The organism is Paraburkholderia sp. RL17-383-BIF-A, assembly GCF_046028015.1.
Classification (GTDB): Bacteria; Pseudomonadota; Gammaproteobacteria; order Burkholderiales; family Burkholderiaceae; genus Paraburkholderia.
On the sequence record NZ_JARESR010000014.1, the window covers coordinates 115,343 to 172,159 of the forward strand.

The window sequence follows — 56,817 nt, forward strand, 5'->3', positions numbered from 1 at the left end:
TCTTCGGTGGCGGCTAAAGCGGTAAAGCTCGCTGACGTGACCGCGTCGTCGTAGCCGGATTAGCGGCCGCGCGGCTTGCGGTTGCGCCGTGCGTGCTGGTCACGTCGTTGAAGCTATGTGGATGGTTCTGGATGAGAAGAAGGGCGCGAATCGCGTGATGCGAAACGCGCCCTTTTGCTTTGCTGCGTTCGAACGACTCCGGTCAAGCGTTCAGGCCGCTTGCGCGATGCCCCGGCTGCACCACGCGCATCGTGCTGATCACGGCGGCGAGTGCCGAGAAGCACGCGGCGACATAGAGCGCGATGGTCGGCCCGTGCTGCGGCGCAACGCCGAAGATCAGCGCGACCAGCGCCGCGCCGAGCGTCTGCCCGGTCAGGCGCGCGGTGCCCAGCATGCCGCTCGCACCGCCGCTGCGCTCGCGCGGCGCGGAGGACAGCATGGTGCGATTGTTCGGCGACTGGAAGATGCCAAAGCCCGCGCCGCACAGCGCCATGCGCCACGCAATCTGCATGGCGTCGGGGTGCGCGCCGAGTGTGGCGAGCAATATCAGCCCCGCCGTCATGGCGGCCAGCCCGACGCCGCCCAGCCATCCCGACGACACCTTGTCCGACAGGAAGCCCGCAATTGGCGCCGCGATGATGATCACGGCCGGCCAGGGCGTCATGAGCAGCCCGGTTTCCACCTGCGACAATCCCAGCGTTTCCTGCAACAGAAAGGGCAGTGATACGAAGGCGAGCATCTGCGCGCAGAACGAACAGACCGAGGTCCCGATCGAAAGCGCAAAGATGGGAATCCTGAGCAAATCGACCGGCAGCAGCGGCGCCGGCTGCGTCAACTGACGGCGCACGAAGAAATAGCCGATCACCACGGCCGCAATCACTTCGATCGCGACGTAGCCTAAGCGCTCGCCGTGGCCGAGTCCGTCGACGGCAAAAATCAGCAGGCCGAATACGAACGCGTTCATCACCGCGCTCAGGTAGTCGTAGGGGGATTCGTGACCGCGGTTCATCGGCAGCGCCTTCAGGCCGCCGACAATGGCCGCGATGCCGATCGGCACGTTGATCGCGAACAGCCACGGCCACGAGGCGACGGCGAGCACCCCGGAAGCGACGGTCGGCCCGACCGCCGCCGACACCGCGACCACCATCGCGTTGATCGAGACGCCACGCCCGAGCTGACCGGGCGGATAGATCATGCGCACCAGCGCCGTGTTCACGCTCATGATGCCCGCCGCGCCGAAACCTTGAATCACGCGAGCGAGCGCGAGCGTCGGCAGCGAAGTCGACATCGCGCAACCGAGCGAGGCCACCGTGAACAGGATCAGCCCGCCGAGGTAGATGCGCCGGTAGCCGATGCGATCGCCGAGCGAGGCAAGCGGCAGCAGCGAGATGGTGATCGCGAGCTGATAGGCGTTGACGACCCAGATCGAACCCGCGGCGCTGGCGTGCAGGTTGCGCGCGATAGTCGGCAGCGCCACGTTGGCGATCGCGCTGTCGAGTACCGCCAGCGTGAGGGCGAGCGCGATGACCAGCATTGCCCAGTAGCGCTGCGGAACCGGCAGGCCTTGTTCGGTGTTGTCCGATAACGCGGTGTCGGGGGCGAGTGTGTCGGCCGCTTCGGGGGGAAGGGCGCCGTCCTTGCGCGATGGTTGTGCGTGCATCGATTGTTCGAGTTGTAGGGGAAGGCTCAGCGGTCACGCGACGAGTCACGCGCGTTGCGCGCCGCCATCGAAACAGCCGGCCGTCGCAACGACGATGCCGGCGCGCCGGCATCGCGTCCCGCGCATTATTTGAGTTCGTACAGGCCGGTATGAGTGGTCGAGTCGAGTTCGTTCAGATGCGTCATGAAGCGCGCCACTGCGTTGGTGGTGTCCGCGTTGATCGGCAGATGCGGCACCCGCAGAGCGTGCAGACGGAAGATGTAGCGGTGCGCCTTGTCGCCACGCGGCGGCGCGGCGCCGCCGAAGCCGACCGTGCCGTAATCGTTGCGCACCTGCAGCGCGCCTTGCGGCAGCAACGAGCCGTCCGCCTTGCCGGCATTGCGCGGCAGCGAGCGGGCGTCGGCCGGAATGTTCACCACGACCCAGTGCCAGAAGCCGCTGCCGGTCGGCGCGTCGGGATCGTGAACGGTGAGGGCGAAACTTTGGGTGTCGGGCGGCGGCGCTTCCCACTGCAATGCCGGCGAGATGTTTTCGCCGTCTACGCCGAACGCCTTGTCGTGATATTCGTGGGCTTTCGGCATGAAGCCGTTGGTGGGAAATTCGTCGGACCAGAGACGGAATTCTGCCATGATGTGCCTCCCTTCTTAAGTGGTTCTGGGATGGTCGGGGCGAGTGGCTGTACAACCGCTTTGCAGCGCCGCGCGTCACGCATAAGTGCCCCGAGTTAGCCAATCGAGTGTATCACCAGCGAGCTTCGCGTTCGTGCGCGCAGGACGGACTACAAGCGGCTTTCAGCCGCGTTCCTCGAAGCTCGGCGCGTCGCTCTTCAGCCAGTCGACGAGCCGCTGCAAGACCCCTTCGATATCGCGATTCGCGCCACGCAAAGCGCATTCCCACACCACGGCGACGCGCCAGCCGCTCGCGAGGAGCGCCGCGCGAACCTTGTCGTCGTTGCTGCGATTGCGGCCGATCTTGTCGCGCCAGAACTCCGGCCGCGTTTGCGGCCATTTGAAAAGACGACAGTCGTGGCCATGCCAGAAACAGCCATGCACCAGCACGACAGCGCGGTAGCGCGGCAACACGATATCCGGGCGTCCCGGCAGATCGCGCGCGTCAAGGCGGAAGCGGAAACCCTGGCGATGCAGCAGGCTGCGGATCAGAATTTCGGGCTTGGTATTGCGCCCGCGGATGCCGGACATCATCCGGCTGCGCGTCGCGCTATCGACGATATCCACCATGTCTAGCGCCGCGCCGGTGCGTCGACAAGCCGCCCACGCACACCTATTGATCGCTCACGCGTACAGCGAGAGAGTTTGCTTCGAGCCATGGCGTGTTTCCTCGGCGAGCAGGGTTTGCACATGCGGCAGCATGATGCGCGCTACTTCGCGCATGACCGGCATCACGACGCTGTTGCCGAACTGCCGGTAGGCCTGCGTGTCGCTCACCGGGATTCTGAAGGTATCGGGAAAGCCCATCAGCCGCGCGCATTCGCGTGGCGTGAGGCGGCGCGGCCGCAGCGCCTCGCCTTGGTAGACGAGGATTTCCGAGCCGTCCTTGTGATAGCGCGCCGACAGCGTGCGCGTCACGCTGTTCGGATAAGCCATGCCGAAGCCGAAGCCGTTGCCCGCCGCGCGGTGTTTCTCCGCGTAGTTCTGCAGATAGGTCCAGAGGTTCGGCGTGAGCGTGTACTTGGGTTGCACGCGTCGGCTCGCGTGATCGAAGAAACGGTCGTGGTCCCACGGCAGCACCGGTTCGCTGCCGTCCGTGCGATGCAGGATCGAGCCGAGGCGCGGGCCGTTGTCCGGCAACTGCAGATCGTCCCACGAGAACGAGGTTTTGCCGCGAAACCCGACAATGATGATCCGCTCCCTGTGCTGCGGCGTGAAATGCTGGCCGTCCACCACGCGATAGTGCACTTCGTAACCCAACTCGTCGCGCAAGGTCTGCAGGATCACGTCGAAGGTGCGGCCCTTGTCGTGCGACAGCAGATTCTTCACGTTTTCCAGCAGGAATGCGGCGGGGCGCTTTGCCGCGATAATCCGGGCGACGTCGAAAAACAGCGTGCCCTGCGTGGTGCACTCGAAACCATGCGGCCGGCCGAGCGCGTTCTTCTTGCTCACGCCGGCGATCGAAAATGGCTGGCACGGGAAGCCGCCGAGCAGCACGTCGTGGCTCGGCACTTCTTCAGCCGGAAACGAGACGATATCGCCGATCAGCGCATGCTCGCCGCCGCTCGGGTAATTCTCGCGATACGTCTTGGTCGAAAAGTCGTTCCACTCGCTGGTAAAGACGCAGTCGCCGCCATGCGCCTCGAAGCCCATGCGAATCCCGCCGATGCCGGCGAACAGGTCGATAAAGCGGAACTGGGCGCTGTCGCCCGCGCTGCGCCTCGCTCGCGCCCGGTTTTGCAGCAGGTCGCGCAAGGCGGGTTCCAGCATCGCCGGGCAGGGTGTTTCGCCTTTTTCCCAGCGACGCACCGTCTTGATGTCCTTGCCGACATGCGCGGCGATTTCGCGTTGAGTGAAGCGGGCGCGCGCTTGCTGGAGCAATGCGAGCGGTGCGGCGAGGGTCACGGGCGTCCTTGCTGGGAATTTTTGCGGACATTATGACCTAAGGTCGTCCCATTTCCCTATTTTTTGCGTCGCTTGGGCAGAAAATTTCCAGCGTCGGCACGCGTTGTCCACGGGAGGTCCGCGCCTAAATGCGGCTGTCACAGTTGCGCGTGTAAGCTTCCAGCGTGACGCAAAATCCCTGCGTTGCGACGTGTTGAGGCCGCGACATGGTTCGCGGCCGTTTTTTTAAGTCGTGAGCAATGGGGATACGGCCGGCCCGGAAGAGTCGGCGGCTCAGGCTCGCAGCGCCTCAGGCAGTGTGGTGGGCGCTGGCCGGATAGGGTGGCGGAAAGAGGGCGGCGGAGGCCGGGGCCAGTGCGTCCCATGCCAGTTGAGGCTCGGCCTGGAACTGGTCGAGCTGAAGCAGAAGGCTGTCGACCGCGCACAGTTGTGCGTGAGACAGATTGCCGGCGTCGAGCAACTGGTAGAGGCGCTTGCGCCAATATGCGGCCGACAGGATCGGCCCGCCCAGATCGCCGTGTAAAGACGGCCGCATCACACGCGCAATGTGCGCAATGTCCCGATCGATCAGTGCAGCTTGGGACGACCCCGAAAGCGTAATCAGTGTACGGTCCATGGCTCCTCCATGGCACCCTTTACGGCAGACTGTGCCGGGACTTTAGGGTTTTTTTAAAATATTTTTTACGGTGCTCCTTGGGGCAGATCGGTGGCGTGATGCCTCGGGCACACCCGTTGCTGAATACGGATACTGGCGTAATCTCGCGCCGGCATTCCAAATAGTGGAGCCGAATATGAACAAGGACCAGGTGAAGGGTGTGGCCGAGCAGGTCAAGGGCAAGGTCAATGAAGCAATCGGCAAGGCCACGGACAACCCGGGCAAGGAATTGAAGGGCGACCTGCAACAAGGCGCTGGCAAGGTGCAGAAGGCCTATGGCGACGCTAAAGAAGACGCCAAGGACAATGCGAAGCGCAACGCGCCGTAATCGGCTGCGACCAGATTGACGGAAAAGGCGCTTCGGCGCCTTTTTCCGTTTCTGAGCGGTGCCTTTGACCGTGAACGTCTTGTCTTGGACAGTGGGCTATCGTGCCGATGGCGATTTTCGCCTGGGAGTAACCCGGGGTCGGCACGCGGAGCATTCCGCACGCGGAGCGTCGCCTTTAGACTTGGCGCATCCAACACGGAGACGGCGCCCATGACACCCGAGAAAATTCTTTCGATGTTCGAACGGCAATACCTGGAGGGCAAGACGCCCGTGGATCTGGAGCAGACTTGCGCGAGTTTTGCGAGTTGGCTGGCGGTGGCGTGGGAGTTGCTCGACGCAGAGCAGAAGACGCTGCTCCTGACGATCGGCGCGACTCTGTGGCGTGAAGGTTATAACTTGCGCGCCGGCGCGGCGACGAAGGATTTGTGGTGAGTCGCGCCTCGCGAGCGTTGCTGCGTTCGCAGTGCGATGCTCGCAATACGTCGACGCACGAGCGCGCCGTGCCGGCGTGGCCTCTGAGCAGCGCGCCGACGCGTTGTACCAAGTCGGTTTATATTTGACGATCCCGCGTTGGTATTTTGGGCGCCGGTCCTCCAGCCGGCGCCGAAGCCCGATGCCTCATGCCCCTATCAGGCCGCAACATTCGCACAAGGGTTAGATCGTCACATGACCGATCTATCTGCTTTTCCGATCACGAATAAATGGCTTGCTGAGCATCCGGACCGGATTCAGCTCTACTCGCTGCCTACGCCCAATGGCGTGAAGGTGTCGATCATGCTCGAAGAGACGGGTTTGCCGTATGAACCGCATCTCGTGCGCTTCGATACGAATGATCAGATGACGCCGGAGTTTCTGTCGCTCAATCCGAACAACAAGATCCCCGCGATCATCGATCCGAATGGGCCGGACGGCAAACCGCTGCCGCTGTTCGAATCCGGCGCGATCCTGATCTATCTCGCGGACAAGAGCGGCAAGTTCATTCCGCAGGACGCCGCCGGCCGCTATGAAGCGCTTCAGTGGGTGATGTTCCAGATGGGCGGAATCGGGCCGATGTTCGGGCAGGTGGGTTTCTTCCACAAGTTCGCCGGCAAGGAGTATGAAGACAAGCGTCCGCGCGATCGTTACATCGGCGAAGCGAAAAGGCTGCTCGGCGTGCTGGATCGGCAACTCGAAGGACGCGACTGGATTCTCGGCGATATGTACTCGATCGCCGATATCGCCACCTTTCCGTGGGTGCGCAATCTGATTGGTTTCTATGAGGCGGGTGAGCTCGTCGGCATTCAGGAATTCCCGAACGTGACACGCGTGCTGGCGGCGTTCGTCGCGCGACCGGCCGTGGCGAGGGGTCTGGAGATTCCGAAGCGGCCTGCGTAGGCAAGTCGTGAGGCCGGGCGGGGAGTTGGCGTCCGGCCGTGGTTTGAGGAAGTCACCGCGCGAGTTGCGTTAGGTCTCAGTACCCATTGGTCTGCTTCGAGACCGGCGGTAGTGGGCAGCAACTCGCGCTGGGCGAGTTGCCCGGCTGCTCCGTCAGGGTAAAGCGCCAAGTGTTATGGTTGAGCAGGGATCATTAGGATGCCAAATATAAAATTCCCTTGCTGAATTATGTGCCGCTTTTTCGGTGGTCAATAAGAGTACGTCGGCCTTACTCATCACCGACCCAAAGGTGTCTGGCATGTCGGCGTGAAACTCGACTTGCCGGCTATCGGCGGTGAGCCCGTGAAATATTCGTTCTGGAAGTCGATCAACAGCAACGCCGTGCGGCTGGCGATGAGCGAGGCCAGGGCCCAGGCATGCGGGATGCTGCGCAGTGTTCGGTTGGACATGCTGTTCTCCTTGATGGCGGTCGGAAAGGAACCGGGTCTAGGGTAGGGGACACATCGCAACAACGCCGCGGGCAGGTCTAAGTCTGAGCGTGATTTGCACAGATCGCAGGTCGTTTTCTCTTCTTGAAGGTACTCGCTGACTAGCTGAATCGTTACAGCCTCAGCCTTACCAAATAGCTCAAGAAATCATTGATTGTCGCTATCCGCGTAGCGGGATAGTCGCCGCACACTCCGGAATAGGTCATGGATCAACCGCAGCATCTTCGGATTGCCGGGCTCGACGGCCTGCGCGGACTGTCCGTTATAGCGGTCTTTCTTGCGCATACCGGCCTTGCGGGTGTGGTGGGGGGCGGATATGTCGGCGTCGATGTATTTTTCGTTTTGAGCGGCTACCTCATCACAAGCTTGCTCGTAACGGAGCATTCGCGCACCGGGCGGATTGATTTGCCGGCTTTTTATTGGCGGCGCGCCCGGCGCCTTTATCCCGCTTTGTGTCTGATGCTGGCCGGCGTCACACTCTATTGTCTGATATTTCCCGTTGCCTTCAGGGTTGGGTGGGAAGTCTTACCGGCTTTCTTCTACGTGATGAATTGGGTTCGTGCGCTCGGGATCTACGACGCTCATCTCACCGGACATGCATGGACATTGGCAGTCGAGGAGCAGTTTTACCTGGTTTGGCCGCTGATTCTGCTAGTTGTGTTGAAATTCTGGCCACGTCGCGCCTTGATCGCATTTGCCCTTTTGACCGTTGCGGTGATCTGTTGGCGTTCGTATCTCATCTCGCTTGATCTTCCCATGGCCCGTATTTATTGCGGCTTTGATACCCATTCCGACGGGCTTCTGATCGGCGCTTTGCTGGCCGTGATGCCGCGCCGATGGGCAGTCAGGGCCGCGAAGTTGTGGCCGGTTGCTGCTGTGTATCTGTCTTTCGTATTACTCAGCGAAACCGGCATTGAGTTTTCGTTGCGAGCGGTGGGATATCCCCTGACGCCGTTGGCCGCGGCATTCATCGTCGCGAAGGTCGTCACGCAACAGCGCTCCGCTTTGGTGAGGGCGCTCAGCATTGCGCCGCTAGCGGGGTTCGGTCGTGTTTCGTACGGCTTTTACCTCTGGCATTACGTTGTGCTGCAGTCGATGCTCTACGGCGGGTACGAAACCATGGGCGCATTTTTCGGTGGATTTTCTCATCCGAGAATCGCCATGGTGACGATCACATTCGGTGTGTCAATCGCACTGACCCTTTTCTCGTGGTTTGTCATCGAAAAGCCGGCCATGCGATTGCGTTTCCCTTGGAGGCGCAACGTGGCGATGGCTTGAGCCGATGGCACGGACGCGAGCTTCACGCTCATGAGCGTACGAGCCTCGCCAAATGGGCGGCGTTTATCGCGTATTCGGCTACGGATAGTCGGGCGACTACCCTTCAATTGTTTAGTTTTTGTGTAAGCCAGTAGAGATTGTTTTATTCGCCGGTCGGGCAAGGCATGGTAAGTTGCGTGATGGTCGGCCCATTGCAGAGAGGTGGTTCATGAATCTGGTTACGACGCTTCGCCGCGGGCACCTTCTGAAACACATCGATCTGTCGGGCGTCGGCCTGGAGATTGGGCCGTATGACCAGCCGACCGTCTTCAAGTCGGAAGCAGATGTTCGGTATCTGGACTGGAAAGATAAAGAGCAACTGGTGCAGGAGTGTACGCATCCTGACATGATCGTTGACATACCCGATATCGATTATGTGGTTCATTCGAATCGGTACTGCGACTATATCGCCGATAAGTTTAACTACATTATCGCGAATCATGTGATGGAGCATGCGCCGAACATGATTCAATGGCTGTCCGATCTGTGCGACATGATGCAGCCGGGCGGCGTTCTGTTTCTCGCGCTGCCGGACAAGAAGTTCAGTTTCGACAAGTACCGCCAGGATACGGCGCTGAGCCATTTTGTGGCCGAGTATCTGGCGGGCGTCGAGGACATTCCGCGCGAACATCAAATCGAATGTGAAATCTACTACGACGAAGCATTCGTCAACAAGCCGATGCATGTGGCGGATAAGCTGGATATGAACCGCATCAAGGAGAAGCTGAAGGCGCCGCCGCATGTCGGCATTCACAGCCATGTTTTCGAAAGCGGCACGATCGTATCCAAGGTTTTGAAGCCTATCCTCATGATGGGTTTCGTGGAATTCAATCTGGTCGACTTTGTGCCTGCGCGCGGCGAGACCGGCGGAGAAATGATCATTGTTCTTCGCAAGGAACCGCCTCGCGTGGAACTGGCGACCGAAGAGTTCTACAGTGCTCCGGTGCAGACGACGCATACGTCGAACACGGCTGACACCGTTGACGCGGTCGCCACGGCGCAGCGGTTGGCCGATGCCGAGAAAGCCGTTACGGAATTGCGCGCGAGGCTGGCAGTGATGCAAGAGGAAATCGCATCGAGGACGTCGACGATCAGTGCGCTCGAGTCGTCCACGTCCTGGCGAATCACCGCACCGTTGCGCGCCGCGGTGACCAAGCTTCGAGGGCTCGGCTCGGGCGGGCGAAACGTCTCGTATTGAAGGGCCACGTCGAAGCGATTGTTGTACGTTCGCCATGAGACATCTTCGACCGGCCGCTGTCAGTTGTCAGTGCAAATCCGCAGGGTTGCCGCCCATCGCTCGATAAAGATCGCGCACAAACTCTTCGCTGATCACGTCCCATTCCGGTGAGGCATAAAGCACGTCCTCGGGGTTCTTCTTGCCCTGTGCGTGCCGCAGTGTGCGCACGGTCAATTCGAGGGCCATCGCCTCTTCATAGAGAGGGTGGCCGGGGCGGAGGCGGTCGTCGTTGTCCATGCCTGATTTTCGGCAGCCGCCGAACAAACTTTAGATGCAGCCTCGCAAGCGCGCATGGAATGGCCGCGTGGCGTTTGTCTAAGCCCGATAGGCGCGCATGTCGTCGACGATTGGGACAACGGCAAGAGTAAGAAGGACGATCGCGAGAGGAATGGTCGACACAAATCCCAAATGCCTGAAGCCTACAGCGCCGGCAACGCCGCCCCCGAGGAACGACAGCAACAAGGATCCGAGAAGTGCCAGTTTCTGTCGATCGCCTCGGACCGGGTTGCCGGACGCACCACCGAAATTCCAGTAAAACAGCTTGCCAAGCTCGATGCCAATATCGGTTACCAAACCGGTGACGTGCGTCGTCCGAATCTCCGCCTTCGAAATTTTGGTGATCATGGCGTTCTGCAGCCCCATCACGTAGCAGAGAAGACAAACTGTAGCCGGGACGAACAGCACACGGTGCTTCTCCAGATTCGAGCCGAGCAAACCGAAGAGTAGGAGCAGTGACGCCTCGAGCATCAATGGCATTGCATACTGGCTATGCAAGTGCTTGCGGTGCCCCCAATTGATCAGGATCGCCGAGGTGGCCGCTCCGACAAGGAAGGACATTAAGGAACTGAATCCGGCCACCACCACGTCGATGTCGCCAAGCGCGAAGTTATCGGCAAGCGACGACACGATGCCGGACATGTGTGACGTGTACTGACCCACAGCAAGGAATCCGCCGGCATTGGCCGCCCCGGCGACAAACGCGAGCGAACGCCCAAGGCGGCGATTGGTCTCGTCGTTGCGCTCTGGCTTGGTCAAACCGCGAAGGTAATTGATGGGCATGTAATAACCTTCGGTATCGGCGCTTGGTATCGGCGATGTGGCCAACACATGTTGCGTAGGTGTGAGTCGATGCTAACACGAAACAATGCTGCCTCTGCTGGCCTGGCGTCGCGCGTTTGGCCTCTGTCAAGCTGACGGCCGCAGTAGGGCGATCGACCTCGGCGCATCGCGACACTCAATAGCTGTATCCCAGTGTGAGCATCACGGAGCGATCGTCGCCAAGCGCCACGGCGTTGCTCAAGCCACCCGTGTAGTAGTGCTTGTTGAAGACGTTGCTCACACGCAGCGCGGCGCGCCAGCGCGGCGCCGTGTAGCCCACGCCCACTTCGCTGACCACGAAGCCCGGAATCGTCATGCCGTACGCGTAGAGATTGCTCTGGCCGCGCACGCCGCCGTTGATTTCCCAGCGATACAGTTCGCCCGGCAGCTTGTAGCGCGCGAACACATTGAAGCTGTGGCGCGGCACGTTGTTGATGCGTTCGCCGTCGGTCGAAGGTGTCTGGCCGCCGTCGTCGGCAATCACCGCCGACGTATACGCGTAGCCGCCCGTCACGCTCAGATGATTCGTCGGCGCGGTATTGAAACTGAATTCGAAGCCGCGCGAATGCTCCTCGCCCACAGCGATGCTGTAGCCGTCGTTGTTCGGATCGTCTTCGAGCACGTTGCGTCGGCGCAGATCGAACGCCGCGACCGTCACGCTCGTGCGGCCCTTCTCGATGTCGAACTTCACGCCCGCTTCCCACTGCTTGCCCGTTTCCGGATCGAACGCGTTGCCGTTCACGTCCGCGCCGCTGTTCGGATAGAACGATGTCGCGTAGCTCACGTACGGTCGCACTCCCGGATACAGTTCGTACATCAAGGCAACCGAGCCGGTCGTGGCGTTCGAAGGATTGCGGCTGCGCGTGTCGGTGAGTTCGTTGAGCACGTCGCTCGACGCGCTGTCGTAGCGCACGCCTGCGAGCACACGCCAGCGCTGGCCGAGCGCGATCTGGTCGCGCGCATAGAAGCCGAGATCGCGGATCGTCGTGTATGTATGCGTTTTCGGCTTGGACGGGCAGGTGATCGAGCCCGTGTAGACCGGGTCGTACATGTCGATCGAGCCGACAGTACAGGTGGTCGAGGCGGCATCCTCCCGGCCGCGCATGTAGTCCATGCCGAAGGTGAGTTCGTGGCGGCCGAGCGCGGTGTCGAAGGTCTTCTGCGCGTTGTTGTCGAGCGAGATCGTGTCGCCGGACCATTGCGAATCAGTGGCCGTGCGGTTCAGCGTGTAGCCGTTCGAGGCGACCTTGCCGTTGGCGACCAGCTGGCCGCCGAGTGAGAACTGTTGCCAACGGAAGTTCTGATTCACCGTCCAGCCGGAATCGAAATGATGCGCGAAGGCGTAGCCGACGCGCGCCTCGTGACCTGAGTACGGCTGCTGATCGGGCTCGCCGGTAAAGGTGCTGCGCGCGAGGCTGCCGTTCTTGTTCGCGAGCACCGAGCCGGACCACGGCAGGCCTTGCTGGCGGATGTAATTGCGCTCCTGGTAGCTCGTCAGGATCGTGAATTCCGTGCGCGGGCCGAGATCGAGTGATAGCGACGGCGCGATATAGCGATTGCGCGACCAGACGTAGTCGGTGGCGTCGTTCGAGTTCATCGCAAGCGCGTTGATGCGGAACGCGGCCTTGCCGTTTTCCGAGAGCGGCGTGCCCATGTCGACGCTACCCTGGTAGTAGCCGTGGCTGCCCGCGGTGACATCGACGTCGGCGAAGGTATAGGTTTCCGGGCGCTTGCTGACCATGTTGACCATGCCGCCAGGCAGCACGAGCCCGGAGAGCAGCGTGGCCGGTCCTTTGAGCACTTCAATCTGCTGCAGGCCGAAGATCTCTTCAGCGAAGCGGTTGTTGATGGCGGTGCGCAGGCCGTCGAGATACACCGAATCCGACGCCGTCTGGCCGCGAATGATGAAGTCGTCCCAGCCGCGTCGGCCATACGTGCCTGAGATGACGCCGGGCACGTCGTGCAACGCGTCGTTGAGCGTCTGGGCCTGTTGCGCGTCCAACAGGTCGCGCGTGACGACGCTGATCGATTGCGGCGTTTCGTTCAAGGGCACCGACGATTTCGTCACCTGGGCGGAGGCGGGCATGTCGAACGCGGTCCCGGACGCGCCGCTCGCGGTGATCTTCACGACGGGCAACTCGGCCGGGCCTGCCGTGTTCTGCGTACTGCCCGTACTCGCGGGCGTGTTGGCGGACGTGCCGGTTCCGGCTTTCGGTGCGTTCGGGGTGGTGCGACTCGCTGCATCCGGCGCGGCGGCTTGCGCGAAGACGAGCGTGGGCGCCGCAAAGAAGGCAATCAGAAGTGCGGCATGGATCTGGCGGAAGCGCATCGAAGAACCCTTGTCGAAATGCGAATCATTATTAATTGAGTCGCGAATCCTACTACGGGTTATTCCCTACAATCAATGCGTGTTGTATCGACGCGAATATTTAGCGCGCCTTGCGTTTTATTGGCAAAGCGGTGTTGTTGCCGTACCTGGTCTTGGCCAGCGATACGGATAGAGACGGTCATGACGCTGTTGAGACGAAAGGCGGTCATGGCAGGGACACCCGTTGGTACGTTCTGGGTGCGCCACGGATACCAATGATGCCTTGTGAGGCTTGCTGGGCAAGGGTTTCGGCCGAATTGCCGCCGAGTTCCTGGTCCCCCTGACAGGAATCGAACCTGTATCTAGCGCTTAGGAGGCACTTGTTCTATCCATTGAACTACAGGGAGAGGACCAAACCGGAATGATCACCGCAATCCCGCTACCGGACAAGGTCCGCGAGGATCGGACGAGTTCAGGTTCGCCAGCGAGCGCAGAGTATATCAAACCCGTCCGGGAGCGAGGAGAGCAGGAACAGCGCTACGGCGCCGTCCCATAAAGCAAGCGGCCCAGCAGGTTTAACCTGCTGGGCCGCGCGAACCGCCGGCTTCCTTGCGCAGCGAACTACCGCCGCGCGCGAACAATCCGGTCAACCCGCTTCAGAACTCCACCACCGCGAACTCGGCCTTGCCCACGTCGCACAGCGGGCAGCGCCAGTCTTCGGGAATCGCGGCGAAGCGCGTGCCCGGCGCAATACCTTCTTCGGGCAAGCCTTCTTCCTCGTTGTAGATCCAGCCGCAAATGAGGCAGACCCAGCTCTTATATTCAGTCACTTCAATTACTTCGCTCACGACGTACTCTTTTCCAATTCAATGCAATGATCCACGCAGTCTGCCCCTTTTTTGGGCATGGTGGCGACCCGCAATATTACCGGAATTTGTCAATCCGGCAGAAAACTAGCGATGCGGCAGCGCCGCAAAGCGCTCGACAATGCCCGGGACAACCCGGACCCCGTAGGGTGAACCGCGGGACGAACCGCGTCACACACTCCGTGTATGCTCTGATCCGCAGATAGTCTTTTAGACCGGCGCGCCGGGGTGCCCGGCATGAATTGCGACGATCGGCCTCAGGTTACTGAGCGTGCCGTCGTCGCCGACATGGCCCGCGCACGACTCTCGTTTCCCAAAAAAGGAGAAAAAACGATGCTTAAAAACACATGGTTGGCTGGTGCGGTATTGGCCGGATTGCTCGCCGTATCCGGCGTGGCGCAGGCCGCAAGCGTGTCGTTCGTCCAACCGGCGGACGGCGCGACGGTCAGTAATCCCGTCCACGTGGTGTTCGGTGTCGACGGCATGAAGATCGCGCCGGCCGGCACGATGACGGAAGGCACGGGGCACCATCATCTGCTGGTGGACGGCAAGCCGCTGCCCAAGGGCGAGGTCATCCCGGCAAACGACAAGTCGCTGCACTTCGGCAAGGGCCAGACCGAGACCGATCTGACGCTGCCGCCAGGCGACCACACGTTGACGCTGCAATTTGGCGACGGCGCGCATCGTTCGTATGGTCCGGAATTGAGCAAGACCATCACCGTGCACGTGAAATAAGACGCCGCACGAGACGGCCGGGCGCGCGCCAACGCGCTCCGGCCATGCCAGCCGGCTTCTTCGCCCTATGCAGCGGGCTTTTCGCGTCTGGCAAGCCGGCGATTCGGCCTATCTCTTCCGGCAGACAGGCAGCCGCCCGCGCGCCCGGTACAATGGGCAGTTCCGACTCATCGCTGTCTTCTCCAATTCTCCATGTCGCTTTACACCATTACCGGAGCCCAACTGGCCTTCGGTCACGTCGCGTTGCTCGATCACGCGGATTTCTCTCTCGAAGCGGGCGAGCGCGTCGGGCTGATCGGCCGCAACGGCGCGGGCAAGTCGTCGCTGCTGAAGATCGTCGCCGATCTGACCAAGCCTGACGACGGGCTCGTCACGCGCCAGCAGAATCTGACCACGGTTTATGTGCCGCAGGAGCCGGAGTTCGACACGGACGACACGGTATTCGACGCGGTCGCCGCCGGCCTCACGCACGCTCGCGCGCTGCTGGACGAATACGACGCGGTCGCCAATCAGCTCGCCGACGAGCCGGAAGGCGCCGAGCACGACGCGCTCATGGCGCGCATGAACACGCTGCAGTCGTCGCTGGACCATTCGGACGCATGGAACTGGAGCACGCGGGTTTCGACCACGTTGCAGCAGATCGGCCTGAACGGCGAGGCGCGGGTGGGTTCGCTGTCGGGCGGCATGCAAAAGCGCGTCGCGCTGGCGCGCGCGCTGGTCGTGCAGCCCGACGTGCTGCTGCTCGACGAGCCGACCAACCACCTTGATTTCGACGGCATCCGCTGGCTCGAAGACCTGCTGGTCTCGCTGCGCGCGGGCCTGCTCTTCATTACCCACGACCGCGCGTTTCTCGACCGCGTCGCCACGCGCATCGTCGAGCTGGATCGCGGGCGTTTGCTGTCGTATCCGGGCAATTTCAGCGCTTACCAGACGAGGAAGGCGCAGCAGCTCGAAGTCGAACAGGTGGAAGCGGCCAAGTTCGACAAGCTGCTCGCGCAGGAAGAGGTGTGGATTCGCAAGGGCGTCGAAGCGCGCCGCACGCGCAGCGTCGGCCGGATCGCGCGGCTCGTGGAAATGCGCAACCAGCGCGCGGAACGCCGCAACGTGCAGGGCAACGTCAAGCTCGACGTCGGCCAGGGCGAGAAGTCTGGCAAGATCGTCGCCGAGTTGACCGACGTGACCAAACGCTATGGTTCGCGCACGGTGGTCGACAACTTCACCGCCACGGTCATGCGCGGCGACAAGATCGGTTTTGTCGGCCCGAACGGCGCGGGCAAGACCACGCTGCTCAAGATAATCCTCGGTGAACTGGCTCCGGACGAAGGCACGGTGCGCATCGGCACGAATCTGCAGGTTGCGTATTTCGACCAGATGCGCGCGCAGCTCGATCTGGAAAAGAGCCTCGCCGATACCATCAGCCCGGGCAGCGAGTGGGTCGAAGTCAACGGCCAGAAGAAGCACGTCATGAGCTATCTGGGCGACTTCCTGTTCGCGCCGGAGCGCGCGCGTTCGCCGGTCAAGTCGCTGTCGGGCGGCGAGCGTAATCGCCTGCTGCTCGCGCGTCTGTTCGCGCGCCCGGCCAACGTGCTGGTGCTGGACGAACCGACCAACGACCTCGATATTCCCACGCTCGAACTGCTCGAAGAACTGCTCACGGAATACGACGGCACGGTGCTGCTCGTCAGCCACGATCGCGCATTCCTCGACAACGTCGCGACCTCGGTGATCGCCTCGGAAGGCGGCGGCAAGTGGCGCGAGTACGTCGGCGGCTTTACCGACTGGCAGATCCAGCGCGATCGCTCGCAGCAGATGGCGCTGGAAGCGCAGAAAGAAGCCGGCAAGGAAGCGGGTAAAGACGCGGCGCCGGCCAAAGACAGTTCCGCGGGCCGCAATACGCAACGTGCCGCGAAGCTGTCGTTCAAGGAGCAGCGCGAACTGGAGGCGCTGCCGCAGAAGATCGCCGCGCTTGAAGCGGAGCAGAAAGCGATCGGCGCGCAACTCGAAGACGGTTCCGTATTCGCCAAAGATGCGCAGGAAGGCACGCGCCTGACCGAACGCTACGCCGCGATCGACGAAGAACTGCTGATCGCGCTCGAGCGCTGGGACGAGCTGGAGAACCGGCGCAAGTGACGTGTGGGGGCGAGGCGGGACTGCGCGGCGTCACCGCCGCCCCTTATCCAGACGGCTATTCCCGCGTGTCGCGAATTGCCGCCCGGATCGAAATCAGTAAAATACCCCGCGAACAGGCTTCCCCGGCGTTCGCCCCCGCGTCGACGTTGCCCGGCCTGAGGGCCGGCTTCGAGCGGCCGTCGAGCGCGTCAACCGGAAGCCAGGCGACAAAACAGCTTGCCCGCACCACGGGCACCCCACCTAACCCCATTGTTTCGTTTCGCTTTTTTTGAAAACTCAACGCATTGTCCACGGACCTGTCCACAGCTCCTGTGGACAACGATGAACCGACGCATCCGAGTCAACCATGTCTACGAAAAAGCCAAACGCCGCGTATAGCGAAGCGTCGATCAAGGTGTTGAAGGGTCTGGAGCCGGTCAAGCAACGGCCCGGCATGTACACCCGCACCGAGAATCCGCTGCACATCATCCAGGAAGTTATCGACAACGCGTCGGACGAGGCCCTCGGCGGCTACGGCCGGCAAATCACGGTCACGCTGCACGCCGACCATTCGGTCTCGGTCGAAGACGACGGCCGCGGCATTCCATTCGGCCTGCATCCGGAAGAAGGCGTGCCGGTCGTCGAAATCGTGTTCACGCGCCTGCATGCGGGCGGCAAGTTCGACAAGGCCGCCGGCGGCGCGTACACGTTCTCGGGCGGCTTGCACGGCGTCGGCGTGTCCGTCACCAATGCGCTGTCCACGCGCCTCGACGTGACCGTTTGGCGCGAGGGCAAGATTGCCGAACTGAGTTTCGCCAATGGCGACGTCGCCAAGGAGCTCGAAGTGCGCCCCGCGGTGAAGGGCGACAAGAAATCCGGCACGCGCGTCACCGCGTGGGCCAATCCGAAGTACTTCGATTCGCCGAACCTGCCGCTCGGAGAATTGCAGCGTCTGCTGCGCTCGAAAGCGGTGCTGTTGCCGGGCGTGGAAGTCACGCTGATCAACGAGAAAACCGGCGAACAGCAAAGCTGGAAATACGAAGACGGTCTGCGCGGCTATCTGCTCGAAGGCATGAACGGCAGCGATCTGCTGATTCCGCTGTTCGAGGGCGAACGTTATGTCGAAAACTCGCGCGCGAGCGAGGAGACTTTCGCGGAAGGCGAGGGCGCCTCGTGGGTCGTCGCGTGGAGCGAAGAAGGCCCGCTCATGCGCGAGTCGTACGTCAACCTGATTCCGACGCCCGCGGGCGGCACGCATGAATCCGGCTTGCGCGACGGTCTGTTCCAGGCGGTGAAGAGCTTCGTCGAGCTGCATAACCTGCAGCCGAAGGGCGTCAAACTGCTCGCTGAAGACGTGTTCGCGCGCGTGTCGTTCGTGCTGTCGGCGAAGGTGCTCGATCCGCAATTCCAAGGGCAGATCAAGGAGCGCCTGAATAGCCGCGACGCGGTCAAGCTGGTGTCGTCGTTCGCGCGGCCGGCGCTGGAGTTGTGGCTGAACCAGCACGTCGAGCACGGCAAGAAACTCGCGGACCTCGTCATCAAGCAGGCGCAGGCGCGCACGCGTGCCGGGCAGAAGGTCGAGAAGCGCAAGAGCTCGGGCGTCGCCGTGTTGCCGGGCAAGCTGACCGATTGCGAATCGACGGAAATCGGCCGCAACGAACTGTTTCTCGTCGAAGGCGACTCGGCGGGCGGTTCCGCGAAGATGGGCCGCGACAAGGAATATCAGGCCATCCTGCCGCTGCGCGGCAAGGTGCTGAATACGTGGGAAACCGAGCGCGACCGGCTGTTCGCCAATAACGAAGTGCACGACATTTCGGTGGCGATCGGCGTCGATCCGCATAGCCCGGACGACAAGGTCGATCTGTCGAATCTGCGCTACGGCAAGATCTGCATTCTGTCGGACGCTGACGTCGACGGTTCGCACATTCAGGTGCTGCTGCTCACGCTGTTCTTCAAGCATTTCCCGCAGCTGATCGAGCGTGGTCACGTGTGCGTGGCGCGCCCGCCGCTGTTCCGGGTCGACGCTCCCGCGCGCGGCAAGAAGCCCGCGCAAAAGCTGTATGCGCTCGACGAAGGCGAACTCGAAGCGATTCTCGACAAGCTGCGCAAGGACGGCGTGCGCGACACGCAGTGGTCGATCAGCCGCTTCAAGGGTCTCGGTGAAATGAGCGCGGAGCAGTTGTGGGACACCACCATGAACCCCGACACCCGCCGTCTGACGCCCGTGGCGCTCGGCGAACTCGACTACGACGCCACGGTCGCGCGCATGACCATGTTGATGGGCAAGGGCGAAGCGGCGTCGCGGCGCAGCTGGCTGGAAGAAAAGGGCAACGAAGTGGAAGCGGATATCTGAGCGCTTTTTAAAGTGCACTCACTCCGCACCAAAACTTCACGCCAAACACGGATACGGAATCTAGATGGACGACGATAACACTCTCGACCTTTTCACCGAGCCGCCGCCCCCGGAAGGCGACTTTCTCACGCTCGGCAATTACGCGGAACGCGCGTACCTCGACTATGCGGTGAGCGTGGTCAAGGGCCGCGCGCTGCCGGATGTGTGCGACGGGCAAAAGCCGGTTCAGCGCCGCATCCTGTTCGCGATGAACGACATGGGCCTCTCCGACAACGCGAAGCCGGTCAAGTCGGCGCGCGTGGTTGGCGACGTGCTCGGCAAGTATCACCCGCACGGCGACCAGTCCGCGTACGACGCGCTGGTGCGCCTCGCGCAAGACTTCTCGATGCGCTATCCGCTGATCGACGGTCAGGGCAATTTCGGTTCGCGCGACGGCGACGGCGCGGCGGCCATGCGGTACACCGAAGCGCGCCTCACGCCGATCTCGAAACTGCTGCTCGATGAGATCAATCAGGGCACGGTCGATTTCATGCCTAACTACGACGGCTCGTCCGAGGAGCCGAGGCTGTTGCCGGCCCGCTTGCCGTTCGTGTTGCTGAACGGCGCGTCGGGCATCGCGGTGGGTTTGGCCACGGAAATTCCGTCGCACAATCTGCGCGAGGTGGCGGCTGCAACGGTTGCGATGATCCGCAATCCGAAGATTTCGCACGCGGAATTGATGCAGCACATCGCCGGGCCGGACTTCCCGGGCGGCGGTCAGATCATTTCGAGCGACACCGAAATTTCCGCCGCGTACGAAAGCGGCCGCGGCAGCCTGAAGGTGCGGGCGCGCTGGAAGATCGAAGAACTCGCGCGCGGCCAGTGGCAACTGGTGATCACCGAATTGCCACCGAATACCGCGGCGCAGAAAGTGCTCGAAGAAATCGAAGAGCAGACCAACCCGAAGATCAAGCTCGGCAAGAAGGCGCTCACCCCCGAACAGCTGCAAACCAAGCAGACCATGCTGGCGCTGCTCGATGCCGTGCGTGACGAGTCCGGCCGGGACGCACCCGTGCGCCTCGTGTTCGAACCGAAGTCGAGCCGCATCGACCAGACGGATTTCGTCAACACGCTGCTCGCGCATACGAGCCTCGAATCGAACGCTTCGCTCAATATGGTCATGGTCGGCGGCGACGGCCGGCCGCGTCAGAAGGGCTTGAGCGAAATCCTGCATGAGTGGATCGCGTTCCGTTTCGCTACGGTGACGCGCCGCACGCGTCATCGTTTGACGAAGGTCGACGACCGGATTCACATCCTCGAAGGCCGGATGATCGTCTTTTTGAATATCGACGAAGTCATCCGCATCATTCGCGAGTCGGACGAGCCGAAGGTCGCGTTGATGGCCGCGTTCGGCTTGTCCGATCGCCAGGCCGAAGACATTCTTGAAATCCGCCTGCGTCAGTTGGCACGGCTCGAGAAGATCAAGATCGAGAAGGAGCTGGCAGAACTGCGCGACGAGAAGGCCAAGCTGGAAGAACTGCTCGGCAGCGAATCGGCAATGAAGCGCCTGCTCATCAAGGAAATCGAGGGCGACGCCAAGCAATACGGCGACGAGCGCCGCACGCTCATCCAGCAGGAAAAGCGCGCAACGTTCGAAGCACGCGTGGTCGACGAACCGGTCACGGTGGTGGTGTCGCAGAAGGGCTGGGTGCGCGCGCTGAAGGGTCACGGGCTCGACGCGGCGGGCTTTACCTTCAAGGCCGGCGACGGGCTGTACGCGGCCTTCCAGTGCCGCACGCCGGACACGCTGGTCGCGTGGGGCAGCAACGGCCGCGTCTATTCGGTTGCGGTCGCCACGTTGCCGGGCGGCCGTGGTGACGGCGTGCCGGTCACTTCGCTGATCGAACTGGAGTCGGGCAGCCATCTGATGCATTACTACGCGGCGTCCGCGGATCAGGCGTTGCTGCTCGCTTCGAGCAACGGCTTCGGCTTCATCGCCAAGGTCGGCGACATGGTGAGCCGCGTGAAGGCCGGCAAGTCGTTCATGACGATCGACGCGGGCGCCGCACCGCTCGCGCCGATGCCGATGCTGCCGGATGCGACGCACATTGCGTGTCTTTCCTCGGGCGGGCGCCTGCTGGTGTTCGGCCTTGACGAGATGAAGACGCTCTCCGGCGGCGGTCGCGGCGTCACCTTGATGGCGCTCGACGACAATGAAACGCTCGCGCAGGCGCTCGCCATCAACAACGCGGGTGTCGTGTTGATCGGCACGCGCCGTGGCGGCCGCGTGGATGAAGAAAAGGTGAGCGGCGCGGCGCTCGCGCCGCATATCGGCAAGCGGGCGCGCAAGGGCCGCACGCCCGAGAGCAAGATGAAGCTCGAAGGCATGCGTCCGGTGCTGGCCGTTTAACAAAGCTTGACGAAGGAACACGGCGAGCGTCTGCTAGCATGCGAGGCGCTTGTCGTGCGCAGTATCAAATCGGGGCGCAGCCTGGCCGTTGCGGTGGGCATGCTGCGATAACAACTACAACACGACGTGAAAGCCACGAGTGCAACGGAACTGCGTGCGGACTGCGTGGTCGAATGGGCTCTCAAGAAAACGCCGGGTCGTCGCGCGTTTTCCGCCCCGTAGAAAGTCCCCTTGGGGGATTGCCTTCGCCCGGGGGCCTGGCGCGAGGCGCCGGGTTTGAGCGCATTTCATTCAATAGCCGCTGCTAATAGCACTCTGCACAAGCGGTGTGGCGTCGTCGGGAGAGGAAAACAACATGAACAAGGCTATCGAACTCGCGCTCTTTCTACATCTGCTCGCGGTTGCGGTGTGGGTAGGTGGAATGGTGTTCGCCCATTTCTGTCTGCGTCCGGCGATTGCCGATCTCTCGCCTCAATTACGCTTGCCTCTGTGGGAGTCGGTGTTCGGCCGCTTCTTCAATTGGGTCGCCGCGTCAGTGCTGGTGATTCTCCTCACCGGCGGATTTCTGCTCATGCAATTCGGCGGCGGCCATGCCACCTGGCCGCTGCATGCCATGGCCGGTCTCGGCATCGTGATGATGCTGATCTTTGGGCACATCCGGTTTGCCGTGTTCCCGCGCATCCGTCGCGCGGTGCAGGCGCAAAAATGGCCGGATGGCGCGCGGGCAGTCGGCACGATCCGTCGTCTGGTGCTGATCAATATCGTGCTCGGCGTGGTGACGATCGGCGTTGCGGTGCTCTCGCGCGGCTTCTGAACCCGCTACGCTAATTGAAATCCGCTAGGCGCGCAGCGACACCGCCGCGCGGCTAGCGGGCACCAAGCGCGGCCTTCTCCACGCACGCCGCCGCCTATATCAGCTCGCCATACGCGAGCCACAACCCGCACACCGCCGCCACCGTCCCGTACACCACGTACACCGGCACCTTCAGCTTCGCGAAGCACATGCCGGAGAACAGCGCGGTCATCAGATAAACCGGGCTGAACGGCACATGCCCGGCAATGCGAAGCACGGCCACAGCGAGAAACGCGGTAGTGACCGCGCGCAGCATCCGCATGCCGTGCTCGAATCGCGGATTGGCCTTCAACTGATGCAGATGCCGTTGCGCAAGCACGACGAGGCAACCCGACGGCACGAATAGCGCGAGCGTGGCAATCAGCGCACCCACCCAGCCATCCACCAGATAGCCGAAGAACGGCACCACGTTCAGCAGCGGCCCGGGCGATAACGGCGACAACGAGAACGCCAGTGTGAAGTCGTTATCGGATACGCCGATCGCCGGCGTGACGAACAGCGTCTTGAGCACCGGCAACGCCGAGAAGCCACCGCCGAACAGGGTCATGCCGGCGCCGGCGAGCCGCGGCCACAACAGCGCCAGATCATAGCGATGGGGCAGCGGCAGCGCGAACAGCACGAGGAATCCGCACAGGGCGGTCAGCATCTGCCAGTCGCCACGCGCCAACGAGACGACAAGAGGCGCGTTGCGAACCGGGCTCACCAGCCAGCCGGTGCCGAAGGCCGCGCCCAGCATGAGGACATACGCCGCCGGACTGTGCGCATAGAAGAGCGCGACGCAACCGAGCACCGTCGCGAGCCATTCGAGCTTGCCGCGCACCAGCGCGCGCGTCTGCTTGTACCAGGTGATCGCGATCAGCGTGGCCAGCACGACGCTGAAGTGATTGAGCAAGGTTTGCGAGGCGGCGGCGCGCACGAGCGGCGTGCGGTAGAAGATCGCGAACAGCGTCATCAGCATGAAGAAGGGCAGCACGCTGGCAATGCCCGCGATCCACGCGCCGGCGCGTCCGCGCAGCGCATGCCCCAATTGCACGGCGACATTGCAGCCCACCGGGCCGGGCACCATCCAGGCGAGCGCGATCAGATCGGAGAAGGCGACGCGCGAGAGGCGGCCTTTGCGCTCGACGTAATGGTTTTCGAGTTGCGCCATGAGGGCGAGGCCGCCCCATGACAACGCCGACAGGCCGAACACGACCCGGAACAGCGTCCATAGCGGTTCCCGTTCCCCTCGTCTGGCAGCATCCTGGCTCGTGGTCGTCTGCATGGCGCCGCAAGCGCCCGGCACGCGGGCGCCGTCCTGTGAGATATTCTTGGTGATTCGACGCGGCCGGCAGCGGCATCGCGCTGTGACCAGTACAGCGAGAATGTAGCGGGTTTGCGGCGTCGCGGGTAGATCATCCGCGACCCGTGCGGCCCGTGGCGTTCAGGTGCCAGTGCTGGACACGCTGGTGGTGCTGTCGGCTTCGTTCCCGGCGCGCCGGGCCGGCACGGTTAACCCGCAGACGCCGAAGCGCTCGAGCAGCGCCGGAATCGCGTCCACCGGCACGGGACGCGAGAACAGGAAGCCCTGCGCCTCGATATGGCCGAGCGCGGCGAGCCAGGCAATCTGCTCTTCGGTCTCCGTACCTTCGACCACCACCGTGAGCCCGAGCGAGCGCGCCAGGTTGACGATCGCGGTGACCATCACGCAGACGCTGCGGTCGCCTGGAATTGCCTGGATGAACGAACGGTCCACTTTCAGCGTGTCCACCGAAAAACGGTTCAGGTACGACAGCGACGAGTAGCCGGTGCCGAAATCGTCGAGCGCGATGTGTACGCCGAGGCGCTTCAACGCGAAGATCTTCTCCGAGACGAGCTCCGGATATTCCATCATCGCCGTTTCGGTGATTTCAAGTTCGAGGCGGCGCGCGGAAATGCCGCTTTCTTCGATGGCGTGCGAGATGGTCTCGTACAGGTCGCCGCGCCAGAATTGCACCGCCGAAATGTTCACCGCGAGCGACAGCGTGTCGTAGCCCTGTTGCTGCCACAGCGCCAGTTGACGGCAGGCGGTTTCGATCACGAAGTCGCCGATCGGCACGATGAGGCCGGTCGATTCGGCAACCGGAATGAACTCGTTGGCCGGAATCAAGCCGTGCTGCGGATGGTTCCAGCGCACCAGCGCCTCGAAGCCGGTGATGCAGCGGCGCGTCAGATCGATCTTCGGCTGATAGGCGAGGAACAGTTGCCCTTCAGCGAGCGCCACGCGCAATTGCTGCTCCCACTTCATCAGATGATCGGCGCGATGCGACAGTTGCGGTGAGTAGAACTGATAGCAGTTCTTGCCCGCGTCTTTCGCGCTGTACATGGCGAGGTCCGCTTTTTTCAGCAGGTCGATCTCGCTTTCGTTGGCCACCGAGTAGAGCGCGATGCCGATGCTCGCATGCAGCACGAACGAACTGCCGCGAACTTCGAACGGTTTGTCGAACGCTTCGGCAGCGGCTTCGGCCAGCTTGACGGCGCGCTTCTCGACGTCCTCGCCCTTGATCACGACGACGAACTCGTCGCCGCCGATGCGGCTCAACGCGCCGCCGTCGGCCACCGCGGCGGCGAGCCGCGAGGCTGTCATTTGCAGCACGATGTCGCCGGCGTTGTGGCCGAGCGTGTCGTTGACGGTCTTGAAGTTGTCGAGGTCGATAAAGAGAATCGCGAGGTGGCCGAGATTGGCCGGCTGCGCGACGTCGTGCCGCAGGCTTTGCAGCGTCGCGTAGCGATTGCGCAAGCCGGTGAGCAGATCGTATTCGACGAGGTGAGTCATCTCGCGCTCGCGGCCGAGCAGCTTGCCGATCAGGCCCGTGGCCACGGCAAAGAAGCTCAGCATGGCGAGCGAGATGAAGCCCGCCATCAGCAGATAGACGTTGCGCGTGTGGTTGTAGTCGGCGAATTCTTCCGCTTGCGACAAGCCCACCAGTACACCGAGCGGATAGCCGTCGATATGCCGGTACGACACGATGCGCGTGACGTTGTCGATCGAATCGACGTAGGTGCCCGACACATGCTCCGAGGTCGGATAGGAGCCGCTTGCGGAGAAGGCGCCGCTCGCGGTGTCGGCGGTGCCGGTGCGACGCGCGAGCACGGCGCCGTTGTCGGAGATCACCGCGATCACGCCTTCACGGCCAATCGCCGCGTTGTTATAAAAATCGCTTGTGAAATAGCTGGGGTCTTCGGAGACCACCACGACGCCCGCGAACGAGCCGTCCGGATGATTCAAACGCCGTGTCATCTGCAAAGTCCAGTGGCCGGACACACGGCCGAGCACGGGCTTGCTGATATACAACTGGTCGTCGTTCTCGTGTTCGTGGACCTTGAAGTGTTCGCGGTCGGACAGGTCGATGCGCTTGGGATTGAGTTCGGCCGTGTTGGCGATCAGCGTGCCGTGCTCGTCGATCAACGAAACTTGCACGAGCGTTTCGCTTTGCACGACGCCTTTTTCCACCGTGCTCGCGAGATCGAAATGATTCGGCGTTTTCTCGAACTCGAACTTGACGAAGCGGGTGATCTGGTCGACCTGGTGAATCGCCTTGACCGTGTGCTGTTCCAGTGCTGCGGAGAGAATCGCAGCAGAGGCCATGGCTTCACGATAAGTGGCTTCCTTCTCGACCGACAGGCGCGCGAAGATCACCGTCCAAAGCAGGATCAGGACCAATATGCCGAGCGCGGGAATGGCGAGAAACGCGCGACGGCGCGACACCGCGGGGTCGCGGCGGGATTTGGCTTCGCGCTGGTCTGAGAAGCGGGACTGGCTCATCGGGCGGCCCGTGCCTGGGTGCCGGCCGGTAACAAACGCGCGAGAATTGACTGCGCTAGATTCATGGGTGGCTGCATGGTGACCAAGGTGCCGGGACTGCTGCGCAGAAGAAAGGAGCGTGGCGCCGTGCCTGACCATCCGCGGGTCATCGGGTACGTTTCGATATTACTTAATGCCACTGGATTAAGGAAGGGTCCGGGCATCGGGTATACGCGGGCGCGGCAAGCCGCCCCATGGGGCGAATCTGGCAGCCGGCCTGGCTCGCCTCGAAGGCGCGGTGTGGCGGTCGTATTCGAGTATCTCATCGGCAATCGGCGCTCCGGCGCTTCGGTGCTTCGGTGCTTCGGTGCTTCGGTGCTTCGGTGCTTCGGTGCTTCGGCATTCAGGTGTGCCAGGCCTTTCCCCATGCACCGTGCATTCGATCGCGCACACGATGTGGCATTCTGTGGTCGAGCGTGGCAAGGCGGGACGAACCCCGGCCTCGTTACGGTCGCGAGCCGGTGTCCACGTTCGCGCTACGCAAGTAGCGCGCCGGTCAGGGCAGGCGGAAGGTACCGTCGACGATCGTCACCGACGAACCGCCAACCCATGTCTTGCCGCGTTGCCGAAGGGGGCTTCCCTCGGGGCGTGCATCGTCGTAGTGCACGCACACCTGGCCGGCACGGCCTAGCGCGGTGCCTTGACGCACCGAATAATGCGCGCCGGGGCGCAACTGCTGGGCGCTCAGGAGGCCTGCGAGCGCCGCATTGGCGCTGCCGGTCACAGGGTCTTCACCCAGGCCGAAGCTGCCTCCGGACATCAGGCAGCGCACCTCGAAGGTGGCCGGGCCATCGGCCTCGTGCGGGCCATAGACGGCGAGCCCGTGGGTATTCACGGAACGCACGATCTCGGCGAGTGCGGCGGCATCGGGTTCCAGCGCGAGGCACTCGCGCGCCGAATTGACGCGCACCACGAGCCACGGCGCACCGTTGTCGACCGCGCAGGGTGCCGCGCTGAAATCGATCGCATCGCTACGCAAAGCCGCAGACAGCGCCGCGTAGCGATCCTTAGCAAGCGGCGTGACGCGCGCGGGCGGCGCAGCGAAGGCCCAGGCGCCGAGCGGCTCGGACAGCGCCTCCAGTTCGACGAGCCCTACGCCACACTGCTGCACGAGCTTGCCGGCCTGCTCCGGCTGATAGCCGCTTTCGAGCAACGCGTGCGCGGTGCCGAGCGTCGGATGACCGGCGAACGGCAATTCGCCATGCGTGGTGAAGATGCGCACACGATAGTCGGCGGCCGGGTCGGTGGGCTTCAACAGGAACGTTGTTTCCGACAGATTGGTCCAGTGGGCGATGGCCTGCATCTGATTCGCGTCGAGTGTGTCGGCGTCGAACACGACGGCAAGCGGATTGCCTTTGAATGGCACCGACGTGAATACGTCGACCTGTTTGAAACGGACAGTGTGAGCGGGCATGGGGCGCGGTCCGGCGAATCAAACGAATGAATAGGGTTGGCGGATTCTATCCGCTGACGGCGGAACGATCTACCTCACCACAAATGCAAAACGCGCCGCGGGTGGCTGACACCTCGCGACGCGTTTCGTTGCGCACTGCGCCGGGCGAACCGGCTGCCGTTGCGGGCCGCTCCTGCCATGCGGCTCGCGGGTTCGAGCGGGTTACTCCACTTCGGCGATCAGCTCGATCTCGACGCACGCGCCGAGCGGGATCTGCGCGACGCCGAATGCCGAGCGCGCATGCTTGCCACGTTCGCCGAACACATCGGCGATCAGTTCGGACGCGCCGTTGGTGACCAGATGCTGTTCGGTGAATTCGAGCGTCGAGTTGACGAGACTCATCAGCTTGACGATGCGCGTGACGCGGTTCAGGTCGCCCACATGCGCGTGCAGCGTGGCGAGCAGGTCGATGGCGATGGAGCGCGCGGCGGCCTTGCCTTCCTCGGTGGTGAGGGTGGCGCCGAGCTTGCCGACCCAGACCTTGCCGTCCTTCTTGGCGATATGCCCGGACAGATACACCGTGTTTCCGCTTTGCGCGCTCATCACATAGGCGGCTGCCGGCGCGCCTGCGCTCGGCAATTCGATGCCCAGTTGCTCGAGCTTGTCGTACACATTCGTTTGAGCCATGTTGTGTCCTTGATCAGTAGTGAAGTTCGGTTGACGCGAGGCGGGCGAAGACCGCGCTAAAAAACGCTCAGATCTTCGCGCGAATCAGCGCGGCGAGACGCGACACGCCTTCGTCGATCTTGGCCGGCGGCACCGTGACGAACGACAGACGCAGCGTGTTGTGTTGCGCCTCGTTCGCGAAGAAGGGGCCGCCCGGCACGAACGCGACGTTCTGCGCGACCGCTTCTTCGAGCAGCTTCATGCTGTCGATCTGCGCGGGCAGATTCACCCACACGAACATGCCGCCTTCCGGGCGGTTCCAGCTGACACCTTCCGGCATGTAGCGTTCGAGCGAGGCGAGCATCGCCGCGCATTGATCGCGATACAGCTCGCGAATGGTCGGCACGTGCGTGTCGAGAAAGCCGTCCTTGATCACTTCGTACACGATGCGCTGGGTGAAGCTCGGTGTGTGCAGGTCGGTGGCTTGCTTGGCTTGCACGAGTTTGAAGATCAGCTCTTCGGGCGCGATGATGTAGCCGACCCGCAGACCCGGCGCCAGCACCTTCGAGAACGAACCGAGGTGGACGATATGGTCCGGCGCCATCGACAGCATGGTGGGCAGCGGTTCGCCCGCGTAGTCGAGCGCGCCGTACGGATCGTCTTCAATGACCGGGAACGGCGCGGTCTTCGCGAACTCGGCGAGCGCGCGGCGGCGTTCGACCGGCAGGCGGCGGCCCGTCGGATTCTGGAAATTGGGCTGGGCGTACAACAGGCGCGCGCCGGCGGTCAGTTCGGGCGTGAGCGCTTCGGGGATGAGGCCCTGGTCGTCGGTCGGCACTTGCACGTAACGCGGCTCGTACATCGAGAACGATTGCAGCGCGCCGAGGTAGGTCGGCGTTTCCACGAGTACCGGGCTGTCCGGGCACACCAGCACTTTGCCGAGCAGGTCCAACGCCTGCTGGGAGCCGGTGGTGATCAGCACCTGGCTCGGGCGAATCTGTGCGCCGTTGACCGAATAGCGCTTCGCGATCCATTCGCGCAGCGGCAGGAAGCCTTCAGTCGCGCTGTATTGCAGCGCCGCGGCCGGCTCGTCGCGCAGAATGCGGTCGGCTGCCGCGCGCATGCGTTCGGCCGGGAAGGTGGCCGGCGAGGGCAAGCCACCCGCGAACGAAATGACTTCAGGCCGCTCCGTGACCTTCAGAATCTCGCGGATCGCCGAGCTCGTGAGCTTGCGTGCGCGTTCGGACAATTGCCACGTGGGGGCTTTCAAGTCGCTTTGGTCCATGGTCTCCTCTGCTGGTACTGGAACCGGTCAAAACTTCGATTATCGCGCGAGTCGGCGACCCGCGCGCGCTGCTTATTTAAGGGTCCGTAGACCGTCGGGTGTTTCAAACTCGGCGACGAGCGCCGGCGCGCCTTCCGTGGACTGCAACTCGATCAGGTGCGCCGCACCCAGCCACCGCAGTTGCGCCGCCACCGTCTCGGCTTGCGGATGCACGCCCTTCAGGGACTTCAGCGAAATGCCCGTTTCCGGCAGCACCGCCGACGGATGCCGCACCGTGTCCCACTGAATCAGCGAGGGCAGCACACCGTCGCCGACGCCTTGCCAGGCGGGGAATGCGCCGTCGTCGGGCACGGTCAGGCCCCAGGTGAAATCGCCGCGCGTCATCGGAATCACCGGAGCAATGCGCTGCGGATACTGCGCTTGCCACGTCGGGAGGTGTTTCGGCCGCTCGACCCGGGCGACCCAGTGCGACAGATACGGCCCGTTTTCGAGCCGCGCGTGCGTGGCCGGGTCGTCGAGGGCGAACAGGCGGGCGCGCGGCGCGTCGCCGCCTGCAGGCCCATTGTTCGGTGACGCGGCCAGCGGATCGATCGCGATCACTTCCAGATACACGCCGCCCCACAGGTTCAGCAGGCGGTTGTGCGTGCGCATCAACGGATGCGCGCCGCCGCCGGCCGGGGCGACGCCAAGCGTGTCGGCGACGTACTGCGTGCCCTCGTCGAGGGTGCGGGCGGAAATCACGAGGTGATCGAGGCGGAGCGGGTGAGCAGTCATGACGGATCGAGGAAACGGTTTCTGCGGTAAACCGGTACGTGCCGGGTGTGGCGGCAGCGTTGCCGGGGCCGTAAGCATAACCGTTTGCCGGATCGGCGGGCCATGCGGATGGCGTTTCGGCAGGGTTTTGCCGGATCACGCGAGGATCCCGGGATGGCTCTCTAAGCGCCGCCGGACTGCGTCCCATCCTTTGCTTATCTCAAATGTAGCGGCGCCCACCGGCACAGTAACGGTACAATCGATTCGATACTGTTCGGTACAGTTGGAGCCCGTTATGTCCGTCCCGCTTGCCCAGATTCCCGCCCCGCACGACACCGCGTCGCTGACGCTGGTGGAGCAGCTCGTCCAATGGGCGCGCCGTCGTATCGAGGAACGCGTGTTCCGCCCCGGTATGCGCATGCCGTCGATCCGCAAGCTCGCGCTCGACAAGGGCGTGTCGCGTTTCACCGTGGTCGAGGCGTACGAACGGCTGGTGGCGCAGGGTTTTCTGGAGTCGCGGCGCGGTTCCGGATTCTATGTGCGCGAGCGGCTGGCCGCGGCGGCCTCCGCCGAGATTCATCGGCTCGCCGAGGCGGCCCCCGCGCCCGCCACCATCGACGTGGTCTGGCTGCTGCGCAACATGCTGCACACGGGCGCACGTCCGGAGCGCAGTCCCGGCCTCGGTTATCTGCCGGCGCGCTGGCTCGACGGCGATCTGATCACCAACGCGCTGCGCACTCTGGGCCGGCAAAGCGGCGCGCAAATGCTCGGTATCGGTACGCCGCAGGGCTTCCTGCCGCTGCGTCAGCAGTTGCAGACGCGGCTGGAAGAGTTGGAGATCGGCGCTTCGCCGGATCAGATCGTGATGGTGTCCGGCATCACCCAGGCCATCGACCTGATCTCGCGCATCTACGTGAAACCCGGCGATGCGGTGATCGTCGGCGATCCGGCGTGGTTCCAGATGTTCGGGCGCTTCGCCTCGCAGGGCGCGCGGCTGGTCGGCATGCCGTACACGCCGGACGGCCCCGATCTCGATGCGCTCGAGTCGCTCGTGCAGACCTGGCGGCCGAAAATGCTGGTGATCAATTCGGTGCTGCAGAACCCCACCGGCACGTCGCTCACGGCGGCCCAGGCGTTCCGTATTCTGCGTCTTGCCGAAGCGTACGACTTCATCGTCGTCGAGGACGATATTTACGGCGATCTGTGTCCGCCGAGCTATCCCGGCACGCGGCTCGCTAGCCTCGACCAGTTGAAGCGCGTGATCTACCTCGGCAGTTTCTCGAAAACGCTTGCACCGAATCTGCGGGTCGGCTTCATTGCCTGCGCGCCCGAGGTGGCAATCGCGGTCAGCGACCAGAAGATGCTGGTCGGCATGACGAGCCCGGAACTGAACGAGCGTGTCCTGTACAAGATCCTGACCGAGGGCCACTACCGGCGGCATGTCGAGCGCCTGCGCGTGCGGCTCGACGGCGTGCGCGAGAAGTCCGTGCGGATGCTGGAGAAGACCGGGCTGAAGCTGTTCCTGACGCCGATGGCCGGCATGTTCCTGTGGGCCGACACAGGCGTCGATGCCGACGCGCTGGCGGCCGCCGGCCACGAAGCCGGCTTTCTGCTCACGCCCGGCAGCCTGTTCTCGCCGCAGCAGTCGCCGACCACCTGGATGCGCTTCAATATCGCCAACTGCGGCGACCCGGAGCTGGCGACGTTTCTGTGCCGCTATCTCGACAGCGTGGCGCGGCGCGCCTCTTGAAACCGCGCCGGCTCGCCCCCAATTAGGCGGACGATCCGGCGTACCGCGGCTCGCGGCTCCGGTGGCCGGCCCACCGGCGGCCGGCGGCACGCCGGCGGGCAGCCCGCAACGAACGGCGCCGCGCCCGACTTGAACCCCATTCGCAACAGAGAGGAAGTCCGACCATGGCACAAGAAACCATGAGCTTTCAGGCAGAAGTGAAACAGCTTCTGCACCTGATGATCCATTCGCTGTACAGCAACAAGGAAATCTTTCTGCGCGAGCTGATTTCGAACGCGTCCGACGCGGCCGACAAGCTGCGCTTCGAAGCAATCGAAAACAGCGCGTTGTACGAGAACGATCCGAATCTGCGGATTCGCGTGTCGTACGACAAGGCCGCACGCACCATCACGCTCGACGACAACGGCATTGGCATGAGCCGCGACGAAGCGATCGCCAACCTCGGCACGATCGCGCGCTCGGGCACCAAGGAATTCTTCGGCAAGCTCTCCGGCGACCAGCAGAAAGACGCTGCGCTGATCGGCCAGTTCGGCGTGGGCTTCTATTCGGGCTTTATCGTCGCGGACAAGATCACGGTCGAAACGCGCCGCGCCGGTTTGCCGGCCTCGGAAGGCGTGCGCTGGGAAAGCGCGGGCGAGGGCGATTTCGCGGTCGAGCAGATCGAGCGCGCCGCGCGCGGCACGACCATCACGCTGCATCTGCGTGCCGATGAAGACGAACTGCTGTCGTCGCATCGTCTGAAATCGATCATCCAGAAGTATTCGGACCACGTCGCGTTGCCGATCCTCATGCAGAAGGAAGAGTGGGACGCGGAAAAGAGCCAGATGGTCACGAAGGACGAAGACGAGACCGTCAATCAGGCCAGCGCACTGTGGACGCGTGCGAAGAACGAGATCACCGACGAGCAGTACAAGCAGTTCTATCAGCACCTTTCGCATGACCATCAGGATCCGCTCACGTGGACGCATAACCGCGTCGAAGGCCGCAGCGAGTACACGCAATTGCTGTATGTGCCGACCCACGCGCCGTTCGACATGTTCAACCGCGATTATCGCGGCGGCCTCAAGCTGTACGTGAAGCGCGTGTTTATCATGGACGACGCCGAGCAACTGCTGCCGGCCTATCTGCGGTTCGTGAAGGGCGTGGTCGATTCGGCGGATCTGCCTCTGAACGTGTCGCGCGAAATTCTGCAGGAAAGCCGCGACGTGAAGGCGATCCGCGAAGGCGTGACCAAGCGCGCGCTGTCCATGCTCGAAGAGTTGGCTAATTCGGATAACGAGGCGGACAAGGAAAAGTACGCCGGATTCTGGAAGGAATTCGGCCAGGTGCTGAAGGAAGGCATTGGCGAAGACTTCGCCAATCGCGAGCGGATCGCGAAGCTCGTGCGCTTTGCGTCGACGCATACGGACACGCCGGAGCAGACCGTGTCGCTCGCCGACTACGTCGCGCGCATGAAGCCCGAGCAGACCAAGATCTACTACGTCACCGCCGACACCTGGCAAGCCGCGACCCACAGCCCGCACCTCGAAGTGTTCCGCAAGAAGGGCGTGGAAGTGCTGCTGCTGACCGATCGCGTGGATGAGTGGATCCTGTCGTTCCTGAACGAGTTCGAAGGCAAGCCGCTGCAAAGCGTGGCGCGTGGCGACCTCGACCTGGGCGCGTTGAACGACGAAGAAAAAGAGGCGCAGGAAAAGGTTGGCGAAGAGTTCAAGCCGCTCGTCGAGAAGATGAAGGAAGCGCTGAAGGACAAGGCCAAGGACGTGCGCCTCACGTTCCGCCTGACCGATTCGCCGTCTTGCCTCGTTGCCGACGACGGCGAAATGAGCGGCTATCTGCAACGCATGCTGAAGGCCGCGGGCCAGCAAGCGCCGTCGTTCCATCCGATTCTCGAAGTGAATCCGGAACACGCGCTGGTGAAGGGGCTGCATGCGGACAGCGCGAATTTCGGCGACTGGTGCCATCTGCTGTTCGATCAGGCCTTGCTCGCCGAAGGCGGCGCGCTGGAAGACCCGGCGAGCTTCGTGAAACGCACCAATGCGCTGCTGCTGGCGCGCGCGAGCCAGGCGTAAGACGAGCCTGATTCCGCGGCGTTGCAATAACGCTTGTGGTTGAAAAATGCGCTGCCTCGGCAGCGCATTTTTTTTATCCGGCGCGGCAACCTCAGGGCCGCTTCGGTGCTCTCAAGCCAGGGGCTTAACGCGCGGGAACCGCGGCCTCCACATGGCGTACTTGCGAGAGCACGCAGCCGGCCAATTCCTTTGCCTCGTGACACGCGGCATGATCGGCCAGCACTTTCGCCGCGAGACTGCCGATCGCCTTGCTGGTCTGTTTCGACGTGTGATGCTGCGCCAGTGCCGATCCCGCCAGTTCCTTTTCCAGTTGTGCGACACCCGCGCGCCGCAATACGACAGCGGCCAGATGAGCGATGCGGTCGGACGTTTCCTTCGATTTCGCAGTGTTCAAGTGTTGCTCCAAGTTGTGATGGGTTGATCTGATCGGCCGGTGGGGCTACGCCCGGGCATCGGTCTAAATTAATTATGGTTAACTAACTAAACAGAAGCAATGGCATTAAATTGAGATTGGTTTGTGAGATGCCAATGCTCGGCTTTATCTTATGATCGCGCGATTTTTATTCGGAGGCTTAAAGGATTATTTGGCGATCTTTAAGCGCCGCTAGCACTAGATCTTATTTTTGCGACTACGCACTCGCCCGCGACAACCACGCTCCTCATTCCCATGCCCGATTCCGCCTTGGCCGTCCCTCTCGATTCCGTTCATCTCCTGTGGTCGATCCTGCGCGAGCAAGGTTTCGATGCCGCCGCGCGGCGCGCGGCCGAATTAGCCGCGGCAGGCGTCACGCCGCAATTGCATGCGGACCTGTGCGCGAGCGTGGCGCATTTCGAAGCGGCGTATCACAGCGCGTCGCAGGCGCAAGCGTGCGCGAACGGGGCGCGCCATGCCCGGCTCGCGCTGTTTGCCGACGCGCTCGGTCAGGCCGAGGCGGCGCAGCGTCACAGCGAGTTGGCGGTGGCCGCACAGTCGCTCGAGGCGACGCTCGACTGGGTGGCCTGGCTGATCGATGACTGCGGCGCGCCGTCGGCGGCTGTACCCATGCTGCGTGTCTATGAGCGTCGAGCGCCGCGGGACGCGCGCGCGCCGTGGTGTTTGTCGATCGCTTTGGCCGCACTGCCCGGGGCGGACGCGCGAGCCGAGCGTCGCGCGGCGCTGCTGCGGGCCTATGCGCTCGACCCCGCGATCGATCCGGCGTTGCCGTTGCAACTCGCGTTGGCGTTTCGCGAGATTCGCGACTGGCCGTTGGTCGAGCGCGTCTGCCGCGAGAGTCTTGCGCATCATCCCGGCGATGCGGAAATGGCGTGGCAACTCAGTCACGCTCAATGGCAGTGCGACGACCCGGCAGCGTCGGAGGCCACCATGCGCGCCATGGACGCCGCCGCGCCTGGCAATGCGGACGTGCTGGCGGCAATCGGCATGTATCTCGGCGAGCAGGCGCGCTATGAGGAGAGCGAAGCGGCGCTGCATGCCGCGCTCGCGCTCGATCCGTCGGGGGTGCAGGCCGCGGTCGATCTCGCCGATCTCGAACTGCGGCGCGGCGCCTGGTCGAGCGCGTGGCCGCGTTTCGAGGCGCGTCTTGCGCGCGAAGACCGCGAACGGAACAACGTCGTCAGCCTGATGGCGCGCTTGTGCCCGCGCTGGCGTGGTGAAGCGCTCGGCGGCAAGACGCTGGTGGTCCACAGCGAGCAGGGCAGCGGCGACGACATCCAGATGGTCCGCTTCATTCCGTTCATGGCCGCTCGCGTTCGCGACGAAGGCGGCCGGCTGGTGCTCGCCGTGCGTCGTGCGTTGCAACCGCTGTTTGCGCGTTTCTACGCCGATTGCGTGTCGATCGAAGACGGACCGCTCGGCTCGCCAGACTACGCGTTGCCGATGATGAGCCTGCCGCTCGTGCTTGGTCTCCATCCGGAGCAGATCCGCGGCACGCCGTACCTGCGGGCCGATGCAGCGAAGGTGACGGCGTGGCGCGAACGGGTCGGCGCACGCGCGCCCGAGGCGGAGTGGCAAATCGGCCTCGTCTGGTCGGGGAGCCCGACGCATCGGCGCGACGCCAAACGGTCGATCCCGCTTGCGGCATTGGCACCGCTGCTGGCGCTGCCCGATGTCGTATTCCATCCGCTCACGCCCGCACGCCATGCCGATGTGACGGCGCTCGCCGCGCAGGGTTATCACCTGTGCGACCTGACCGATGGCTACGAGCACGGTTTTGATGACGTGGCCGCTCATCTTGCCGCGCTGGACGCGCTGGTAACGATCGACAGCGCGCCATTGCATCTCGGCGGCGCATTAGGGCATCGCGTAGTGGCGATGCTGGATCACGTCTCGCACTGGTCGTGGGGCACGCAGGAGTCGCAGTTCTGGTACGACTCCGTCGATCTGTTCCGGCAGCCGCAGCCTGCACAGTGGGCGCCGGTGGTCGAGCGGGTGGCGGCGCATCTTGCGGCCATGATGTCACAGGACCAGAAAGCCTGAGCGGCGCAGACCATTGCAGATAAAGCAATTCACGCAACTGATTGATCGATGTTGATGCACGAAACAGATTTACTACTCAGCACTTCCTTCTCCGACGATGTCGCCGCAATCACCGCACATGCCGACGCCTGCTTCGCCGCGGGGCGTCATCTCGAAGCGATAGCCGACTACCAGCGGGTCCTCGCCGAACAACCGCAAAACGTACATGCGCTCCACCGTCTCGGCCTCGCATCTTTCCGTGTCGATCAAATGGCGCGGTCGCGCGAGTATCTCGATCTGGCATTGAACCTCGCGCCTGAGCGCGCGGATATCTGGGAGCACCGCGGCTTGATCGCCGCGCTGGGCGGCGAGCTGATCGCGGCCGAAGCGTTCTACCATCGCGCCATGAGCCTGGGTGGCGGCACCGCGAGCCTGCATCGCAATCTGGCCGACTGCCTGAAGCTTTCGATGCGACTCGCCGAGGCACACGGGCACTACCTCAAAGCGCTCGAACTCGAGCCGGCATTGCATCATGCGGTGCGCGCGCTGGCGCGAATCAGCACGCAGCTCGAAGGTCATCAGCACGCAGCGGACTACTGGCTGCGTGCCTGGCGGCTCGACTCGACGCATCTGCCCGACGCGCTCGAATTGATTGCGGCTCTATGGCAAGCGCAGCGCGGCGACGCGATCGACGGTGTGCTCGCCGAGTTGCGCACTCGTTTCGCGGCGGACGCCTCCGCGCTGCAACAGGTGGCTTACACGCTGAATGGCGTGGAGCGTTTCAGAGACGCGATCAGCGTCGCGATTCAGGGCATCGGCGTCGATCCGTATAACGGCTGGCTGCATCACAACGCGTCGTTTGCGTTCAACATGCTGGGCGAGTTCCCGGCTATGCATGCGCATGCTGTCGAAGCCGCGCGGCTGATGCCCGATCATCCGCTGATGCAATTCAATCTGGCTGCCGCGCAATTGCGCGCGGGCGACTTTAAAAACGGCTGGAAGCAATACCGATGGCATGAGGCATTGCCGGAAAATCGCGATCTGGCTCGCCCGGATTTTCCAGAGTGGCGAGGTGAGCCGGTGGCGGGTCGCCGCTTTCTGCTCGTTGGCGAGCAGGGGCTTGGCGATCAATTGCAGTTCTTGCGCATGGCCGACTGGTTGCATCGTCTTGGCGCGCAAGTGGATGTCTGGGTCGAGGTTCCGCTGGGCGAAGTCGCACGTCTCGCGGCGGGCGTGCATGCCGCGTGGACCACCGCGCCGCCCGGACCGTACGACTACTGGTGCCGCATGCTCAGAATGCCGGAGCCCATGCAGCTCGATCTGCCGATGTTGCCGCTCGCCACGTCTTACCTGCGTGCATCGCCGGCCCAGGCGCAGCGTTGGCGGAACCGCCTCGACGCCCTTGCGCCGGTCGGTGCGTGCGGCCCGTCTGCAAAGCGCGTCGGCATTGTCTGGGCCGGCAATCCGGCGTACGGGCTCGATCGCTACCGGTCCATTCCGTTGCCGCAATGGCTGCCGGCTCTGGAGCAAACCGGCGTGAGCTGGTTTTCGCTGCAAAAGGGCGAGGCGCAAAACGAGGCGGTGACGTGGCGCACGGATCTCGGCATGCACAGGCTTGGGCCCGAGATCGGCACGTTCGCCGATACGCTCGCGATCGTGCAGTCGCTCGATCTGGTCATCACGGTGGACACCGCGGTTGCCCATCTGGCCGGTGCGTGCGGCACGCCGGTCTGGGTGCTGGTGCCCACATTCACGGACTGGCGCTGGATGACGGAGCGTGACGATAGTCCGTGGTATCCGTCGGCGCGTCTGTTCAGGCAGCGCGAGTTGGGACGGTGGGATACGGTGCTCGATGAAGTCGCGCGAGCATTGCGCGATTTTGTCGCTACCTGAGAGCGCGGCGCGTTCTGGCGCGAGCAGGGCGGCGAAAAAGCGGAATGATCCGAAATCCGCAATCCAGTCGAAGTGCTTCGCGACCCGCGTCGTAACAGATGGAATCCGCTGAAGGAAAGGGCGTGCGCGGCGGGGAAGGGTCCGACGGCCGCGCCGTTATAATCCGACACCATGTCTATCCGTTTCGTTGCCGCCGACGCCCACTGGCGCGTCGCTCCCTTGCCCGGCTTGAGCGCCGCGCAGAAAGACTGGTTGACCCGCGGTGGTTCACTGACCGCGCATCTGCGTGCGCTCGGTGCTGTCGTGGTACGCGTGACGCATGAGGGCGTCGCGCTTCCGTGGGCCGACGAGAGCGCCGCGCTCGGTCTCGCGCCGCGCGCGCCGGTGTGGGTACGCGAAGTCGTCCTCGCGGTCGACGGCGTGCCGTTCGTGGCGGCACACAGCATCGCGCCGCTCGCCGCGAGCGCCGGCGTCTGGCAAGCCATGCGGCGCTTGCGCACCCGGCCGCTGGCCGAGTTGCTGTATAGCGACAGCAGCGTGGCGCGTTCGTCGCTGGTGAGCCGCAGATTGACTGCACGGCATCCGCTCTATCGGCTGGCGGCGCGCGCGGTCGAAGGCTTGCCGCCGCACGCGCTGGTCGCGCGCCGCTCGGTGTTCGAGCGCCACGGCGCGCCGTTGATGGTGACCGAATGCATGCTGCCGGCGCTATGGGCGCATCTGGCGGGCTTGTCTCACGCGAGCTGGTCGGACGAGTGGCTCGCGCATCCGCGCGTGCGCGAACACGGCCGTCCGCTCGAGCACACCGCATCGCGCGCGCATCCCGCCACGCGCGCGACCGACGAGCGGCGCCGCTGATGCTGCGCGGCTTTCCTCCCGTCGCCGCGGCGGATACGCATACGCTGATTCTCGGCAGCTTTCCCGGCGAGGCGTCGCTCGCCGCGACACAGTATTACGCGCATCCGCGCAACCAGTTCTGGCGGCTTCTCGGCACCGTGCTCGACGAACCGCTCGCCGAACTCGACTACGAAGAGCGTCTGCGGCGCGTGCTGGCTCACGGCATCGGTGTGTGGGACGTGCTCGCCGCCTGTACGCGCGAAGGCAGTCTCGACGCGGCGATCCGCAATGCCAGTCCGAACGATTTCGCTTCGTTGCGCGAGCACGCGCCGAAGCTCGCGAAAGTCTGCTTCAACGGCAAGACGGCGGGCCGCTTCGCGCCTGTGATCGGCGCCGCGGGCTACGCCACCCTGGTATTGCCTTCGTCGAGTCCGGCGAATGCTATGCTCTCGTTCGACCAAAAATTGCGTCTTTGGCGCGACATCCTTACATGACGAAATTGATCAAGCGCGCTTCCGCTGAAGCGCGTGCCTTCCGCAACCGTGACGCTGACGCCGCCGGCGGTCGTCCTCAAAAGCAGAACGAGCAGAAGCTCCTGCGCGGCAAGAAGCGCGCTTCGCACGACGAAGATCTGCAGGACGCGCCGCAAATCGAAGCGCCGCGCAAACCCCGTTTCGCGCCGGTGACGTTCTCGGAAGAGGGCGGCGTGCGCTTCCTGCATTTCGGCACGGAGTGGGTTCAAGGCGCGATGCGTCTGCGCAAGCCGGATCACATCGAACTCGAATACGCGCAGCAGATGATGGCCTGGCTGCTGTTCATCGAAACGCCCAGGCGCATCGTCCAGCTCGGTTTGGGCGCCGCGGCGCTGACCAAGTTCGCGCACCGCTTCCTGAAGCACGCGAAGGTCGAGGCGGTGGAAGTGAACCCGGCAGTCGTGGTGGCGGCGCGGACCATGTTCGAACTGCCGCACGACGACGCGCGTTTGAGCGTGCACGAAATGGATGCATGGGACTTCGTCAACGACCGCGCCAACCACGGCACGATCGGCGCGCTGCAGATCGACGTCTACGACGCGACCGCGCGCGGTCCGGTGCTCGACAGCGTCGGCTTCTATCGTGCGGTGCGCGCGTGTCTGACCGAAGCGGGCGTGGTGACGGTGAACCTGTTCGGCGACCATCCGAGCTTCGTGCGCAACATGAAGCGTCTGAACGAAGCCTTCGACGGCCGCGTGGTCGCGCTGCCGGAAGTGCACGACGGCAACCGCATCGCGATCGCGTTTTCGGGGCCGCCGCTCGAGGTCCCGTTCACGGCGCTGCAAACGCGCGCCAAGCTGATCGAAACCGAACTCGGTTTGCCCGCACGCAAGTGGATCAAGGGCTTGCAGGAATCGACCGGACAGACCGGCGCCGCGTTCTCGATCTGATCTGGTGTGCCGAAGCGGTCGGACTCGCACCAACCGGGTCCGGCCCGAAGCAGCATAGAGGCGCCATTGCCGAGCTGCCTCTCCCTTCGCCGTTGCGCCCACGCGACGGTTGCCTGCAGCACCATCCATCGCGCATTGAATAGCCGGTCCGCGTCCCCGTGACGCGGACCGGCGGCCTGTCAGAGCCAGGCCGCACGGACTCTCCCGCGCCCCGCCTCATCGCATCGACAACACCCATTCGGACACCCCGTCACCGACCCCGAAAGCACGGTCGTGCTCGGGTCGTCCCTGCTTGACCGGGCGTTCGCGGCTCCTATACTCTTTCGAAGCTTTCGGGGCGCCCGTTGGCATTCGCGAGGCGACCCCTCGCTGCGGGATCCACCACCCGTCAAACACGGGCCAACATTTCAATAATAGGGAAGAGGAGACGTCATGGCTCACGACGCCGACGCGAACAAAGCCAGCAAGCACTGGCTCTGGTTGCTGCTGTTGCCCTGGATCGCAATGATCTGGGTGCCGTCATATAACAAGGTCGAACCGGTGCTGTTCGATTTTCCGTTCTTCTACTGGTATCAGCTTCTGTGGGTGCTGATCAGCGCCGTCATCACGGCGCTCGTGTACTTCAAGACCAAGACGCGCTCGAATGGCCGTCCGCAAGGGGGCGCACGATAATGAACGCCACAGCAACTTTCGTCTTTGTTCTGTTTTTTATCGGCGTCACGATTCTCGGCTTTATTGCGGCCCATTGGCGGCGTGGCGACCTCGCGCATCTGGAAGAGTGGGGCCTTGGCGGCCGGCGCTTCGGGACCATCGTCACCTGGTTCCTGCTGGGCGGCGACCTGTACACGGCGTACACCTTCATCGCCGTGCCGGCGCTGGTGTTCGGTGCGGGCGCAACCGGTTTCTTCGCGCTGCCATACACGATCCTGATCTATCCGTTCGCGTTCGTCGTGTTCCCGAAACTGTGGAGCATCGCCAAACGTCAGGGCTACGTGACATCGGCGGACTTCGTGTCGGCGCGCTATGGCAGCCGGATGCTCGCTCTGGCGGTCGCCGTGACCGGTATCGTCGCCACCATGCCGTATATCGCGCTGCAACTGGTGGGTATCGAAGTGGTGATCGGCGCGCTCGGTTTCGACACCAAGGGCTTTGTCGGCGATCTGCCGCTGATCATTGCTTTCGCGATTCTCGCGGCCTACACGTACACCTCGGGCCTGCGCGCGCCGGCCATGATCGCGGTGGTCAAGGACATCCTGATCTACATCACGATCTTTGCCGCGGTCATCGTGATTCCGCCGCAACTGGGCGGCTTCGGCCACATCTTCAGCATCGTGCCGCCTGCCAAGCTGTTGCTGAAGGCGCCGGACGTCTCGAGCCTGAACGGCTACAGCGCGTACGCGACGCTCGCGGTGGGTTCGGCGCTCGCGCTGTTCCTGTACCCGCACTCGATCACGGCGGTGCTGTCGTCGAAGTCGGGTAACACCATCCGCCGCAATATGGCCATGCTGCCGGCCTACTCGCTGGTGCTCGGCCTGCTCGCGCTGCTCGGTTTCATGGCGCTGGCCTCGGGTGTGAAGGACATGCCGGAGTTCGCGCCGTACTTCAAGGCGTTCGGCCCGAACTTCGCGGTGCCGGCGCTGTTCCTGCATTACTTCCCGTCGTGGTTCGTCGGCGTGGCGTTCGCGGCAATCGGCATCGGCGCGCTGGTGCCGGCGGCGATCATGTCGATCGCCGCCGCGAACCTGTACACGCGCAACATCCACAAGGAGTTCGTCAACCGCAATATGACGCATGAGCAGGAGACCAATGTCGCCAAGCTGGTCTCGCTGATCGTCAAGGTCGGCGCGGTGGCGTTCATTCTCGGTCTGCCGCTCACGTACGCGATCCAGTTGCAGCTGCTCGGCGGTATCTGGATCATCCAGACGCTGCCGGCGATCGTGCTGGGTCTGTACACGCGCGTGCTCGACTATCGCGGCTTGCTGGCCGGCTGGGCGGTCGGTATCGCAACCGGTACGTGGATGGCGATTTCGCTGAAGCTGGCCGGTTCGATCTTCACGATCCACCTGTTCGGCATGGCGATTCCGGGCTACGCGGCAGTGTGGTCGCTGATCGTGAACCTGGTGGTGTCGGTGGTGGTGAGCCTGCTGGTGCGCGCGGCCGGCATGCAGCGCGCCGAAGACCGTACCCGTCCGGAAGACTATCTGGACGTGGTCGAAAGCTAAGCACGACTAGCTTGCCTCGTTCCGCGTGACGGGTTCGAGAGCTTGAAAAACGCAGCGCCCGCAGACGAAAGTTTGCGGGCGTTTGTCTTGATGGCATTGTGTTGCCGATGTTTGTCTTGATAGGGCACTCCAGGGCAGGATAGCGGAACCATCCTTTACCGCATCGAGCGCGCCGCCATGGCTTCTGCCGATTCCCATACTTTGATTCCTCGCCGCTCGGCGTTCAGCCGGATGGTTCGCGCGGTGACGTCGCCGTACTACCGCTATCGCCATGCCAAGGTGCTGCATAGTCTGCGCGTCGGCGTGGCCATGCTGGTTTCGATTCTGGCGACCACCGGGATCGATATTCCGCACGGCATCTGGTCTTCGGTGACGCTGCTGGTGGTGATCGGCGGCTTGCAGCATCACGGCAACATCCGCAAGAAGGCGACCGAACGGGCGGCGGGCACGCTGCTCGGGGCGACGATCGGGCTCGGCCTGATCCTCCTGCAAAACCTGACCGGCTCGCTGCCGCTCACCTATGTGCTGATGTCGATCGTCGCGGGCATCTGCGCGTGGTTTGCGATCGGCTCGTCCGGGTATATCGGGCTCTTGACGGCCATCACCATGTGTATCGTCGCGGGTCACGGCGACAACCTGATCGATGTTGGCCTCTGGCGCACGCTCAATGTGCTGATCGGCATTGTGATCGCGTTGGCGTTTTCGTTTGCGCTGCCGTTGCATGCCACCTATTCGTGGCGCTACGGTATCGCGGCCAATCTGCGCGAATGCGCGCGTATCTACACGCGCCTGCTGGAAGGCGAGACGATCAGCGAGGAAGAGCAGGTCAAGCGCTTTCTTGCCATCAACAAGCGGCTCGTGCAATTGCGTTCGTTGATGCCTTCGGTGGCGAAGGAAATCGATGTGCCGCAAGCGAAGCTCGAAGAGATTCAGCGGCTGCACCGCTCGCTGCTCAGTTCACTGGAGTTGCTGGCCACCGGCCCGCTGATGCACGCCGACGCCGTAGCGCGCGCCGCCTATGCCAGGCAATGCGGCGCGGAGGTGAGCGCTGTGCGCGCGATACTGCTGGCAATGGCGCGTGGTCTGCGCTTTGGGCGGGCGACGCATTTCGGCATTCCGGCCGCGTCGCCGCTCGCGCAGCGGCACGGCGACGCGGCGCTCAAACTGCCGGCCGAACTTCAGGGGCCGTATTGGCTCGGACAACGGCTTGCCGAACAGGTTGACCGGCTGCGCGAGCAGTTGCTGGAAACGGAGTCGAACTGGAACATCGAACGGAATTCGCGGATGCCGGTGAGGGGTTAGGCTGGTGGAACCGACGAGGCGGCCGCGCCGGGTGCGATGAACCGTACTGCGCGCGATAAACCGCACTAGGCACGATAAGACGCGCTCCACGAGAGCGCCCACCGCCTCGCCGCGCTCAACCTTCCGGCAGCGTCACCATCCACATCAGACCGAAGCGGTCCACTACCATTCCGAAGCCCTTGCTCCAGAAGGTCGGCTGGAACGGCATCATGACCTGGCCGCCGTCGGCGAGGGCCGTGAAGTACTGTTCGGCGGAGGCCGTGTCGTCGGCTGTCAGCGAGAGGCTGAAACCGTTCATCGAGCCCGCAGCGGGATCGCAATGGCCGTCGGAGGCCATCCAGTCGGTCGAACCCATCCGCACGTTGGCGTGCATGATTTTCTCTTCGAGACCGGGGCGCGGCTGGTTTTGCGGATCGGGCGGCGCCTCCTTGTAACGCATCTTGAAGGTCACCTGGGCGCCGAGCTTCGCGCAGTAGTAGTCGAGCGCTTCTTCGCAACGCCCGTTAAAGAATACGTAGGGTTGAACCTGCATGATCGTCTCCCGGAATCGAGGTCAGTGGCGCCGATATCGCCCGCCAGGACTGGCGGGAAAGCACCCGTGAAGACGATTGTAGTCGCCGCTCAAACGGCAATTGTGACTATATGTCGTAGAGTGGGGCGCCGCACGCCACTGCCACACGCGGTCCTCGCAAACTCGCCGGTAAACGGCGCGCGGCCCTGAATCGTGAGATCCAGGGCCGCGGGTTGCGGGCGCCGGCGTTGAGCGCGGCGCGAGCGAGGCTTAACGCAGCGCGTCGATCAGCTTTTCCAGCTTGACCGCGTCCGCGGCGAAGGCACGGATACCTTCGGCGAGCTTTTCGGTGGCCATGGCTTCGTCGTTGACGAGGAAACGGAACGACGATTCGTCGACCGGCACGCGTTCAATGTCCGTATCCTTGGCGAGGTCGGGCGACAGCTTGCGCTCGACTTTTTCGGTGCTGTCCTGCAGTTTTTGCAGCAGATCCGGACTGATGGTCAGCAGATCGCAGCCGGCCAGTTCCAGAATCTGGCCCGGCGTGCGGAAGCTCGCGCCCATCACCTCGGTCTTGTAGCCGAACTTCTTGTAGTACGCGTAGATGCGGCGCACGGATTTGACGCCCGGGTCGTTGGCGCCGCCATCTTTGGCTTCGTCCCACGCGCTGCCGGCGTTTTTCTTGTACCAGTCGTAAATCCGGCCGACGAACGGCGAGATCAACTGCGCGCCCGCTTCGGCACAGGCCGCGGCCTGGGCGAGCGAGAACAGCAGCGTCATGTTGCAGTGGATGCCTTCCTTCTGCAGCACTTCCGCCGCGCGGATGCCTTCCCACGTGGAGGCGAGCTTGATCAGCACGCGTTCGCGGCCGATGCCGTGTTCCTTATACAGCGCGATCAGTTCGCGGCCCTTGGCGATCGAGCCTTCCGTGTCGAACGACAGGCGCGCGTCGACTTCGGTCGACACACGGCCCGGAATGATCTTGAGAATTTCGGTGCCGAATGCGATCAGCAACTGGTCGATGATCGCGCCGACCGGCTTCGACGCGTGCGCCTTGACGGTCTTTTCGAGCAACGGCTTGTAGTCGTCTTTCTGCACCGCTTTCAGAATCAGCGACGGATTGGTGGTGGCGTCTTGCGGCTTGTATTGGGCAAGCTGCTGGAAGTCGCCGGTATCGGCCACGACGGTGGTGTATTGCTTGAGTTGGTCGAGTGCGGTTGTCATGTTCGAGCCTTCAGGGCGCTCGTGCGCCGTGGTTCAGGAGAAATGAGATCGCCGCCGGTCTGAAAGACAGATCAGTTCCGGCGGCCGCGGGTCACGCTGCAGCATTGCCCGCCATGTTGCCGGGAAACGCTGCCGGATGCTTCTATTCTATGGCGATCGCCTGATGCAGTGTTGACACTTGGCCACGGCAATCCGTTCAAACGGATTTCGAACGGCAGTTGCCCGCCACCGTCGATGTGACGACGTGCAGGGCATTGCCGCCCATTATGCCGCCGCAGCGCACCATGGGCCCTCAGGCGCGCCGCGCGTTCAATACCAGTTGCGTCACCACGCCCGCTACCAGCCCCCAGAATGCCGAGCCGATGGACAGCAGCGTGAGCCCCGAGGCGGTCACCATGAACGTGACCAGCGCCGCCTCGCGTTGCTTCACGTCCTGCATGGCGTTGGTGAGGCCGCCCATGATCGAGCCGAACAGCGCCAGCGCCGCGACGGAGACCACCAGCGCCTTGGGCAAGGCCGCGAACAGCGCGGCGATGGTCGCGCCGAAAATGCCGGCGATCAGGTAGAAGATGCCGCACCAGACCGCGGCGGTGTAACGCTTGTCACGGTTTTCGTGCGCTTCAGGGCCCGTGCAGATCGCAGCGGTGATCGCCGCAAGATTGATGCCGTGCGAGCCGAACGGCGCGAGCAGCAGCGAAGCGATGCCGGTGGTCGAAATCAGCGGCGCGGAGGGCGTGCTGTAGCCGTCCGCGCGCAGCACGGCGATACCCGGCACGTTCTGCGACGCCATTGCCACGACAAAGAGCGGAATCCCGATGCTGACGCTGGCCGCCACCGAAAACGCCGGCATCGTGAACACGGGATGCGCCAGCGCGACGTGAAAGTGGCTGAAGTCGAGCAGCCCGAGTGCGCCGGCGGCCGCCGTGCCGACAATTAGCGTCGTCACGATCGCATAGCGCGGCGCGAGCCGTTTGACGACCAGATAGGTGAGGAACATGGTCAGCACGAGCGCGGTCTGGAACTGCGCGGCACGGAAAATCTCGATGCCGATCTCGAACAGGATGCCCGCCAGCAAGGCCGAGGCGATGCCCGCCGGAATTTTCCTCATCAGCGTATCGAACCAACCGGTCAGGCCGACCAGGGTGAGCAGCAGCGCGCACACGATAAACGCGCCGATGGCCACCGCGTACGGCACATGCGGCAGCGAGGACACCAGCAGCGCCGCACCCGGCGTCGACCAGGCAATTACGATCGGCGCGCGGTAACGCAGCGAGAGGCCGATCGTGCACACGGCCATGCCGATCGAAAGCGCCCAGATCCATGACGAAATCTGCGCATCGGTCAGATGCGCGGCCTGGCCCGCCTGGAACATCAGCACGAGCGAGCTGGTGTAGCCCGTCATCATCGCGACGAAACCGGCGACGATGGTGGACAGCGAGGTGTCGGCGAAGGGATTGAGGCGCCCAGGCGGTGTCGCGGCAGGGGACAAATCGGGCGATGACAGCGGACTCATGCAGATACTTTCTTATCGTGGAGGGTAAAGCGTAAAAATGTGACCGGACTATTTACTCAACGTGCGCATGGCGGTCTCGAGGCCGGCGAGCGTGAGCGGGTACATGCGGTGCCCGAGCACTTCGCGGATCGCACTGACCGACTGCCGGTACGCCCACAGGCCTTCCGGTTCGGGATTGAGCCACGCGTGATGCGGGAAATGATCGGCGAGACGGCGCAGCCAGACCGCGCCGGCTTCGGCGTTGTTGTACTCCACCGAGCCGCCCGGCTGCAACACTTCGTACGGGCTCATCGTCGCGTCGCCGACGAAAATCAGCTTGTAGTCGGGCGTGAATTTATGCAGCACGTCCCACGTCGGCATGCGCTCGGCGTGACGGCGGCGGTTGTTCTTCCACAGGAAGTCGTACACGCAGTTGTGGAAGTAGTAGAACTCGAGATGCTTGAACTCGGCTTTTGCGGCGGAGAACAGTTCTTCGGTGCGCTTGATGTGATCGTCCATCGAGCCGCCCACGTCGAGCAGCATCAGCACTTTTACCTTGTTGTGGCGCTCGGGCACCATCTTCAGGTCGAGCCAGCCGGCATTCGCGGCGGTGCTGCGGATCGTGTCGGGCAGGTCGAGTTCTTCGGCGGCGCCTTCGCGGGCGAAACGGCGCAGGCGGCGCAGCGCGACCTTGATGTTGCGCGTGCCGATTTCGACCTGATCGTCGTAATCGCGATAGGCGCGGGCTTCCCAGACCTTGACGGCGGTGCGGTTGCCCGCCGCGTCGCCGCCGATGCGCACGCCTTCCGGGTTATAGCCGCCATTGCCGAAGGGCGACGTGCCGCCGGTGCCGATCCACTTGCTGCCGCCTTCGTGGCGCTCCTTCTGTTCGTCGAATAGTTCTTTCAGGCGCTCCATGAGCTTGTCGAGGCCGCCCATGGCTTCGATCTGCGCTTTTTCTTCCGGCGACAGATCGCGTTGCAGCTTCTTCTTCAGCCAGTCGAGCGGCACGTCGAAAGCGAGCTCCGAGGCCTGTGCGACGCCGTTGAAATACGCGCCGAACGCCTGGTCGAACTTGTCGAAATATTGCTCGTCCTTGACCAGCGTCATGCGCGCGAGATAGTAAAACTCGTCGAGCGACGGAGCGATCACGTTGGCTTTGAGCGCCTCGAGCAGCGTCAGGTATTCCTTCACCGACACCGGCAGCTTGGCGGCGCGCAGCGAGTAGAAAAAATCGATCAGCATGCTGGGTCCTCTGCGGGCTCGGGTAGTCGGGGCGGCGGTCGTTTCAATGGCGGCCTCGCGGCGACTGCCCGGCGCCCGATCAATGATCAACCGACGCTCAGTCGACGATCTTTCAACGGTTATTGCGGTTCATGAAGATCAGCCGCTCGAACAGGCTCACGTCCTGCTCGTTTTTCAGGAGCGCGCCGTGCAGCGGCGGAATGATCTGCTTCTGGTCGGACGAGCGCAGCGCTTCGGGCGGAATGTCTTCGGCGAGCAGCAGCTTGAGCCAGTCGAGCAGTTCCGAGGTGGACGGCTTCTTCTTCAATCCGGCGACGTTGCGCAACTCGAAAAAGCTCTGCATGGCGGCCGCGAGCAGTTCCTTCTTGATGCCGGGATAGTGGACCTCGACGATCTGCTGCATGGTGACCGGGTCGGGGAACTTGATGTAGTGGAAGAAGCAGCGGCGCAAGAACGCGTCGGGCAATTCCTTTTCGTTGTTCGAGGTGATGATCACGAGCGGGCGCTGTTTCGCGCGGATCAACTCGTGCGTCTCGTACACATAGAACTCCATGCGATCGAGTTCACGCAGCAGGTCGTTCGGGAATTCGATGTCGGCCTTGTCGATCTCGTCGATCAGCAGCACCGTTTGCTCCTCCGATTCGAACGACTGCCACAGCACGCCCTTGACGATGTAGTTGCGAATGTCCTTGACGCGTTCGTCGCCGAGTTGCGAATCGCGCAGGCGCGAGACCGCGTCGTACTCGTACAGACCCTGCTGCGCCTTGGTGGTGGACTTGATGTGCCACTGCAGGAGCGGCATGCCGAGCGCCGCGGCGACCTCTTCGGCGAGCATGGTTTTGCCCGTGCCGGGTTCGCCTTTGATCAGCAACGGGCGCTTGAGCGTCATCGCGGCGTTGACCGCGAGCTTGAGGTCGTCGGTGGCGACGTACTGCGATGAGCCTTCGAAACGCATGGCGAGATGCTCTTTTTCGGGGAAAAAGCCCAGTATAAGTCAGAAGACCTGTTGGCCTGAAACCGGCTCGCGTAAGGTGTCACCCGCGGTGTCGCAGCGTGAAGCAAGGGTGCGCGCGGCGCGTGCGAGCGGCCCGGATGCTCGCCCGGCGGGCCCGGTGGGCGGGCGCGCCGGGCGGATCGGGTGGGTGCGGCGGCGAATGCCGTGTCGAATTGGTGCGCCGCTTCGGCATGCGAAGGCGGCCGCCACGCGGCGCCGGTCAGGCGCGGCGGAGCAAAGCGGCGCTAGGCGTGGTTTTGCGCCTGCCGGATGGGCCGCCGGCCCCGCGCGGTGGACGTTTGGCGCGGCGTCGCGGTACAATTAGCCCGATTTTTTTGGCCTGCGTGGCTACCCTATAAGAATAACGGCGCGGGCCGTTGCCTTTTGGTCGCCCGTTTCCCCTCAAGCCAGGTTACATGCTATGAATAAATTCGTTGGCAAACACGTCGTGATCGCAGCGCTGTCGGTGCTCGCGGGCTATGCGGCCAGTGCGCAGGCAGCGGATGTCGTCGGCAACGCTAAGGCGGGCCAAGGCAAGGTCGCGATGTGTATCGGCTGCCACGGCATCCCTGAATACCGCACGGCTTACCCTGAGGTCTACCGCGTGCCGATGCTCGGCGGCCAGAATCAGGCGTACCTCGAAAACGCCCTGCATGGCTACAAGAAGGGCGACCGCCATTTCGAAACGATGCGCGCCATTACCGCGTCGCTGTCGGACCAGGACATCGCCGACATCGCTGCTTATTACGCAGCGCAAAATTCCTCTTCGAAAAGCAATCCCGACAAGTGATCGGCTGCGGTCATCCATCCAGTCACTCGGCTATTAAATTCGCGGGATAGGAGAATTCATGAATAAGCCCCAACAGGCACTCCACACGGTGTTCAAGGCTGCATGCGCGTCGGCGGCAGTGATCGGTCTGGTTGCAGCGAACCTCGCGCACGCCGCGGACGCCGGCAACGGCAAGGTGCTGGCGGACAGCCACAACTGCGCGGCTTGCCACGGCGTGAACCTGAACAAGCCGGTGAGCCCGGAATATCCGAAGCTCGCCGGTCAGCATTCCGATTACGTGTACTGGTCGTTGCGCCAATACCAGATGGGCAACGGCAACCCGCACTTCGGTCGCAACAACGCGATCATGCAGGCGCAGGTGCAAAGCCTGTCGCAAAGCGACATGAAAGACATCGCAGCTTATGTCGAATCGCTGAACGGCGATCTGGTGCAGAAGAAGTAAGCGAGTCGCGTGGTTTGCGCGCGGCTTTTAGATTGAACAACACCCCGCCTCGGCGGGGTGTTGTGCTTTTGGAGGGGTGATTCGTGTGCGCGGTGTTGCGCGTCCGGTATTGCGCGTTCGGCGCCGGTCTCAGTCGCGCGTGGCGCGCCGCTCGATGCGTTGAAGATACGCGTCCGTGTCCGGCGGCGTGCCGGTGCGCTGCGCTTCCCAGATGGTTTCGCCGAGGCAGTCCATGATGGCGTGCTGTGCCTCGTGGGTCGAGCCGAGGCGCGCGGCGAGCCGCTCGTGCGCCGCGCGAATGCCGGGCGGCTGATCGATCGACAACTGTTCGGTGATGGCCAGATGCATCGACAGATGCAGGAACGGGTTGGTCTGGCCGCGCTCGGGCGAGTAGTCCTGCGCCTGGGCGGCGTCGCCGTCGGTCAGGTCGGCGTGATATTCGGGATGCTCGACGATCCAGTCGGCGGCGATTGCCTCCAGCGGCGTGAGAATTTCGCCTTGACGCTGCTTGCGCCAGGTGTCGGTGAAGAAGAGGCGGACTTCGTCGCGGCTAGGATTGAACATCGTGGGACCGGTGCGTGGAGTTGGGGCGTGTAGCGTAAGTCGTTGAAGCGTCAGCCTATGAAGCCAACGAGGCAGGCCGTCATTTTACGCTGCGGCGCTTCGGGCTGCTGGGGCGCCCCACGCCGCCGTGCCGGGCGGGCGACGCTCACAGGTCCGGCGCCGGTGTTTTCGGACGGAACTCGCACAGCGGTTCGATCACGCAATGCCAGCATTCCGGCCGGCGCGCCTTGCAGACATAACGGCCGTGCAGGATCAGCCAGTGGTGCGCATCCTGCCTGAATTCGGCGGGGGTGAATTTCTCCAATGCCGCCTCGACTGCGCGAACGTCTTTGCCCGGTGCAAGACCGGTTCGATTCGCAACCCGAAAGATGTGCGTGTCGACCGCGATGGTCGGATGACCGAACGCCGTGTTCAGAATCACATTGGCCGTTTTCCGGCCGACGCCCGGCAGACTTTCGAGCGCTTCGCGATCCTCGGGCACTTCGCCGCCATACTGGTCGAGCAGAATACGGCAGGTGGCAATGACGTTCTTCGCCTTGGTGCGATAGAGGCCAATGGTCTTGATGTAGCCGGCCACGCCTTCTTCGCCGAGATCGAAAACCTGCTGCGGCGTGTTCGCGACCGGGAACATCTTGCGCATGGCTTTGTTGACCGACACGTCGGTGGCCTGCGCGGACAACAGCACGGCGATCAGCAGTTCGAACGGAGTGGTGTACTCGAGTTCGGTTGTGGGGTGCGGATTGAGACTCTGAAGCGTCTCGTAGATGGCGCGGCGTTTGTTCGCGTTCATGCTCGGCGTGAAGGTGCGGTTAGCGCTTGTCGGGCGGTGTGCCGGTGTCGTCGCCGGCGAGTCCGAGACGGCGGCGGCGTGCTTCGGCGGCGTCGATCTGGGCCTGAACGTCGGCGCTCACCTGTTCGGTGTTCAGCGGACCTTGGCCCTTGGCGGCCAATTCTTCCTTTTTCTTGCGGGCACGTTCGAGCGCGGCCTGGATGATCGCGCGTTTCTTTGCTTCGGCGTCTTCCGCCGCGGGCGCGGAGGATGTCACCGCAGCGCCGGCTCGCGTTGTTTCGCTAACCTGAGCAGCCGGGCTGCTGCCTGTGCGCCGCGCTGCGGCACGTGCCTCGGCGGCCTCACGTTCGCGGGCGAGACGCGCTTCACGCCGGTCATGGCGTTCGCGCGCGGCGTTGGCCTGGGCCTGGCTCCACGCGTCCCAACCGGTTGCGTTGCCGGTCACGGGCGGTAGCGCGATACAGTCGACCGGGCAGGGCGGCACGCACAGATCACAGCCGGTGCAAAGCTCTGCAATGACCGTATGCATCTGTTTCGGTGCGCCAACTATTGCATCGACTGGACACGCCTGCATGCACAACGTGCAGCCGATGCAAACTTGTTCGTCGATAACCGCCAACGGACGTGGCCGTTCGACGCCATTGGCGGAATTGAGCGGAATCACCGGTTTGCCGAGCAGTGCGGCGAGCCGGGCGATGCCTTCGGCGCCACCCGGTGGACACTGGTTGTAATTGGCCTCGCCGCTCGCCACGGCTTCGGCATAGGGGCGGCATGCGGGGTAACCGCACTTGGTGCATTGCGTCTGTGGGAGCAGATCTTCAATGCGATCTGCGAGTGTTTTGATTTCTGTCACGGTCACGACGTGGGGCTTTTGGCTTGCGGCCGCACAGCTTGAACTAAATAGCACATTATCGCCGATTTCCCCAATTGCCATCCGCAATCCATGTGCCATAATCGAAGCGCTTTTTCGAAAGACCGCAGAAGGGTGTTCCCCCAACCAGCCCGTTCAGTGCTGTCGGTGCAAGGCCCGAGGAGAGGCCGGCGGCGCGATCCGGATAACGCGGCTCACGAAGACGATGCCACCATGAATCAGCCGAAAATCAAAAGAGATCCTGAAGGCACACGGCGCCGCATTCTGCTCGCGGCGGCCGAAGAGTTTGCAAATGGTGGGCTATTCGGCGCGCGCGTCGATCAGATCGCCCGCCGCGCGGAAACGAATGAACGCATGCTCTATTACTACTTCGGTAGCAAGGAGCAGCTTTTCACTGCCGTACTCGAGCACGCGTTCAGCGCGCTCAATGAAGCGGAGCGCACGCTCGAACTCAACGGCATCGCGCCGGTGGAGGCCATTACGCGTCTTGCGCATTTTGTTTGGGATTACTACCGCGATCATCCCGAGTTACTGCGTCTCATCAACAACGAGAATCTGCACGAAGCACGCTACATGCAGAAGTCCACGCGCATCCGCGAAATGATCTCGCCGATCGTCGCCACGCTTGGCGGCATTCTCGAGCGTGGCCAACGCGCGGGGCTGTTTCGCACCAATGTCGACCCGCTGCGTTTCTATGTCACGCTGTCCGGCATGGGCTACTACATCGTGTCGAATCGCTTCACGCTCGAGGCCACGCTCGGCCGCGATTTCAGCAGCGCAAGCGAGCGCAGTGAAGTGATTCAGATGAACACCGAGTTGCTGCTCGCGTATCTGTTGCGCAAGTAGGCTGCAGCCCCAATCGCGGGTGGAGGCTTCGGGATCCTCATAAACGACAACGGCCTCCGAAGAGGCCGTTGTTGCCGACTGGCTGTGCGTGATGCGCGTGCTGTGCGTACGCCGCTCAGGCTTCGACTCTTTCCTTCGCGACCTTCGTCACCTTGTTGTGCTCGAGGATGAAGTCGCGCAACTGCGGATAAATGATGGTGCGCCAACGGCGTCCCGAGAAAATGCCGTAGTGGCCGCACTTTTCCGCGGTGAAGTGACGCTTGTTTGCTTCCGGAATGCCCGTACACAGTTCGTGCGCGGCATAGGTCTGGCCGTCGCCGGAAATATCGTCGAGCTCGCCTTCAATCGTGAAGAGCGCGGTCTTCGTGATGTCCTGCGGTTTCACCCGTTCGCCGGAGACGTCCCACGTGCCTTCGGCGAGGCTGAACTCCTGGAACACCACGCGTATCGTGTCGAGATAGTAGTCCGCGTCCATGTCGAGCACCGCGTTGTACTCGTCGTAGAAGCGGCGGTGTGCTTCCGCGTCGTCTTCGTCGCCGCGCAGCAGGCTTTGATAGAAGTCCCAGTGCGACGCCGCGTGACGTTCCGGATTCATTGCCACAAAACCGGTGTGCTGCAGAAAGCCCGGGTAAACCTTGCGGCCGACGCCCGGATAATTCGGCGGGACCGTGAAGATCACGTTGTTCTCGAACCATTCATACGAATGCTGCGTGGCAAGCGAGTTGACCGAGGTCGGGCTCTTGCGCGCGTCGATCGGGCCACCCATCATGGTCATGGTGCGCGGCGTATCCTCGCCGCGGCTCGCCAGCAGCGAAATGGCGGCGAGCACGGGTACGGTCGGCTGACACACCGAGATCACATGCAGATTCTTCGCGCCGATGTGGCGGATGAATTCCTGAATGTAGGCGACGTAGTCGTCCAGATGAAATTCGCCGGCCTCGAGCGGCACCATGCGCGCGTCGATCCAGTCGGTCAGATAGACCTTGTGGTCCTGCAGCAACGTGCGCACGGTGTCGCGCAGCAGCGTGGCGTGGTGCCCTGACAACGGTGCGCATACCAGCACGACCGGCTCATCTTTCAATTGGGTAACAGCGTCGCTGTCGTCCGCGAAACGCTTGAAGCGCATCAGGCGGCAAAACGGCTTCTCGATGATCGTCTGCTCGATGATCGGAATGTTGTGACCGTCTTTGACAATCTGATGAAGATTGAACTCGGGTTTTTCGTAATCTTTACCCAGCCGGTAGAGTAATTCGTACCCGGCGGAGAGGCGCGTGGCGCCCGGCACATAGGCCAAGGGGCTGGCGGGATTCGCGAAGGATTTGGACGCGGCCTGAGCCCAGGCGGTGAGGGGGCTCAACATAGCCCGCTGGAATTCGTGCAGTTGGTAGAGCATGGGTGCTCCGTTTTAAGCGGTTCGCATGGGGCTTCGCAAACACGCGCAGGGCGTTGCGGCAGGCCAATTTGTTTGTGGGCACATTGTTTTTCGGCCGACAGTCTGATCGATCATATCGAACTAAGCGCAATTGTGCAATGCAGCAATTCGCGTGCAGCTGCCACGCAAACTGTCATTAAATCATGCTACTGGCGATGTTGCCGTGCCGCTATCGGGGCTTGCCGCAACATCAAGTTCTGTTTCTCCGGTGCCGTTATGGGGAGGTTGCCCTGTCGCCTGCGCCATCGCCTGTTCGTGCTTCATCAGGTTCAGGCCGGTATGCACGAGGGCCACATGCGAAAAAGCCTGTGGAAAGTTGCCCACCAGGCGCTGCGCACCCGGATCGTACTCTTCCGCGAGCAAACCGACATCGTTGCAGAGCGCGAGCAGCCGTTCGTACATGGCGATCGCTTCGTCGAGGCGGCCTTGCAGCGCGAGGTTGTCCACCATCCAGAACGAACACGCGAGAAACGTGCCTTCTCCTGGCGGCAGGCCGTCGTCGTATTCGGTGGTGCGATAGCGCATGACGAAACCGTCATGCATCAAGTCCTTCTCGATGGCCGCCACGGTGCCTTTGACGCGCGGATCTTGCGGCCGCAGAAAGCCCACCAGTGGCATCAACAGCACGCTCGCATCGAGCTGGTCGGTGCCGTAGGATTGCGAAAACGCGTTGAGCGCGGGATTCCATGCCTTTTCGCAGACTTCCGCATGGATTTGCTCGCGGGTGGCGCGCCATTCGTCGAGCGGGCCGTCGAGCTTGAACATTTCCGCCGAGCGGATGGCACGGTCGTAGGCGACCCATGCCATCACCTTCGAGAAGGTGAAATGCTGGCGGCCGCCGCGCGTTTCCCAGATGCCTTCGTCGGGTTCCCGCCAGATCGTGTCGAGGTGGGAGAGCAGCGCGCGCTGCACGTTCCACGCCGTGTCGTCCGCCTGCAGGCCGCCGACCCGCGCGAGATGCAGCGCATTCATCACTTCGCCATAGACGTCGAGCTGGCGTTGGCCGACCGCGTTATTGCCGACCCGCACCGGTTTTGCGTCCTGATAGCCCGGCAGCCAGTCGAGTTCGAACTCGGGCAAACGCCGCTCGCCCGCGATGCCATACATGATCTGCAACTGGTCCGGCGCCCCGGCCATGACGCGGCCAAGCCAGGAGCGCCACGCGCGGGCTTCGTCGAAGTAGCCGCCGCGCATCATGGCGAGCAGCGTGATCGTGGCGTCGCGCAGCCAGCAATAGCGGTAGTCCCAGTTGCGGGTGCCGCCGAGTTGCTCCGGCAGCGAGGTCGTGGGCGCGGCGACGATACCGCCGGTCGGCTCGTAGGCGAGCGCCTTGAGCGTGATCAGGGAGCGGCGGATCGGCTCGGCCCAGCGTCCTTCCACCGTGCTGCGCGCCGACCATTCGAGC

At 63.1% G+C, this 56,817-nt stretch carries 52 protein-coding genes and 1 tRNA gene (2 of these 53 only partly in view); 24 read left to right on the plus strand and 29 right to left on the minus strand.

Annotation, left to right across the window (positions count from 1 at the left end; translation table 11 throughout):
- Nucleotides 1–54 carry the final stretch of an alpha,alpha-trehalose-phosphate synthase (UDP-forming) gene (gene otsA, locus P0D71_RS18040; RefSeq protein WP_091796207.1) on the plus strand. It extends 1,374 nt beyond the left edge of the window, so only the last 54 of its 1,428 coding nucleotides appear in the window; the start codon falls outside the window, past its left edge; the stop codon is at nt 52–54.
- A gap of 148 nt (nt 55–202) precedes the next feature.
- Here the strand turns inward: otsA and P0D71_RS18045 are convergent, their stop codons facing one another.
- The 5 genes from P0D71_RS18045 to P0D71_RS18065 all read right to left on the minus strand — a co-directional run bounded on the left by P0D71_RS18045 (nt 203) and on the right by P0D71_RS18065 (nt 4,849).
- The gene (locus P0D71_RS18045; protein WP_408481370.1) at nt 203–1,660 is read right to left on the minus strand and encodes an MFS transporter; all 1,458 of its coding nucleotides are present in this window, start codon (nt 1,658–1,660) and stop codon (nt 203–205) included.
- Nucleotides 1,661–1,785: 125 nt separating this feature from the next.
- The gene (locus tag P0D71_RS18050; RefSeq protein WP_091796203.1) at nt 1,786–2,289 is read right to left on the minus strand and encodes a YbhB/YbcL family Raf kinase inhibitor-like protein; all 504 of its coding nucleotides are present in this window, start codon (nt 2,287–2,289) and stop codon (nt 1,786–1,788) included.
- 162 nt (nt 2,290–2,451) lie between these two features.
- Nucleotides 2,452–2,898, minus strand: a complete 447-nt coding sequence (locus P0D71_RS18055) for a very short patch repair endonuclease (protein ID WP_091796200.1) — start codon at nt 2,896–2,898, stop codon at nt 2,452–2,454.
- A 54-nt stretch (nt 2,899–2,952) separates the two neighbouring features.
- A complete protein-coding gene (gene dcm, locus P0D71_RS18060) occupies nt 2,953–4,233 on the minus strand; it encodes a DNA (cytosine-5-)-methyltransferase (RefSeq protein WP_091796198.1) in 1,281 nt (426 codons plus the stop codon).
- A gap of 289 nt (nt 4,234–4,522) precedes the next feature.
- Nucleotides 4,523–4,849, minus strand: coding sequence for a hypothetical protein (locus P0D71_RS18065; protein WP_408186092.1), 327 nt, complete (start codon nt 4,847–4,849; stop codon nt 4,523–4,525).
- 175 nt (nt 4,850–5,024) lie between these two features.
- On the opposite strand from P0D71_RS18065, the gene P0D71_RS18070 reads away from it, so the two are divergent.
- The 3 genes from P0D71_RS18070 to P0D71_RS18080 all read left to right on the plus strand — a co-directional run bounded on the left by P0D71_RS18070 (nt 5,025) and on the right by P0D71_RS18080 (nt 6,590).
- A complete protein-coding gene (locus tag P0D71_RS18070) occupies nt 5,025–5,216 on the plus strand; it encodes a CsbD family protein (RefSeq protein ID WP_074763400.1) in 192 nt (63 codons plus the stop codon).
- 210 nt (nt 5,217–5,426) lie between these two features.
- On the plus strand, nt 5,427–5,648 hold the full coding sequence (locus tag P0D71_RS18075; protein WP_091796194.1) for a hypothetical protein: 222 nt from the start codon (nt 5,427–5,429) through the stop codon (nt 5,646–5,648).
- A gap of 234 nt (nt 5,649–5,882) precedes the next feature.
- The gene (locus P0D71_RS18080; RefSeq protein WP_408481372.1) at nt 5,883–6,590 is read left to right on the plus strand and encodes a glutathione S-transferase N-terminal domain-containing protein; all 708 of its coding nucleotides are present in this window, start codon (nt 5,883–5,885) and stop codon (nt 6,588–6,590) included.
- A gap of 275 nt (nt 6,591–6,865) precedes the next feature.
- Here the strand turns inward: P0D71_RS18080 and P0D71_RS18085 are convergent, their stop codons facing one another.
- Entirely contained in the window at nt 6,866–7,039 is a 174-nt protein-coding gene (locus P0D71_RS18085; RefSeq protein ID WP_408345070.1) for a hypothetical protein, read from the minus strand.
- A 243-nt stretch (nt 7,040–7,282) separates the two neighbouring features.
- Between P0D71_RS18085 and P0D71_RS18090 the strand changes: the two genes are divergently transcribed.
- Together P0D71_RS18090 and P0D71_RS18095 are read left to right on the plus strand one after the other, a co-directional pair.
- Nucleotides 7,283–8,356, plus strand: coding sequence for an acyltransferase family protein (locus tag P0D71_RS18090; RefSeq protein WP_408481373.1), 1,074 nt, complete (start codon nt 7,283–7,285; stop codon nt 8,354–8,356).
- A 118-nt stretch (nt 8,357–8,474) separates the two neighbouring features.
- The gene (locus tag P0D71_RS18095) at nt 8,475–9,593 is read left to right on the plus strand and encodes a methyltransferase domain-containing protein (RefSeq protein ID WP_408481375.1); all 1,119 of its coding nucleotides are present in this window, start codon (nt 8,475–8,477) and stop codon (nt 9,591–9,593) included.
- A 66-nt stretch (nt 9,594–9,659) separates the two neighbouring features.
- Here P0D71_RS18095 and P0D71_RS18100 read toward each other — a convergent pair whose 3' ends face one another.
- The 5 genes from P0D71_RS18100 to P0D71_RS18120 form a co-directional block, all read right to left on the minus strand.
- Nucleotides 9,660–9,869 carry a hypothetical protein gene (locus P0D71_RS18100; RefSeq protein ID WP_091796186.1) on the minus strand — a complete coding sequence of 70 codons (210 nt, stop codon included), beginning with the start codon at nt 9,867–9,869 and terminating at the stop codon, nt 9,660–9,662.
- A 78-nt stretch (nt 9,870–9,947) separates the two neighbouring features.
- A complete protein-coding gene (locus P0D71_RS18105; RefSeq protein WP_091796184.1) occupies nt 9,948–10,691 on the minus strand; it encodes a YoaK family protein in 744 nt (247 codons plus the stop codon).
- Nucleotides 10,692–10,866: 175 nt separating this feature from the next.
- A complete protein-coding gene (locus P0D71_RS18110) occupies nt 10,867–13,059 on the minus strand; it encodes a TonB-dependent siderophore receptor (RefSeq protein WP_408481376.1) in 2,193 nt (730 codons plus the stop codon).
- A gap of 311 nt (nt 13,060–13,370) precedes the next feature.
- A tRNA-Arg gene (locus tag P0D71_RS18115) sits at nt 13,371–13,445 on the minus strand.
- A gap of 249 nt (nt 13,446–13,694) precedes the next feature.
- Complete coding sequence (locus P0D71_RS18120; RefSeq protein ID WP_007175738.1) at nt 13,695–13,886, minus strand: rubredoxin; 192 nt, start codon at nt 13,884–13,886, stop codon at nt 13,695–13,697.
- A 351-nt stretch (nt 13,887–14,237) separates the two neighbouring features.
- Here P0D71_RS18120 and P0D71_RS18125 point away from each other — a divergent pair, with 351 nt between their 5' ends.
- Entirely contained in the window at nt 14,238–14,639 is a 402-nt protein-coding gene (locus tag P0D71_RS18125; protein ID WP_091796180.1) for a DUF4399 domain-containing protein, read from the plus strand.
- 192 nt (nt 14,640–14,831) lie between these two features.
- Nucleotides 14,832–16,769 (plus strand): ATP-binding cassette domain-containing protein, encoded by a 1,938-nt coding sequence (locus P0D71_RS18130; protein ID WP_408481377.1) that lies wholly within the window; start codon nt 14,832–14,834, stop codon nt 16,767–16,769.
- Nucleotides 16,770–16,824: 55 nt separating this feature from the next.
- Here P0D71_RS18130 and P0D71_RS18135 read toward each other — a convergent pair whose 3' ends face one another.
- Entirely contained in the window at nt 16,825–17,061 is a 237-nt protein-coding gene (locus tag P0D71_RS18135; RefSeq protein WP_143048318.1) for a hypothetical protein, read from the minus strand.
- A 54-nt stretch (nt 17,062–17,115) separates the two neighbouring features.
- Here P0D71_RS18135 and P0D71_RS18140 point away from each other — a divergent pair, with 54 nt between their 5' ends.
- The 3 genes from P0D71_RS18140 (at nt 17,116) to P0D71_RS18150 (ending at nt 22,304) form a co-directional block, all read left to right on the plus strand.
- Nucleotides 17,116–19,101 (plus strand): DNA topoisomerase IV subunit B, encoded by a 1,986-nt coding sequence (locus tag P0D71_RS18140; protein ID WP_408481378.1) that lies wholly within the window; start codon nt 17,116–17,118, stop codon nt 19,099–19,101.
- Between the two features lie 64 nt (nt 19,102–19,165).
- Nucleotides 19,166–21,490 carry a DNA topoisomerase IV subunit A gene (parC, locus tag P0D71_RS18145; protein ID WP_091796174.1) on the plus strand — a complete coding sequence of 775 codons (2,325 nt, stop codon included), beginning with the start codon at nt 19,166–19,168 and terminating at the stop codon, nt 21,488–21,490.
- Between the two features lie 355 nt (nt 21,491–21,845).
- Nucleotides 21,846–22,304, plus strand: coding sequence for a CopD family protein (locus P0D71_RS18150; protein WP_012432243.1), 459 nt, complete (start codon nt 21,846–21,848; stop codon nt 22,302–22,304).
- A gap of 94 nt (nt 22,305–22,398) precedes the next feature.
- On the opposite strand, the gene P0D71_RS18155 is transcribed toward P0D71_RS18150, so the two are convergent.
- From P0D71_RS18155 to P0D71_RS18180, 6 genes are all read right to left on the minus strand, one after another.
- On the minus strand, nt 22,399–23,607 hold the full coding sequence (locus P0D71_RS18155; protein WP_408183311.1) for a chromate transporter: 1,209 nt from the start codon (nt 23,605–23,607) through the stop codon (nt 22,399–22,401).
- Nucleotides 23,608–23,766: 159 nt separating this feature from the next.
- Nucleotides 23,767–26,127 carry a bifunctional diguanylate cyclase/phosphodiesterase gene (locus tag P0D71_RS18160; protein WP_408481379.1) on the minus strand — a complete coding sequence of 787 codons (2,361 nt, stop codon included), beginning with the start codon at nt 26,125–26,127 and terminating at the stop codon, nt 23,767–23,769.
- A gap of 535 nt (nt 26,128–26,662) precedes the next feature.
- Entirely contained in the window at nt 26,663–27,580 is a 918-nt protein-coding gene (locus P0D71_RS18165) for a PhzF family phenazine biosynthesis protein (protein ID WP_408481381.1), read from the minus strand.
- A 201-nt stretch (nt 27,581–27,781) separates the two neighbouring features.
- Nucleotides 27,782–28,246 carry a RidA family protein gene (locus P0D71_RS18170; protein ID WP_091796166.1) on the minus strand — a complete coding sequence of 155 codons (465 nt, stop codon included), beginning with the start codon at nt 28,244–28,246 and terminating at the stop codon, nt 27,782–27,784.
- Between the two features lie 67 nt (nt 28,247–28,313).
- Entirely contained in the window at nt 28,314–29,510 is a 1,197-nt protein-coding gene (locus P0D71_RS18175; protein ID WP_408297173.1) for an aminotransferase-like domain-containing protein, read from the minus strand.
- Between the two features lie 72 nt (nt 29,511–29,582).
- Nucleotides 29,583–30,284 carry a VOC family protein gene (locus tag P0D71_RS18180; protein WP_408183320.1) on the minus strand — a complete coding sequence of 234 codons (702 nt, stop codon included), beginning with the start codon at nt 30,282–30,284 and terminating at the stop codon, nt 29,583–29,585.
- A 274-nt stretch (nt 30,285–30,558) separates the two neighbouring features.
- Here P0D71_RS18180 and P0D71_RS18185 point away from each other — a divergent pair, with 274 nt between their 5' ends.
- Together P0D71_RS18185 and htpG are read left to right on the plus strand one after the other, a co-directional pair.
- Nucleotides 30,559–32,013 (plus strand): aminotransferase-like domain-containing protein, encoded by a 1,455-nt coding sequence (locus P0D71_RS18185; protein ID WP_408183322.1) that lies wholly within the window; start codon nt 30,559–30,561, stop codon nt 32,011–32,013.
- 164 nt (nt 32,014–32,177) lie between these two features.
- A complete protein-coding gene (htpG, locus tag P0D71_RS18190; RefSeq protein WP_408481383.1) occupies nt 32,178–34,082 on the plus strand; it encodes a molecular chaperone HtpG in 1,905 nt (634 codons plus the stop codon).
- 124 nt (nt 34,083–34,206) lie between these two features.
- On the opposite strand, the gene P0D71_RS18195 is transcribed toward htpG, so the two are convergent.
- A complete protein-coding gene (locus P0D71_RS18195; protein ID WP_408183325.1) occupies nt 34,207–34,476 on the minus strand; it encodes a hypothetical protein in 270 nt (89 codons plus the stop codon).
- A gap of 273 nt (nt 34,477–34,749) precedes the next feature.
- Between P0D71_RS18195 and P0D71_RS18200 the strand changes: the two genes are divergently transcribed.
- The 8 genes from P0D71_RS18200 to P0D71_RS18235 all read left to right on the plus strand — a co-directional run bounded on the left by P0D71_RS18200 (nt 34,750) and on the right by P0D71_RS18235 (nt 44,211).
- Entirely contained in the window at nt 34,750–36,558 is a 1,809-nt protein-coding gene (locus P0D71_RS18200; RefSeq protein ID WP_408481385.1) for a tetratricopeptide repeat protein, read from the plus strand.
- A gap of 48 nt (nt 36,559–36,606) precedes the next feature.
- Complete coding sequence (locus P0D71_RS18205; protein WP_408481387.1) at nt 36,607–38,430, plus strand: hypothetical protein; 1,824 nt, start codon at nt 36,607–36,609, stop codon at nt 38,428–38,430.
- A gap of 171 nt (nt 38,431–38,601) precedes the next feature.
- Nucleotides 38,602–39,285, plus strand: a complete 684-nt coding sequence (locus tag P0D71_RS18210; protein WP_408297158.1) for a chorismate--pyruvate lyase family protein — start codon at nt 38,602–38,604, stop codon at nt 39,283–39,285.
- A complete protein-coding gene (locus P0D71_RS18215; protein WP_408481389.1) occupies nt 39,285–39,758 on the plus strand; it encodes a DNA-deoxyinosine glycosylase in 474 nt (157 codons plus the stop codon). Before P0D71_RS18210 ends, P0D71_RS18215 begins: the two co-directional genes overlap by 1 nt.
- The gene (locus tag P0D71_RS18220; RefSeq protein ID WP_408183336.1) at nt 39,755–40,687 is read left to right on the plus strand and encodes a class I SAM-dependent methyltransferase; all 933 of its coding nucleotides are present in this window, start codon (nt 39,755–39,757) and stop codon (nt 40,685–40,687) included. Before P0D71_RS18215 ends, P0D71_RS18220 begins: the two co-directional genes overlap by 4 nt.
- 432 nt (nt 40,688–41,119) lie before the next feature.
- Nucleotides 41,120–41,359: a DUF3311 domain-containing protein gene (locus P0D71_RS18225; protein WP_007175718.1), complete on the plus strand. Its 240-nt coding sequence runs from the start codon at nt 41,120–41,122 to the stop codon at nt 41,357–41,359.
- Complete coding sequence (gene mctP / locus P0D71_RS18230; RefSeq protein ID WP_091796139.1) at nt 41,359–42,909, plus strand: monocarboxylate uptake permease MctP; 1,551 nt, start codon at nt 41,359–41,361, stop codon at nt 42,907–42,909. Before P0D71_RS18225 ends, mctP begins: the two co-directional genes overlap by 1 nt.
- Before the next feature lie 177 nt (nt 42,910–43,086).
- Complete coding sequence (locus P0D71_RS18235) at nt 43,087–44,211, plus strand: FUSC family protein (protein WP_408481392.1); 1,125 nt, start codon at nt 43,087–43,089, stop codon at nt 44,209–44,211.
- A 115-nt stretch (nt 44,212–44,326) separates the two neighbouring features.
- On the opposite strand, the gene P0D71_RS18240 is transcribed toward P0D71_RS18235, so the two are convergent.
- From P0D71_RS18240 to P0D71_RS18260, 5 genes are all read right to left on the minus strand, one after another.
- Nucleotides 44,327–44,743 carry a VOC family protein gene (locus P0D71_RS18240; protein WP_408183341.1) on the minus strand — a complete coding sequence of 139 codons (417 nt, stop codon included), beginning with the start codon at nt 44,741–44,743 and terminating at the stop codon, nt 44,327–44,329.
- Between the two features lie 249 nt (nt 44,744–44,992).
- Complete coding sequence (gene tal, locus P0D71_RS18245; protein ID WP_091796133.1) at nt 44,993–45,946, minus strand: transaldolase; 954 nt, start codon at nt 45,944–45,946, stop codon at nt 44,993–44,995.
- 292 nt (nt 45,947–46,238) lie between these two features.
- Entirely contained in the window at nt 46,239–47,459 is a 1,221-nt protein-coding gene (locus tag P0D71_RS18250; protein WP_408481394.1) for a benzoate/H(+) symporter BenE family transporter, read from the minus strand.
- 48 nt (nt 47,460–47,507) lie between these two features.
- Nucleotides 47,508–48,683: a vWA domain-containing protein gene (locus P0D71_RS18255; protein WP_091796130.1), complete on the minus strand. Its 1,176-nt coding sequence runs from the start codon at nt 48,681–48,683 to the stop codon at nt 47,508–47,510.
- Nucleotides 48,684–48,795: 112 nt separating this feature from the next.
- On the minus strand, nt 48,796–49,638 hold the full coding sequence (locus P0D71_RS18260; protein ID WP_007175711.1) for an AAA family ATPase: 843 nt from the start codon (nt 49,636–49,638) through the stop codon (nt 48,796–48,798).
- Between the two features lie 460 nt (nt 49,639–50,098).
- On the opposite strand from P0D71_RS18260, the gene P0D71_RS18265 reads away from it, so the two are divergent.
- Both P0D71_RS18265 and P0D71_RS18270 read left to right on the plus strand, forming a co-directional pair.
- The gene (locus P0D71_RS18265; protein ID WP_007175710.1) at nt 50,099–50,467 is read left to right on the plus strand and encodes a c-type cytochrome; all 369 of its coding nucleotides are present in this window, start codon (nt 50,099–50,101) and stop codon (nt 50,465–50,467) included.
- 58 nt (nt 50,468–50,525) lie between these two features.
- Nucleotides 50,526–50,909, plus strand: coding sequence for a c-type cytochrome (locus tag P0D71_RS18270; RefSeq protein WP_095420040.1), 384 nt, complete (start codon nt 50,526–50,528; stop codon nt 50,907–50,909).
- Nucleotides 50,910–51,038: 129 nt separating this feature from the next.
- On the opposite strand, the gene P0D71_RS18275 is transcribed toward P0D71_RS18270, so the two are convergent.
- The 3 genes from P0D71_RS18275 to rsxB form a co-directional block, all read right to left on the minus strand.
- The gene (locus P0D71_RS18275) at nt 51,039–51,473 is read right to left on the minus strand and encodes a DUF1841 family protein (protein WP_035551992.1); all 435 of its coding nucleotides are present in this window, start codon (nt 51,471–51,473) and stop codon (nt 51,039–51,041) included.
- Nucleotides 51,474–51,618: 145 nt separating this feature from the next.
- On the minus strand, nt 51,619–52,263 hold the full coding sequence (gene nth, locus P0D71_RS18280; RefSeq protein WP_091796126.1) for an endonuclease III: 645 nt from the start codon (nt 52,261–52,263) through the stop codon (nt 51,619–51,621).
- Nucleotides 52,264–52,282: 19 nt separating this feature from the next.
- A complete protein-coding gene (gene rsxB / locus P0D71_RS18285) occupies nt 52,283–53,122 on the minus strand; it encodes an electron transport complex subunit RsxB (RefSeq protein ID WP_408481396.1) in 840 nt (279 codons plus the stop codon).
- Nucleotides 53,123–53,347: 225 nt separating this feature from the next.
- On the opposite strand from rsxB, the gene P0D71_RS18290 reads away from it, so the two are divergent.
- Complete coding sequence (locus P0D71_RS18290; protein ID WP_012432273.1) at nt 53,348–53,980, plus strand: TetR/AcrR family transcriptional regulator; 633 nt, start codon at nt 53,348–53,350, stop codon at nt 53,978–53,980.
- Between the two features lie 115 nt (nt 53,981–54,095).
- Here P0D71_RS18290 and P0D71_RS18295 read toward each other — a convergent pair whose 3' ends face one another.
- Nucleotides 54,096–55,373, minus strand: coding sequence for a polyhydroxyalkanoate depolymerase (locus P0D71_RS18295; protein WP_408183348.1), 1,278 nt, complete (start codon nt 55,371–55,373; stop codon nt 54,096–54,098).
- Nucleotides 55,374–55,553: 180 nt separating this feature from the next.
- Nucleotides 55,554–56,817, minus strand: the 3' portion of a protein-coding gene (locus P0D71_RS18300; protein WP_091796122.1) for a glycoside hydrolase family 15 protein. 617 nt of this gene lie beyond the right edge of the window; the window shows 1,264 of its 1,881 coding nt (coding positions 618–1,881); its start codon lies off the right edge, out of view — the gene reads right to left on this strand; its stop codon occupies nt 55,554–55,556.

Excerpts from the sequence above, each read along its gene's own strand:
- P0D71_RS18215 (WP_408481389.1), top strand. The coding sequence starts at position 39,285 with ATGCTGCGCGGCTTTCCTCCCGTCGCCGCGGCGGATACGCATACGCTG.
- P0D71_RS18270 (WP_095420040.1), top strand. The coding sequence starts at position 50,526 with ATGAATAAGCCCCAACAGGCACTCCACACGGTGTTCAAGGCTGCATGC.
- P0D71_RS18110 (WP_408481376.1), bottom strand. The coding sequence starts at position 13,059 with ATGCGCTTCCGCCAGATCCATGCCGCACTTCTGATTGCCTTCTTTGCG.
- mctP (WP_091796139.1), top strand. The coding sequence starts at position 41,359 with ATGAACGCCACAGCAACTTTCGTCTTTGTTCTGTTTTTTATCGGCGTC.
- P0D71_RS18275 (WP_035551992.1), bottom strand. The coding sequence starts at position 51,473 with ATGTTCAATCCTAGCCGCGACGAAGTCCGCCTCTTCTTCACCGACACC.
- P0D71_RS18210 (WP_408297158.1), top strand. The coding sequence starts at position 38,602 with ATGTCTATCCGTTTCGTTGCCGCCGACGCCCACTGGCGCGTCGCTCCC.
- P0D71_RS18175 (WP_408297173.1), bottom strand. The coding sequence starts at position 29,510 with ATGGACCAAAGCGACTTGAAAGCCCCCACGTGGCAATTGTCCGAACGC.
- nth (WP_091796126.1), bottom strand. The coding sequence starts at position 52,263 with ATGAACGCGAACAAACGCCGCGCCATCTACGAGACGCTTCAGAGTCTC.
- P0D71_RS18225 (WP_007175718.1), top strand. The coding sequence starts at position 41,120 with ATGGCTCACGACGCCGACGCGAACAAAGCCAGCAAGCACTGGCTCTGG.
- P0D71_RS18255 (WP_091796130.1), bottom strand. The coding sequence starts at position 48,683 with ATGCTGATCGATTTTTTCTACTCGCTGCGCGCCGCCAAGCTGCCGGTG.
- P0D71_RS18150 (WP_012432243.1), top strand. The coding sequence starts at position 21,846 with ATGAACAAGGCTATCGAACTCGCGCTCTTTCTACATCTGCTCGCGGTT.
- P0D71_RS18105 (WP_091796184.1), bottom strand. The coding sequence starts at position 10,691 with ATGCCCATCAATTACCTTCGCGGTTTGACCAAGCCAGAGCGCAACGAC.
- P0D71_RS18180 (WP_408183320.1), bottom strand. The coding sequence starts at position 30,284 with ATGACTGCTCACCCGCTCCGCCTCGATCACCTCGTGATTTCCGCCCGC.
- P0D71_RS18065 (WP_408186092.1), bottom strand. The coding sequence starts at position 4,849 with ATGGACCGTACACTGATTACGCTTTCGGGGTCGTCCCAAGCTGCACTG.
- P0D71_RS18165 (WP_408481381.1), bottom strand. The coding sequence starts at position 27,580 with ATGCCCGCTCACACTGTCCGTTTCAAACAGGTCGACGTATTCACGTCG.
- P0D71_RS18100 (WP_091796186.1), bottom strand. The coding sequence starts at position 9,869 with ATGGACAACGACGACCGCCTCCGCCCCGGCCACCCTCTCTATGAAGAG.
- P0D71_RS18260 (WP_007175711.1), bottom strand. The coding sequence starts at position 49,638 with ATGCGTTTCGAAGGCTCATCGCAGTACGTCGCCACCGACGACCTCAAG.
- P0D71_RS18265 (WP_007175710.1), top strand. The coding sequence starts at position 50,099 with ATGAATAAATTCGTTGGCAAACACGTCGTGATCGCAGCGCTGTCGGTG.
- parC (WP_091796174.1), top strand. The coding sequence starts at position 19,166 with ATGGACGACGATAACACTCTCGACCTTTTCACCGAGCCGCCGCCCCCG.
- P0D71_RS18185 (WP_408183322.1), top strand. The coding sequence starts at position 30,559 with ATGTCCGTCCCGCTTGCCCAGATTCCCGCCCCGCACGACACCGCGTCG.
- P0D71_RS18080 (WP_408481372.1), top strand. The coding sequence starts at position 5,883 with ATGACCGATCTATCTGCTTTTCCGATCACGAATAAATGGCTTGCTGAG.
- P0D71_RS18220 (WP_408183336.1), top strand. The coding sequence starts at position 39,755 with ATGACGAAATTGATCAAGCGCGCTTCCGCTGAAGCGCGTGCCTTCCGC.
- P0D71_RS18075 (WP_091796194.1), top strand. The coding sequence starts at position 5,427 with ATGACACCCGAGAAAATTCTTTCGATGTTCGAACGGCAATACCTGGAG.
- P0D71_RS18085 (WP_408345070.1), bottom strand. The coding sequence starts at position 7,039 with ATGTCCAACCGAACACTGCGCAGCATCCCGCATGCCTGGGCCCTGGCC.
- htpG (WP_408481383.1), top strand. The coding sequence starts at position 32,178 with ATGGCACAAGAAACCATGAGCTTTCAGGCAGAAGTGAAACAGCTTCTG.
- tal (WP_091796133.1), bottom strand. The coding sequence starts at position 45,946 with ATGACAACCGCACTCGACCAACTCAAGCAATACACCACCGTCGTGGCC.
- P0D71_RS18200 (WP_408481385.1), top strand. The coding sequence starts at position 34,750 with ATGCCCGATTCCGCCTTGGCCGTCCCTCTCGATTCCGTTCATCTCCTG.
- P0D71_RS18125 (WP_091796180.1), top strand. The coding sequence starts at position 14,238 with ATGCTTAAAAACACATGGTTGGCTGGTGCGGTATTGGCCGGATTGCTC.
- P0D71_RS18130 (WP_408481377.1), top strand. The coding sequence starts at position 14,832 with ATGTCGCTTTACACCATTACCGGAGCCCAACTGGCCTTCGGTCACGTC.
- P0D71_RS18070 (WP_074763400.1), top strand. The coding sequence starts at position 5,025 with ATGAACAAGGACCAGGTGAAGGGTGTGGCCGAGCAGGTCAAGGGCAAG.
- P0D71_RS18090 (WP_408481373.1), top strand. The coding sequence starts at position 7,283 with ATGGATCAACCGCAGCATCTTCGGATTGCCGGGCTCGACGGCCTGCGC.
- P0D71_RS18050 (WP_091796203.1), bottom strand. The coding sequence starts at position 2,289 with ATGGCAGAATTCCGTCTCTGGTCCGACGAATTTCCCACCAACGGCTTC.
- P0D71_RS18155 (WP_408183311.1), bottom strand. The coding sequence starts at position 23,607 with ATGCAGACGACCACGAGCCAGGATGCTGCCAGACGAGGGGAACGGGAA.
- P0D71_RS18290 (WP_012432273.1), top strand. The coding sequence starts at position 53,348 with ATGAATCAGCCGAAAATCAAAAGAGATCCTGAAGGCACACGGCGCCGC.
- P0D71_RS18055 (WP_091796200.1), bottom strand. The coding sequence starts at position 2,898 with ATGGTGGATATCGTCGATAGCGCGACGCGCAGCCGGATGATGTCCGGC.
- P0D71_RS18140 (WP_408481378.1), top strand. The coding sequence starts at position 17,116 with ATGTCTACGAAAAAGCCAAACGCCGCGTATAGCGAAGCGTCGATCAAG.
- P0D71_RS18045 (WP_408481370.1), bottom strand. The coding sequence starts at position 1,660 with ATGCACGCACAACCATCGCGCAAGGACGGCGCCCTTCCCCCCGAAGCG.
- P0D71_RS18295 (WP_408183348.1), bottom strand. The coding sequence starts at position 55,373 with ATGCTCTACCAACTGCACGAATTCCAGCGGGCTATGTTGAGCCCCCTC.
- P0D71_RS18250 (WP_408481394.1), bottom strand. The coding sequence starts at position 47,459 with ATGAGTCCGCTGTCATCGCCCGATTTGTCCCCTGCCGCGACACCGCCT.
- P0D71_RS18235 (WP_408481392.1), top strand. The coding sequence starts at position 43,087 with ATGGCTTCTGCCGATTCCCATACTTTGATTCCTCGCCGCTCGGCGTTC.
- P0D71_RS18240 (WP_408183341.1), bottom strand. The coding sequence starts at position 44,743 with ATGCAGGTTCAACCCTACGTATTCTTTAACGGGCGTTGCGAAGAAGCG.
- P0D71_RS18160 (WP_408481379.1), bottom strand. The coding sequence starts at position 26,127 with ATGAGCCAGTCCCGCTTCTCAGACCAGCGCGAAGCCAAATCCCGCCGC.
- P0D71_RS18170 (WP_091796166.1), bottom strand. The coding sequence starts at position 28,246 with ATGGCTCAAACGAATGTGTACGACAAGCTCGAGCAACTGGGCATCGAA.
- P0D71_RS18205 (WP_408481387.1), top strand. The coding sequence starts at position 36,607 with ATGTTGATGCACGAAACAGATTTACTACTCAGCACTTCCTTCTCCGAC.